The following is a 57,671-nucleotide window of genomic DNA, read 5'->3' as shown; positions in this document are numbered from 1 at the left end:
CCGGTTCGGCGGAGGTGCCGCGCCCCACCGCCGCGCCGTTCCCGTACCCGCCGTTCCCGTACCCGCCGTTCCCGTATCCGCTGTTTCCGTGTGTGCTGTTGCCGTACCCGCCGTTCCCGTATCCCGTCGGCCCACCGCTCGCGTGGACGGCCGGCGGTGGTGGTGGGCTCGCGGGTCCGGTGTGCCCCATGGGTCCGGTGGCCTCCTCGGTGACCTCCACGCCGAAGTCGCGGGCGATGCCGGCCAGCCCGTCCGCGTACCCCTGCCCGAGCGCGCGCAGCTTCCACCCGGCGCCGCGCCGGTAGATCTCCGCCAGCAGCAGCACCGTCTCGTGCGCCGGGCGCGCGGGAGTGAACCGGGCGAGCACGCCCCGGCCGCCGCTGCCGCTCACGGTCAGTGTCGGCACCGGCAGCCGTCCCAGCGCGGTGCCGGGGCCGGCCGGGCTGATGACCACCGTGACCCGGGTCGCGCCCGCCCGCAGCCGCCGCGGGTCCACACCGACCCCGCCGTCGTACAGCCGTGCGCCCGGTGCCGACGGCTGGTTGTAGAAGACGAAGTCACTGTCGCCGCCCACCTTCCCGCTGTCGTCGGTGATGAGTACGGAGAGGTCGAAGGGACCGGGCACCTCGATCGTCAGCGCCGTGTCCGGCAGGGGCAGATTCCCTCCGGGGACCAGCTCGATCATCGGCACCGCCCGTTCCGATCCGTTCCGCAGGAGCGCCGGCGTCACGCGGCGCTGCCGGGAGAACGTCGAGGAGGGCGGTCACGGTTCCGCGGCGGGGTCCCGTTCCGTCGGCCGGACCGCCCGGTCCTACCGGCCGGGCCGCCCGTTCCTCAGTCGTGATTGTGGCTGGACGAGGTGTCGTCCGGCGGGACGGTACGCCCGCCGTCGTTTCCGCTGACGATGACGGCGAGAAGGGCGATGACGGCCCCGGCGGCGGCGAGGCGCCCGCCGAGGCGCAGCCCCCAGCCCGTGCGCGAACCGGAGTGGGCGCCGGGGCGCGACAGCCGCTCCGAGCGGCGCGCGGGACGCAGCAGGCGCGCCAGCAGCAGTGCGGCGATGGGCAGTTGGAGCAGCCAGACCGTGGTGCGGAACCAGCCGTCGTACCAGACGTTCGTGCCGTACAGCAGGGTGTGCCAGACGCTCAGGACATAGACGACGATCACGAACCGGTGCAGGACACGCCAGGTCTTGGGGCCGATGCGGTGGCGGACGTAGAAGAGCAGACCGAGCGGGACGGCCAGATAGAGGGCGGCCTGGCCGACGGGCATGGCGATCTGGCCCGTGCCCGAGTCGTAGCCGCCCGGTACGAACGACTCGACGAAGGCGGTGGAGAGCCGGGAGTACCAGCGCGTGGTGTCGTGCCGTACCAACTCGGCGGCGAACAGCAGCGCGTGGGCGAGGATGAGCGCGATGGTGTTGAGACTGGTCGTACGGTGCAGCCGTTCCAGGCGCTGTGCCGACAGCGGCAGCCTGCCCGGCCGGGGTCCGGAGAGCAGGAGGCCCAGTACGACGGTGGTCCACGCCCAGAGCAGCGCCGCCCAGCCGAAGGCCTGGCTGAGGAAGTACATCCAGAAGCCGCCCGCGTCGGCCATGAAGGGCATGACGGACACGGTCGACGAGGTCTTCGCCTTGATACGGGCGTAGAGGAGGGCGAAGACAGCGGCGGTCACCACCAGGGCGATCAGACCGTCCGGTATCGACGCTCTGAGATCCGATCTCAGGGTGACTCTGGGCTGTGACCGGTCCGTGGTGGTCGTGGTGGTCGTGCCGGTGTCGGTGGTGTCTGTACCGGTGGTGTCTGTGCCGGTCGTGTCCGCGACGGGCGGGCCGGTCGGCTCGGGGACGGCGGGCGTGGGGGACGGCTTCATCTGGGCGGCTTTCTCGACGGCTTCGGCGGGTTACCGGAGCAGTCGGGCCCCGGCCGCGGAAAGTTCCCGGTGAGTTCATGTGACATGGATCACATCATCTGGGTGTCCTCCTATAGCGGCCGAACCATCGACGTTTCCGGATCAGCAGCCCTTTTCCGAGGCTCTGCCACGGGTGACACGATGACGCCCATGAGAGCCGGGCCCGCACTCCGACTCACACGTGCCGTGGTGTTCGCGGCCGTGTGCGTAGCTGTGTCCGGACTCGGCCACGCGCTCCGGTCCGCCACCCCGCTGCCTTGGCCCGCCCTCGCCGCCGCGCTGGTGGCCATGGGGGGCGCGGGCTGGTGGCTGGCGGGGCGTGAGCGCGGCGCCCCCGCGATCGTGGGCGCGAGCGCGGCGGGACAGGTCACCCTGCACGCCCTGTTCAGCTGGACCCATGTCCTTCTGCCGGGCGCCGGTACCGCGCGGGCCATGGAGATGCCGGGGGTGGGCCGTTCGGGAATGGCGGCGCACGCCCATGCCGGAACGGCCGAGGGGCCGACGGATCTGCTCGCCCTCGTCCTCGCCTACGACGGTCACTCCCTGACGTCCGGTATGGCCCTGGCCCACCTGGTGGCCGGGCTGCTCTGCGGCTGGTGGCTGTGGCGCGGGGAAGCGGCCGTCCTCCAACTGGGCCGCTCGCTCGCGCTGTTCGTCGGCGCTCCGCTGCTTCGGGCCTGGCGGGTGCTGTCCGGCGCCGGACCTCTGCTGCCGCCTACCCGGACCGTGGCGCTCCACCGGTCCCACCGCCGTCCGCGCCGGCTCGTGGTGCTGTACGGCATCTCCCGCCGGGGTCCGCCCTACCGCCCGTCCTTCGACTGACCCTTCGCCGCCGCCGCTCGTTCCGGGCCCCGCCGCTCCTGCTCCGCTGCCCCGGGCGTTCCGGTCGTTCCCGGTGTGCCCGGTGTTCGGGCGACCCACAACCGGGCCGCCGGCCGCCCTTCCGTCGCGGCCGAGGGTTTCCCAGGCACGCACGCGTGCCTGTTCACAGGCATGCCGGTGAACCGCCGCCCCACCGCGGAAGCCGGCCACCGATGGCGCCGCGCCCTGCCCTGCCTTGCCCGGCGCGGTGCGGCGCCGCGAGGACGCGAAGGACCGAGTGTGATGTTCCCTGCCCCAACGACTCATCCACGCACCGTCAGATCCGCCCACCGCGACGGGGAGATCACCGCCTGGGCGCTGGCCGCCGGGGGCGGCGACCGCGAGGCGGCCGAGTGCTTCGTGCGCGCGACCTACGACGACGTACGGCGGTTCGTCGCGCATCTCAGCGCCGATGTCCCGGGCGCCGACGATCTGGCCCAGGAGACCTATCTGCGGGCCCTGACCAGTCTGGCGAAGTTCGCGGGCCGCTCGTGCGCGCGCACCTGGCTGCTGTCGATCGCGCGGTGCGTGGTCATCGACCGCTACCGCAGCGCCGCCGCCCGGCCCCGGGTCGCCGACACCCTGGACTGGCAGACGGCGGCCGAACGCGCGCAGCCGCGCCACCTGCCCGGCTTCGACGAGACCGTCGCGGTGTTCGACGCCCTGGACGCGATGGACCCGTCGCGGAGGGAGGCCTTCGTACTGACGCAGTTACTGGGTCTCTCCTACGCGGAGGCCGCCAGCGCCGCGGGCTGTCCGGTCGGTACGGTCCGCTCCCGGGTGGCACGCGCCAGACGTGACCTCACCTCGGTCTGGCAGCCCGCGCGGTCCTCCCGCAACCGCGTCTCCTAGTGTCCTGAGTCGTTAATTCGTGTGCAGTATGCGGCGAGGGTTTCGAGGATGTCGTCGGCGGTCTTCGTCCAGACGAACGGCTTGGGGTTCTTGTTCCACTCGTTGATCCAGCTGCGGATGTCCCGTTCGAGTTCGACGACGTTGTGGTGGGCTGAGCGGCGGAGTTTTCGGCAGGTCAGCTCGGCGAACCAGCGTTCGACGAGGTTGAGCCAGGATGCCGATGTGGGGGTGAAGTGCAGGTGGAAGCGGGGGTGTCGCAGCAGCCACTTCTTGACCGGCTCGGTCTTGTGGGTGGCGTAGTTGTCCAGGACCAGGTGGAGTTCGAGGTCCTTGGGGACAGCGGTGTCGATGACTTTCAGGAAGCGGAGGAACTCCTGGTGGCGGTGGCGGCGGTAGTGCTGGGCGATGACCGCGCCGGAGGTGATGTCCAGGGCGGCGAACAGGCTGGTCGTACCGTGCCGGACGTAGTCATGGGTCATCTTCGCGGGCGTGGTCGGGGTCATCGGCAGTACGGGCTGGGTTCGGTCCAGGGCCTGTATCTGCGACTTCTCGTCTACTGCCAGGACCAGGGCATTCTCGGGCGGCGCGAGGTAGATGCCCACCACGTCGCGGACCTTGGTCACGAACTGCGGGTCGGTCGACAGCTTCCAGGTCTCCACGATGTGCGGCTTGAGGCCGAATGCCCGCCAGATCCGCGAGACGGCCGACTGCGACATCCCCGCTGCCTGGGCCATCGTTCGCGTCGACCAGTGCGAATCGCCCGCCGGCGGTGTCTGGTCGAGCGTCCTGGCGACCAGGGCTTCGACCTGTTCGTCCGTGATCTTCCGTGGCGTCCCCGAACGCGGCCGGTCCACCAGACTCTCCAGCCGATCCGCGCAGAACCGGGCCCGCCACTTGCGTACGGTCTCCCGCGAGATCCCCAGATCCTGCACGACCTGCGCGTTCGGCCGACCCTCCGCACACGCCAGCACGATCCTCGACCGCAACACCAGTGCCTGAGAGGCCGTCTGCTTGCGCAACCAGCCCCGCAGCACCCTGCGTTCGTGATCGGACAACTCCAGCAACAACGGCTTCGGACCGGGCATCACCCCACCCTACAACCGACCACAAACTTCCGACTCAGGACACTAGGTCCTGTCCGGTCGGTCTTCGTGGATCGGCCCGGGGCGTCTGGTGCGGTGGATCGCAAGGCGGAGGGTCGCCCGTGTACTGGATGTACTCGGGTGACTCCGACAACGCGGCGAGGTGCCGTGCCAGGCGTTCCGGGCCCACGAAGATCGACCGGACAGGGCCTAGTACTGCAACGGTGCTTACCGTGACGGGTGGTCAGTCGGTGGTGGGGTGTGTCCTCGTTGTTTGTAGTGGCTGGTGCGGGCTTGGTGTTGTCGTCTTCGGCGCCATGTCGACCAGTGCGGGATGTGCTCGACGGGTGTGGGCCGTCGGTTGGTGAGGCGGTGGATCAGGCGTCTGATCTCGGCGAGGCTGAGGTGGATGAGCGGGGAGGATCCGTTTCTGCTTTCCAGGTGTCCAGTTCGCGGGCCCGCAGGACGGTGAGGCAGGCGTGGACGGCCATGGCCAGGGTGATGTGGCGGTGCCAGCCGGGGTAACGGCGAACCTGGTAGTCGTCCAGGCCGCACTCCTGCTTCGCGGTCTGGAAGCATTCCTCGATCGCCCAGCGGCTGCCGGCGATGCGGATCAGCTCGTCCAGAGTGGTGTCGGCGGGGCAGTAGGCGATGTAGTAGGAGAGCTCTTCGGGGCGGGCGACGCTGCGGCGGGCGATCACCCAGTGTCGGCGGTCGGGCCGGTGCCAGGGGCGGACTTCGACGCGTGCCCAGTCGTAGACGCGGGGCCCGTGGGCGCCCGCACCGCACGAGCGGCGTTTCCACTTCTGCCGGGGCAGGCCGGGGAAGAGATCGCTCACCGGGTGGTCGGTCGCCCAGCGGGTCACGACCGTGTCGTGGCGGGTGGTGGCCATGACGTGGAAGACGTCCGCTTGTTCCAGCTCGGAGCGCCAGGGGCCTTGGCCCTTGCGGGTGGACACCATTCGTATTGTTATGCGACAAGTGTCAGGGTTGCTGACTGCTGCTCGTAGTCGATCGGGGCTCGCTGTCCGTTCGCCGAGTGCCGGCGGCGGGTGTTGTAGCGGGCGATCCACCGAAAGACAGACAGGCGGCAGCCGCGGACGCCGTCGAAGCGGCGGGCGCCCCTGAGCGTCTCGCGTTTGAGGGCCGCGTTGAACGACTCGGCGAGGGCATTGTCCGCCGATGTGCCCACCGCGCCCATCGACTGGGTCACCCCCAACTGAGCGCAGACGGACGCGAACTCACGGGACTTGTACTGCGCCCCGTGATCACTGTGAAAGACCGCTCCGGCCAGAGAACCGCGGGTGGCTGCGGCGGCTCGGAGGGCGTCGCTGACCAGCGAGGTGCGCATGTGGTCGGCGATGGACCAGCCCACCAGGCGGCGCGAGAAGCAGTCGATCACGGTGGCCAGATACAGAAACTCGCCGTCGCCCACCGGCAGATAGGTGATGTCGCCGACGTACTTGGTGTTCGGCGTGGTGGCGGTGAAGTCGCGCCGCACCAGGTCCGGCAGGGCAGCGGTGGACGGCGCGGGCAGCGTGGTGACCTGGCGTCTGCGCAGCCGCAGGCCGGCGATGCCGTGCTCGCGCATCACCCGCCCGATGCGTTTGTGGTTGACCTGGATGCCGGCCTCGCGCAGTTCGGCGGTGATGCGGGGGCGGCCCCAGGTGCCGTCCCACTCGGCGTGCACGGCCCGGATCCGCTCAGCCAGTACGGCATCGTCCTGCTCGCGGGCGGCCCGCGCCTGACGGCCGGCCCGCCACTTGTAGAAGCTGGAACGGGCCACTTCCAGCACGTGGCACAACCGCTGCACGCCCCAGGCGCGGTGGTGGTCCTCGATGAAACGGCAGCGGTTCACCAGTTCATCTCGGCGGCGAAAAACTTCGTCGCCTTGCGCAGGATGTCCCGCTCGACCGCGAGCTTCTGGTTCTCCTTGCGCACCTGTTTCAGCTCCGCGCGCAGGGCCGCGATCTCGGCCTCCATCTGCTGTTTCGTGGCCTCGCCCACCGGGATGTCCTTCGTGTTGCCGTTGCTCGTGCCGCTCTCGCCGCGGCGGGCCCGCTCGGCCCGCACCCAGTTGCGCAGCGTCTCCCGGCTGATCCCCAGATCCTTGCCGATGCCCTCGAAGGTATGACTCGGATCCGACAGGTACAGCGCGACCGCGTCCGCCTTGAACTCGGACGAGTAGACCTTCATCACCATAAAAGATGCCTCCTACCCAGCCCCTGGCGGGGCCGGGATCAGAGGTGTCCACCACTCGGGGACAGGTCCCCCTGTCGATGGGATACGTCAGTGACCAGGAACGCACGGTCCGGGCCTTCACCCGGCACGCCGATGCGATGCCGTGGCAGTGGAGGCCGCAACACGTCGACGAGTGGTCGGCCGATCTGCGGGCCGTGCACGGCTGCGTCCGCTCCACCCTGCGCAACTACCAAGGCGCCGTGCGCCAGTTCTGCGACTTCCTGACCAACCCGGCCTACGGCTGGGCAGACGAGTGCCTGCGGCACTTCGGCACCCACCCGGTCCAGGTGGTCTACGACTGGAACGCTGCAACGCACGCCGACGAGGCCGAAGGCGAGCCGGAACGACGGGCCTTCACCCGGCCCGAGCTGGAGGCGTTCTTCGACTACGCCGACGAGGAGGTGGTGCGCGTTCGCGGCAAGGGCCGCAAGGGCTGGCTGCCGGCCTTCCGCGATGCCGCCTTGTTCAAGGTTGCGTACGCATACGGTCTGCGACGCAACGAGACCCGGATGCTGGATCTCACCGACTTCGGCCGCAATCCGGAGGGCCGGGAGTTCGGTGAGTACGGCACCCTGCTGGTCCGCTACGGCAAGGCCAAGAAGGGTTCACCGCCCAAGCGTCGCAGCGTGCTGACCGTCTGGCACTGGACACCCGGCACGATCGAGGAGTGGATCAGCGAAATCCGGCCCGGGATGCGGCATTCGATCAGCAGAGCCCTCTGGCCATCCGAGCGAGGCCCGCGGATCGGGGTCCAGCGGCTGGACTCCCGCTTCGCCTCCTACCGGGACGCCGCCGGCCTGGACCCCACACTGGAGTTCCACTCGCTGCGCAGGTCCTACATCACCCACCTGATTGAGGACGGCCACGACCCGCTGTTCGTCCAACAGCAGGTCGGCCACCACCACGCTTCCACCACGGCGATCTACACCTGCGTCTCCTCCGACTTCCGTACCCGCTCCCTGCGTCGCGTCCTGGACGCCACCATCGAGGCCGCTCTGCGGCCGGGAAGGACCTCCTGATGCCACGGCAGATCAGCTACCGATGGCGCCTGCGCGAGCTGATGGCCGCCCGTGGCATGTTCACCGTCGGCGAGCTCATGCCGCACCTGACCGAACGCGGCATCACACTGTCCTCCTCCCAGGTCCACCGTCTGGTCTCCGGCGCCCCGGAACGGCTGTCCCTGCCGGTGCTGGCCACCCTCTGCGACATCCTCGACTGCACACCCGCCGATCTGATCGCCACCTCGGCCCAGAACTTCCCAGCCCGTCGCGCCGCCGGCGAAGAGGCACCGATCAACCTCGCTGCCCGACGACCCACGCGGGTTCGGCTGACTCCCGAAGGCTGAGCGATGACGCCGGATGAGTACGAGCGTTGGCATGTCCGGAACTGCGCACGCTGCGGCCGTCGGGCGGCGAAGTCAGCGGAATGGTCGGACGGCCCAATTTGCCGGACCTGCTACGACCGTGCGATGCGCGTCCGCGGCTCCTGCCCCAAATGCCGAACCGACCGGCTACTACCCGGTCTGGACACCGTCGGCAATTCGATCTGTCGCGACTGCGCCGGCATCACTCGCGACTTCTTCTGCGACCGTTGCGGCTTCGAAGGGCTCCTACTCGGCGGGCGTCTCTGCGAACGCTGCACTCTCGTCGACACCCTCGCCCGCCTCCTCGACGACGGCACCGGACACGTCGCGCGTCCGCTGCAACCACTGGTCACCACCCTGCTGAAGATGGACCGGCCCAAGAGCCGACCCATCTGGCTCCGCAACCCCAACGTCGTCCGCCTCCTCCGGGGCCTGGCCACCGGCACCATCCCGCTCACCCACGACGAGCTGCACCAGGAAACACCCTGGCGAACCGTCGCTCACTTGCGTGACCTGATGATGGACAGCGGCGTCCTGCCGCCCGTCGACCGACAGCTCATGCTCTATCAGCGTTGGCTGACCGAACGACTCGCCGGCATCGAGGACTCCGAACACCGCCAGCTTCTCCGGCACTTCGTCACCTGGCACCAGATGCGGCGTCTGCGGGCAAAGGCGGAGAAGGCGCCGCTGGGACGCTCCCAGACCAACCACACCAAACAGGAAGTCACCCAGGCCGGTGCCTTCCTCGCTTGGCTCGCCAGCCGAGGCCGCGCCGTCGGGCAGTGCCAGCAGGCGGACATCGACGCCTGGCACACCGAGAGCCTGGCCACCCGCCGGCCGTCCCAGTCATTCCTGCGGTGGTGCATGAAGACCGGCCGGATGCCCCGCCTCACGCTGCCGCCCGCCGTCATCACCCAGGACCCGGAACCGCTGCACCAGCACCGCCGGCTCGCGATGCTCCGCCGGGTCCTCAACGACGACTCCTTGCCCCTTCGTGCCCGGGTCGCCGCCGCGCTCGTTCTCCTCTATGCGCAACCCGTCAGCCGCATCGTTCGCCTCACCATCGACGACGTCACCGACGACGAGACCACCGTCACCGTCCAGTTGGGAGACCCGCCGTCCCCGCTGCCGGAGCCCGTCGCCGACCTGATGCGGGCCTACATCCAGTCCCGCCAGCACCTGCCCTACGCCAGCAGCAGAAGTTCACAGTGGCTCTTCCCCGGCCGCCAGCCCGGACAGCCAATGAACCCAGTCAGCCTCCAAGTCCATCTGCGTGAGATCGGCGTCCCGCCACAGCGCGGCAGGACCTCCGCGATCCGACAGCTCGTCCTCCAGGCCCCGGCCCCCGTCATCGCGAAGGCACTCGGCTATCACAACAAGACCACCACCCGCCTGGTCACCGAAGCCGGAGGAACCTGGAGCCGATACGCCCCCGGCGACCACTGAGGAGTGTGTCGTCCCCGATGGGGCCGCGTGTCTGTCAGCCTTGCCCGATAGGGTCCGCATGGCAGCCAGCCCCGGAAGGACTCTCACATGACAACGTTTGACGAGCTCGCCGCCTGGGCCGGCGCCGGGAACGTCACAAGGGCAGACTCGGTAGTCGTGTCGGGCTGGCAGATCCCCGAGGATCAGAAGGCACTACTGGTTAATGTCGGGATCCCCATCGTTGATCAGTTGATCGAGTACATATCGTTCCAGGTGGAAGCAGCTCCAGTACTCCAGACGTCAGACGGCAGGTCGCTCTACCGCCTCACCCAGAACCGCCATGGCGACCTCGTGCCTGGCCTGGAATGGTCGTTCGGCGTCGAACCTGGGACAGGCACGGTCCACTACGTCCTTCCGCAAGGCGAGGCATGGTTCGCCAACTCCTCCATCGACCTGTGGCTGCGAACCCTGCACCACTACGGCCTGCACGTCAGCGAATCCGAGATCCTCAGCGACCCGGATGACCGCGAGGACGAAGCCCTGGCCGAGCTCAGCCTGCTCGCTGACGAAATCAAGAAGATCGATCCACCTGCCTTCGACGGCTACAACGGTTTCATCTGGGCCGAGTTCCTCGACCGCTGGCTCTGGTAGTTGCACGCGGCCGCCACAATCCCAAGCAATCACTCACCGTGCTCAGTGCGTCGAGATGCTCGCGAATACGCGACACCGCAACATGCGAGCCCACCAGTCCCAAGGCCGAACCCGAACACTCAGTCGGCTGCAGTCTCTCGTTCCATGGTCGAGTCAGGCGAGCTGTGGGGCAGAGCCGCGAGGCAGGGAGGCAACGCCACTGCTCAGGCGTGGCGTGGATCGATCCCGAAGGATGCCAAGCCGGGAAGCGTGGAGTTCTACACCACTGTGAAGCCCAAGCCCTATGATCGCAGCCTGCCTGGACAGGGTGCGTGGGAGGCTGGGAAGGAGGCCGGCGTCAACTCCTTCGTCAAGGACGGTGACGAATGGGCATCCATTCCGATCATCATCACAGAGGCGAGGTAGGCATGGATCTGCGGGAGTTGAACCCGACAAGTCTGAGGCGGATCCCCGAGAAGGATGTCAGCCCGCGCGACATCAGATGGCTCGTCCAAGTCGGCGTCGAGCCTGCGGCACTTGAGGAGCGCTGGGGCGCGCCGGAGATCACCGAGGACGACTTCGCGGAGTGGTTCTGCTTCGCCTTCTCCCCGACGGAGGGAGAGGCGTTCATCCTGCTCCGGCAGGTGCACCATCCGCCCGTGGCCGGATTCGTCCTCAGCGTGACCCAGGGGCTTTTCTCCCCGGAGGCCGCCGACCGGATTGTTCAGGCCCTGGACATTCCTGGTGCGCGGATCACTCACATGAACTCCGAGGCCACCTCGTAGCATCCGGCGCACCCGGTGCGGACCGCTCCTTTCCTGGAGTGTTCGCGCCGGGCGCACGGCTGTTACCCCTCTGCCTACGCTAGATGAATGAGTCCGATGTCTGTGCTGGCCGCGACCATGGCGAAGGGCGCCCGTTGGCTTGGGTGTGAAGACCAGCCTGGACGCCCTTCTGGCGGCACTGTACGTGTTCATCGACGACCATGTGGCCCCTCGTCGCCGGATCGGGCGACCACCGAAACTGACGGACGCCGAACTGCTGTGCCTGGCAGTCGCCCAGGTCCTGCTGGGCTTCCCCTCGGCCCGGCACTGGATCCGCTTCGCGCACGCCCGTCTGGGACACCTCTTCCGCTACCTGCCCCAGCAGTCGGCCTACAACAAGCGCCTCAACGCCGCCGGCCCGCTGATCAGCCACGTGATCGAGGCCCTGGCCCGGCAGGTCCCGACCTGGCACGACGACCTGCGGCTGATCGACTCCACCCCACTGCCCTGCGCGGCCTCCCGCGAGACCGTCAAACGCTCCGAACTGGCCGGGCACGCCGGCTACGGCTACTGCCGCTCCCATTCCCGCTTCTTCTGGGGATTCCGGCTCTACCTGCTGACCACCGCCGAAGGCATGCCGGTGTCCTGGTGCCTGGCCAACCCGAAACTCGGGGAACGGCAGGTGATGACCGCGCTGCTGGAACGCGACCACCACCTCGTCCGCGCAGGCCAGGTGATCCTCGCGGACAAGGGTTTCGCCGGGCGGGAGTTCGAGACGTTCCTCACCGAACGCCTCGGCGTCCATCTGGTGCGGCCCGACCGGAAGGACGAGCCCACCCGGCACGGCCGCCTCGCCCGGGGCCCGCCAGTGGATCGAAGCCGTCTTCGACACCCTCAAAGGCCAGCTCAGCCTGGAACAGCACAGCGGCAGAACCACGTCCGGAGTCTTCGCCCGCACCGGCCAACGCCTCCTCGCCCTCGCCACAGCCATCTGGCACAACTCGACCACCGGCACCAAGACCAAACGATCACTCATCGCCTACGACCACTGAGAACATCGGACTCATTCATCTAGACGTCTCCGGACGTCTCCGGACGTCTCCGGACGTCTCCGGACGTCTCCGGACGTCTCCGGACGTCTCCGGACGTCTCCGGACGTCTCCGGACGTCTCCCCGGACGTCTCCCCGGACGTCTCCGTGGACGTCGCCGGGGTCCCGTGTGAGGGGGCCCGGCGGCGCTCACGGGTCATCAGGGCCGGCAGAACCGGCAGGATCAGGCACTGGAGCGACACCACGAGCCAGAAACCGGGGACCATTCCCGCGCCCTCGGCGACCTCGTAGAGCTGACCGCCTGCCACCCCGCTGGCGAACGCGCCGATTCCGGCGGCCAGTCGCTGGCGGCCGAAGACCGTGGCCGGCTCCGCGGACGACCGCGCCAGTGCCTCCAGATCGTTCTTCAGGAAGAGAACGATCTCGCCCAGACAGATCAGCGCCGCGCCCGCGCCGATGCCCGGCCGGCCCCCGGCCGCGATGACCGCCGTTCCCGCCGCCATCGCGCCGAAGCCCACCCGTATCGCGGTGCCGTAGGCCAGCCCGGCGATCCACTCCGACAGCAGGGGCTGCGCGACGACGAGCAGACACGCGTACCCCATCAGCACGGCGCCGTAGAACGAGGCCGAGGTGCGGGGGACTGCGTAGAGCGCCAGATAGTGCTGGAAGAACATGAAGACGTACACGCTCAGGACGGTGACCGTGAAGGGCAGCGCGTCGCGGCCGGGACGGGGTGACCCGGTCGTGTCCGGAGGCGTCGCGAGGAGTGTGGCGGGCGACGACGGTCGCGGTGCGGGCGGTCGCGGCGCCGACGGCAGCAGCGCGTGTCCGAGGCCGACCACGGCGAACAGCAGCGTCACCGCGCCGAACAGCGCGCCCGGTGACGTCAGGACGAACGGCGCGGCGGCCGGCGGGCCGAGCGCGATCCCCGCGTTGAACGCCGAACCGCTCGCCGACAGCAGCCGGGGCCGCTCCGACTCCTTCGCGCCCTCCACCAGATACGCCTTGTTCGCGGGCAGATAGAGCGCCGCGCCGCACGAGACCAGGAACAGCGCGCCGACGGCGAGCGCCGGACTGCCGAGCCCCGGCACGAACGCCGCGAACCCCGCGGTGCGCACCCCCAGCGCCACCAGCATCGTGGCCCGCAGCCCGATCCGCCGCGCCAGCGCCGCCCCCGCCACTCCTCCGGAGAACTGCACCAGCGAGGCGACGGCGAGCACCGCACCGACCGTACCGAGACCGAGCCCCAGCCGCTGGTGCAGCAGCACCGACATGTACGGCAGTACGGCGAAGCTTCCCAGGGTGATCAGGAACGAGCAGGCCAGCAGAAACGACTGCGGTCCGGTCGGCAGTCCGGCCGGCGGTCCGGCCGTCCGCCGTCCTCCCGGGCCGCCGCCCCGCACACCGGGGCCGCGCCGCCGCGTACGGTCCCGTCCGCCGCCCTCGCTGCCGCCGTTCCCGTTCCCGTTCCCGTTCCCGCTCCCGCGCTCACCGCCCACCGTCGCCCACGAGGACGGGACGTACACCCGACGCGGCGCTCGCCGCCCGGTGCAGTGCCAGCTCCGCGGTGGCCGCCTCCGCCAGGACCATCCCGGTGCAGCCGCGCTGATCGGCCACCGTGCCGATCGTGTCACCGGGCGCCCGCACCGGGTACCAGCGCACCGCGCCCGGATAGGACCGGAGTCCGTCGAGCCCGCGCCAGCCCGCCAGTTCGCCGGTCCGCTCCGGGTAGACCAGGACGAATCCGCTGGCGGGTCCGGTGTGTTCGAGCGCCGAGTCCATCAGCCGGGGACGGCGCCCGAGCGCGGTGTCGATCATGGCGTCGTACACATTCGTCCGCAGGGACCGGCACAGCGCCTCACCGACCAGGGCCCCGCCGATCCTCCGGTTGATCTCGACGAGTTCGGGACCCTCGGCGGTGAGGATGAACTCCACATGGGCGAAACCGCTGTGGTGCCCCGCCGTGTGCAGCACCCGGCCCACCCACTCCTCGATCCCGGCCGACTCGCCGCGGGGCAGCGCGACGGGGAAGGCGGCGGCCTCCTCCCGTACGGCGGGTTCCCGTGAGGTCTGCCGGCTGAGCACCCCCAGCAGCCGGGTATCCCCGGCCCAGCTCAGGGTCTCCGCGCTGTAGAGCGGTCCGGCGAGGAAGGGCTCCGCGAACAGTTCCCCGGTGAGGGAGCGCCGGCCGGCCTCGGCGAGCGCGGCGCGCAGCGACTCCTCGTCCCTGACCACCCAGACATCGCGGGACGAGGTGCCCGCGGAGTCCTTGAGGACGGCGGGCAGCCCGATCGTACGGAGCACCTCGGCGGCGGGGTCCGTGCCCTGGGCGGATTCCCCGGTGCGGCCAGGACCGGCGGCCGTGTCTGCGCCGGTACCGGTGCCGGCGCCGGTGTCCGTGTCCGTGCCGGTGCCCGTGTCCAGCGGTACCAGTACGGCGGGGCCCTTGCTCAGTCCGGCGCGGTGCAGCAGCCCCCGTACCCGCGCCTTGTCGCGCAGCCCCCGTACCGCGCCCGGATCGGGGCCCGGCAGTCCGAACTCGGCCGCCAGATCGGCGGCCGGAACGCTCCAGGTGTCCGTGGTGTTGATGAGACCGGCCAGTCCGGGCAGGGCCGCCAGCGCGCGCCGGGTCGCCGTCCGGTCGAAGGTGTCGACATCGACCACGGTGAGCGCGCCGTCCGGCAGTGTGTCCGGGAGCGTGTCCAGCTCATAGCGGTACACGCTCCGGTCGCCGGTCAGCAGTGTCAGCCCGTGTCCCGCGTCGGCCGCGGCGGCGGCCATCCGGGCCAGTCCGAAGGACAGTGATTCCAGCGCCGCGATCGTCATGACGGCTCCCCCTGCGACAGCGGCAGCGGCCGGATGTCGGATCCGCTCTCCGATCCGACGTCGGCCACGACGAGTTCCTTGTGGGAGCGGCGCTCCCACTCCATCACCGACCAGGGCGGCCGGAGTTCGTCCAGGGTGTGGATCCGCCGTGGCCGCAGGGCGCGTATGTCCAGTGCCTCGGCGTGCCTAGCGAACACCCGCTCCGCGTACCGGTGTCCGGTGTCCGCGCCGATGACGAGATGCTGCCGTCCCGGATCGCGGTCCGCCTCCCAGCCCGCGACGAGATGCGCGGCTCCCGTGGACAGCCCGGCGAACACGGCGTGTTCCCGCAGCAGACCGACCGCGCCGGCCATGGCATGGCGGAAGTCCACCCAGTGGAGCGTGTCGTACAGCTCGTGCCGGACGTTCTCGAAGGGGATGGAACTCCCGATCCCCGCGATGATCGCCTCGGGATCACTGAACCGCTCGCTGCCGAAGGTGACACTCCCGAACGGCTGGATCCCCACCAGCCGCACCGCACGGCCCGAGCCGCGCAGGGCCCGTACCAGACCGCCCGTCGACGCGCCGGTGCCGACGGCGCCGACCACCGTCAGCGGGCCGTCGGGCAGGGCCTCGGCGACCAGTGCCGCGAACTCCCGGTACCCCGCGTAGTGCACGGCGTCGTGGTACTGCCGCATCCAGTGGAAGTCCGGTCTGCGTGCGAGGAGTTCACGGACACGCCGTACCCGGCGCTCCTGGTCCAGCCGGAGACTCTCCGACGGGGGCATCTGGTCGACCGTCGCGCCCAGGACCTCCAACTGGGCCCGCATCACCGCGTCGACGGTCGTCGACGCCACGATGTGGCAGCGCAGCCCGTACCGGTGGCAGGCCATGGCGAGCGCCAGCGCGTAGATACCGCTCGAACTGTCGACCAGGGTCTGCCCGGGGACGATACGGCCGCGCCGCAGCAGCGTACGGACCGCTCCCAGCGCCGCGTACACCTTCATCGTCTCGAAGCGGGCCAGGACGACATCGCCGCCGAGCCGGATCAGATCGGGGGCCTTCATCGCGTCGGTGATGTGCTCGTGTATCGGTGTGCGTGCCGTCATTTCCGTGTCCCCCGTACGATCAGCCGGCGAGAGCGCTGGTCATAGCCGGAGCCGTCGAAGCCCCCGAAGCACTCGACATCCGTGAACCCGGCCGCCACGAAGAGATCGTGCAGCTCGGCGGCGCTGTAGAGGAAGGAGGTGAGCGACGCCGTACGCGCGGTCGAGCCGCGCACCAGCGTCCAGTCGGTCCGCAGCCGGCGCCAGCTGTCGAGCACGGTGTCGCGCTGGACGACATACGAACCGTCGGGGAGGTCGACCGCCTGCGGCCGTCCGATCCAGCCGGCCAGGACCTCCTTGCCCATCACATCCACCAGCAGCCGGCCGCCGGGCACGAGGGATTCGTGGGCGTTGCGCAGCACACGCAGATTGGCGTCCGGATCATCGAAGTAGCCGAAGGACGTGAAGACGTTGAGCACGGCGTCGAAGGAGCCTGGCTCGGTGTACTCCAGCATGTCGGCCCTGATCAGCCGCACATCCGCACCGGCCGTCGCACACGCCGTCCGCGCCCGCCCGAGCATGACCTCGCTGAGATCGACACCGGTGACGGTGTATCCGCGCCGGGCCAGCGGCACCAGGAAGAGCCCGGGGCCGCAGCAGAGGTCCAGCACCTGGGAGCCGGGCGGGAAGTCCAGCAGCGGTGAACCCGCCACGATGCCCGCGACCTCCTCGCCCCGGGCGGCCGAGAACATCGTGGGCGCGAAGTCGGACCAGAGGGAGTCGTCCTCGTACCAGTTCAACCGTGCTGCCCTCTTCCTGAGCCTCGACGGCCCCTGATCCCGGCCCTGTCCGGCCCCTGATCACCGCTTCCTTGTCAGTAGTCGGCCGCTGTCCACGGCTGGTTCCCGGGGTTCCCCGGAGATTCGGGACGCCGTGCGGCGGGCCGGCCGGCCGCCGCACGGTGGTGCTCGGTGCTCGGTGCTCCGTGCTCAGGCTCAGACTTCGCGCTCGGCCGCGGCCAGGGCCGTACGGACCGTCTCCACGTCCGCGCTCACCGCCGGGACGTCGAGGACGTCGCCGTGCCCCTGCGTGTATGGCTTTCCGTAGACCGGGGTGCCGGGCTCGAACCGCCAGCTCTCCGCGAGCGGGCCCACGTCCACGACGTCGTAGCCGAGGAGGTCGAGCAGCCGTGTGGCGGAGGCCTTCGCCTCCGGGTCGTCACCCGCGATCGGCAGGGCCGTGCGGTCGGGCGCGCCCGTGGGACGTGCCAGCGAGGCGAGATGCTTGAAGAAGATGTTGTTGAACGCCTTGACGACCTTCGACTCAGGAAGGTGTTCCTGGAGCAGACCGCTGCTGGTGTCCTTCCGCGCGTCCAGCTCCGGGATCCGCCCGTCGCGCCCGGGATAGTAGTTGTTCGTGTCGAGGACCACCTTGTGCGCCACGGGTGCCACCGGCACCTCGCGGTAGTGCTTCAGCGGGACGCTGACCACCACCCAGTCGCCGGCCTCCGCCGCCTCGGCCGGTGTCGCGGCCCGTGCCCGCGGGCCCAGCTCGGCCACCAGGCCGGCCAGGGTCTCCGGGCCCCGGGAGTTGCTGAGGACCACATCGAGCCCCGCCGCGACGGCGAGGCGCGCCAGGGTGCCGCCGATGTGTCCACTGCCGATCAGTCCAAGAGTGCTCATACGCCTGCCAGCGAAGGACACCGCGGCGGTATTCCCCGCCGCGGTGTCCTGTCCGCTTCTGGAGCAGTCGTCGGACGGAGTGATCTCCGGATCGTCCGGCTGTCAGCAGTTCTTGTAGTCGGAGCGCGTGGAGTTGTACGCGCAGGTGTCGTGCACCGCTCCCGAGGACCGGGTCAGGGTGGCCTTGTCCTTGTCGTTGTTCCAGACGTAGGCGGCGCGCTGCTGGTACACCGTCGTGCCCGTGTTCGTGCCCTTGCCCGTCTTGACGGTGACGGTCTTCCCGGCCTTCAGCGTGAACGTCTTGAACGTGTACGCGTGCCGGGAGGCGTCGGTGAGCTTCCAGCCCTTGAGGCTCACCGGCTTGGCGGTGGTGTTCTTGATCTGGACCCACTCGCCGTTGAGGCTGGTCTTGGACCGGGTGTCCGAGCCGGGGGAGTCGTACCAGATCTTGGTGATGTGCACGGACCCTGCGGCCTGCGCCTGTCCGGGAAACATCATCAGGGTGGCGGCTGCCGCCGCGAGGGCGGCGGCAGCGCCGGCTGTGCGGGCACGGGGCATCAAGGGATACGTCCTGTTCGGGGAAGGCGCCGCGCAACTGGGCGGACGCGAGGAACCCGACATTACGCAGTGCGTGCCCGCGAAATACTGCTTTCCAGGAAATCACATCAGAAGTACGCTCACGCCCCGCAGAACTCCTGACCGGTCCAAGTAGCGTTCGGACGAGGGCGCTTGACGGTACGTCGGTGGTGGGAGAGGGCGATGTGCGGCCTGCGGTGAGACCGTCGCGGGAGTCGCGGGAGTAGCGGGAGTCGCCGGTGAGGCGGTGGCCGTCGCCGGTCCTGTGGACCAGACCTGTGGCACCGTCCTCACCCGGCCTCACCCGGCCTCACCCGTTTTCACCCGGCCTCACCGGCGCCGCGCGCGGTGGCGAGATGACTGCCCGCGGCCTGTTCCAGATGAACCAGATCGCTGGCGACGGTGGCGAAGGTGAATCCCTCGGCCAGCCGCCTCGCGGCGCTCGCGCCGTCCGGGGTGTGGATGCCCGCCGCGACACCCGCGGCGGCGGCCGTCTCACGGATCGTCACCAGCGCCGCCTCGAACCGCTCCCCGACCGCGGGGTCGCTCGTGGTGGCCCCGCCGATGCCCAGACGCAGATCGGAGGGGCCGACATAGATGCCGTCGAGGCCCTCGGTGGCGCAGATCCCCGCCACATTGGCGAGCCCGTCCGCGGTCTCGATCATCGCGAGCACGACCGTCTCCGCGTGCGCCCGCGCCGGGTCGGGCCCGATACGCAGCGCGGAGCGCATCGGACCGTACGAGCGGTGCCCGAGCGGCGGATAGCGGACGGACGCCACCGCGTCGGCCGCGTCCTGGGCCGTGTCGACGAGCGGCACGATCACACCGGCCGCCCCCGCGTCGAGCGCGCGGCCGATCGGCCCCGCGTCATTGGCCTCGACCCGTACCAGTCCGACGGCGGTGCTCCCCTTGGTGTCGATGGCGGTGAGCGACGCGAGTACCCCGGTGTACGCGAGCAGACCGTGCTGGGCGTCCAGGGCCACATAGTCGTAGCCGAGACGCGCGATCCGTTCGGTGGAGACGGGGGAGTCGAGGACGGACCAGTAGCCGATGAGCCGTTCGCGGGCGCGCAGCGCGGTGGCGAAGGCGGCGGGCGTGCCGGACTGGTCTCGGGTCATGAGGGACTCCTTCGGGGCGGTGGGGGTGACACGGACGGCGGGGCGACGGCATGGCGCGGGCCACGCCGTGACGGTGCGGCCGGTGTCATCGTGACAGGGGAGGGGACGGGGGCGGGGCCGGCAGGACGGCGAACTCAGCGGTTGTACGCGGGCGTTGGGCCGCGCAGTAGCGCAGTAGCGGTCCGGCCGCGGGCGGCTGCCGCCCGGAAAGCCCTGCCCGGGGCGGATCCCCTGAGGTCCAGTGGAGCGAGCGGGCGAGTGGAGCGGACGCGCTCGGCGAGCGCGCTCCACGGGGCCTTTTCCGGTCTCCGGCTACGGTTCCGGTCAACTTCGGGCAGAGCGGTGCGAGCGGCGCAGCCCGACACGGGCCGGTCCATTCACCCTCATTCAAGCTCCTTTCCGCTTATTGGCCAACAGCCCGAGAATGCAAATCCCGGAAGGGTCGACTTTCCCCGGTCGACTTACTAGGATGCCCAACAAGTTCTTGGCGCCCGTATTGTTGAAACCCGACAGATGTCATCGCGGTAATCCATTCATCTGCCGGTAAAGCACGGCTAAAGGCTTCTGGCTGCCTTCCGCGCGTCGGTGGAGACCGACGCGGAGCGAATGGACAGGTGGCCGGGCATATCGCGTTGTCACGGGGGAGATGGAAATAGTGGGGCCTGTTAGAGGTCTGTACCAAAGAAGATTGCGGAATATTTCTGTCCGGCGATGTCGGCGATGTCCTGGCGATGCGATGTGCCCAATTTCCGGCACTTTCACGCGCCGCGGACCCGAGTCCTGATTCGGGGGCGGGAGTCGCGTGCGTTTCCAGCTTTTGGGTCCTTTGAGCATTGCCGAGGGCGAGGACGCTGTTGTCCTCAAACCGTCCAAACCGGCCAGCCTGCTGGCGGCTCTGCTCATTCATCCCGGATCCGTCGTTTCGACCGGTTATCTGCTGCGCGCCCTGTGGGACGAGGACCAGCCGGCCACCGCCAGGGCCGCCCTCCAGAGCTGTGTCCTGCGGCTGCGCCGGCTCTTCACCAAGTACGGCGTCACGGGCAGCGCCATCGAGGCGGTGCCCGGCGGTTACCGGATGAACGCCGACGCCGGCACACTCGACCTGGTGCGCTTCCGCACCCTGGTGCGGGCGGCGGACGGCCTGGGTGACGCGGAGAGCGAACTCTACCGGCTCAAGGAGGCGCTCACCCTCTGGCAGGGGCCGCTGCTGGCGAATGTGCCATCCCCGATGCTCCATCGCGACGAGGTGCCGGGCCTCACCGAGGAGCGGCTGCGCGCGCTCGAACGGGCCTGTGACATCGAGCTCGCGCTGGGCCGATGCCGCCAGGTACTGGTCGACGTATGGGAGGCGGCGCGCAGACACCCCGGGCGCGAGCGCTTCTCCGAACAGCTCATCGAAGCGCTCTACCGCACCGGCCGGCAGTCGGAGGCCCTCACCGAGTACCGCTCCGTGAAGGGCAGGATGAAGGAGGAGCTGGGCATCGATCCCGGCCCGGGACTCCAGCGGCTCGAACTGGCCATCCTCCGGGGCGACGACCTCGGTCCCGCGGCCGTCGACCGGACGGTGCCGCTTCCCGGCCGTACGGCGGTGGCCCTCACGGCGGGGACCGCGCGGCCGGTACTCGCCGCGGCCCCCGCTCCCGCCCCCGCGCCCGCCGCCCCTCCCGTGCCGGTCCCGCTCCCCGTACCGCCCGTGCCGTCCTTCACCGGCCGCGCCGCCGAGCGGGCGGCGATCAACGCGAGCCTCACCTCCGGGGCCTCGGACGGTCCGGGCGCCCCGGGCGGTTCTGGATCCCAGGGCGCCGCCACCGTCGTGGTGCTCTCCGGCGCCCCCGGCATCGGCAAGACGGCGCTGGCGCTCCAGAGCGCCCACGACTGCCAGGACAGTTTCCCCGGCGGGGTGTTCGTCCTCACCATGACCCGTCCCGACGGATCGTCCGTCACCCCGGCCGAGGCCATGACGGACCTTCCCGCGCCCGGTGCCGGCGCCGGGCGGACACTGATCGTCCTCGACGATGTCACCACCGCCGACCAGGTCCGCCCGCTGCTCCCGGCGGCGGCCGGCGGCGCGGCGGTCGTCACCAGCCGACGCGGTCTGGCCGGACTCGTGGCCACCCACGGCGGCACCGTCCACCGGCTCTCCACCCTGGACCCCGAGGAGTCCCAGGAACTGCTGGCCGCCGCCCTCGGCGCGGGCCGGGTGCACGCGGAGCCCGCCGCCGCCCGGGAACTGGCCGGTGTCTGCGGCCACTTCCCGCTCAGTCTGCGGATCGCGGCCGCCCGGCTGCTCACCCGCCCCGGGCTGCGCATCGAGGACTGTGTGGCCTGGCTGGCCGAGGATCTGCCGGCCAGGCTCTCCCTCGCCGACGACCCGAGGATGTCCGTACCGCATGTGTTCGGCAGGGCGCTGCACCGGCTGGAGCCGCGCTGGCAGCAGGCTTTCCGCCAACTCGGCCACCAGGAAGGGCTGTTGCTCTCCTCGCGCGTGCTCGGCGACTCCGCGGAGGCGGAGGAGGCGCTGGAGCGTCTCGCCGACGCGGGACTGCTCGAAGAAGGGCCTCCCGGCCCCTACCGCATCCATCAACTGCTGAAAATCTACGCGCGTCGGCAGGCGCGCGAATGGAACCGGGACCAGACGGCCACAGCGCCCCACTGAGGCGCGATGCCCGACCTCGAACGATCCGGCCACCTTGACCACACCACGTATCCAGGGGTGTCTTTCACATGGGCTCAACCTATGAAGCCGTCGCCACGACCCGTCCGCGTATCCGCCGGGACGTCCTGTTCACCGAGACGGCGGACGGAGTGCTGTTCCACAACGCCGACGGCGGCTTCCAGCTCACCGCCAGGTCCGCCTACCGCTTCGCCACACTGATCGTCCCGCATCTCACCGGGGAGCACTCGGTCGCCGACATCTGCCAGGGCCTCGGTGACCGGCAGCGCGCCATGGTCGGCGAGCTGGTGAAGAGCCTGTACGAACGGGACTTCGCTCGGGCGGTGCCGCGGACCGGTACCGAGGTGGTGGACACACCGCCCGATGTGGCCCGGCGCTACGCCCCGCAGATCGCCTACGCCGACCACTACTCGGACGACGCGGAGGCGAGGTTCAGGCGGTTCAGCACCGCGCGGGTGGCCGTCCTCGGTGACGATCTCGTCGCCCGCTGGTGTGTGCTCAGTCTGATCCGCAACGGCTGCGCCACCATCGGTGTGCGGCCCGGACTCGACGGCGAGGACCGCGAGATCATCGAGAGCGAGGCACGGGAAGCGGCGGACGACGGCTGCCCGGTGACCCTTCTCGACCTCGGCGCGGACGACCCCGGACGGCCCCTGGGCTGGCCGGACCTCGACATGTACGACATCGTCGTGGTGACCGGCGGACCGGAGGCGCCCCGGCGGCTGTTCCCGCTGCTGCGCGCGGGCGTTCCCGAGGGCCGTACCCTGCTGCCGGCCTGGTCCTACGGCCATCACTCGGTGGTGGGACCGCTGATGACGGCCGGGGCCACCAGCTGCTGGGCGTGTGCCGCGCTGCGTATCGGCTCCCACGACGGGGCCGCTGCCGCCGCCGACATCTGGAACGCGCTGGCGCTGCCCGGCACCGTTCCGGTCGGTGATCTCCCGAGCCGCCCCCTGGCGGCCATGATCGGCAATCTGCTCGGCTACGAGATCTTCCGGATCACCACCGGCGCGCTGCCCGCCGAGACCGCGGGGCAGCTCATCGTCCAGGACATGCGGTCGCTCGACGTGTCCGCCGAACCCCTGCTGCCGCATCCCCGTTGCCCCTTCTGCACCGGCGCCGAGGGCAGCGCTGTCGTCGGTGCCGGTGTCGCCGAGGGCCGGACCGATGGCCGGACCGAGGGGAGCGCCGCCGTGAGCGCCGACGGAAGTGCCGTACCGGTGGCGGCCGTTGATCTCACGACGGCCGGGAGCGCCGGCACACCGCCGATGCCGACGCTCGCCACGGCCCGGGACGCCGACGCCCTGGTGGAGGAGTTGAACCGCCGCTCGGTGCTCGTCCGGCCACGGGCCGGGGTCTTCAGCCGCTTCGCGGACGAGCCGCTCACCCAGATCCCGCTCAAGGCCACCGTCGTCGAGTTCGGCACCGGTCACGGCACCGCGCGCCGGATCGCCGCCTTCGATGTCCACCATGTCGCCGGAGCCCGGCTACGGGCACTGAACGCGGCGGCCGAGGTCTACACCGAGCATGTCGTCCCCACGGCGGGGGTACTGACCGGTGACCGGCCGGCGACGGCACACGCGGAGATACGCGCCGTGGAGCCCGGGGCGCTGACGACCGCGGGCGCGACGGCCGCCGACGGCGAGCGCGTGAGCGCGTGGACCCTCGCCGCCTCGCTCCTGACCGGGGAGCGGCTCCTCGTGCCGGCGGCGGCGGTGCGGACCTTCGGCCCCCACAACGCCGACCGGCTGTACGAACCGACCCGCGCCGGGACCGGCGCGGGGGCCTCGGCGGCGGACGCCGCGGCCGGCGGACTGCTCTCCGCCCTCGCCCATGACGCGCTCGTCCGTACGCTGCGCGGCGGACCGGCGAGCCGGATACCGCTCAAGACCCTCGGTGAAGGCCCGGACGCGGACGCCGAACTCACCTTCCTCCTCCGCTCCGCTGCCGTTCTCGACGTCGAACTGGAACTGCTCGACCTGGGCGAGAGCGAGCGCTCCGGAGTCCATGTCCTGCTCGCCCGGGGAGCGGGCGGCTGGGCCATCGGCAGCGAGACCGGCTGGCGCGGCGCCGCCGTCGCCGCCGTACGCGATCTGCTCGGTACGGTGCAGCTCGAACGGGACGGCTCCGCAGCGCCGTTCGACACTGGGGACCCGCTGCTGCGCGACCTCGACCCGGCGGCCCTCGACGCCGCCGACGCCGACGGCCTGCCCGCCGTCGCCGGCCGGGACGCCGTCTCCTGGTCCGAGGTGCTCGACCGGCTCCGCGCGGCCGGACGCGACGCCCTGGCGGTGTCCACCGGCTCCGCCGATCTGGCCACCGCGGGGATCAGGACCGCCCGGGTACTGCTCACCACGGAGGCATCCCGTGGCGCCTAGCACCCTCGCCACGCGCCCGGCCGGTGTCATGGACCCCGCCGATCGCGCGGGCCTGCGTCTGGCGGAGCTGCTGGGGCACGCCCTCGACCGGCTCGGCGGCCCCGAGACGGTCATCGGCGAACTCGGCACCAGCGACGCGTTCGCGGCCGAGGGCCTTGAGCACGCCGAGGGCCCCGAGCGCACCGAGAGCGCCGAGGACACCGAGAGTGCCGCGTACGCCGTCCCGACGCTCACGCGGAGCGGCGGGCCGGAGACCACGCGGCAGGCTCCTCCCGAGTCAGCCGTCCCCGTACATCTCTACGGCGGGCACGCCGTCGTCGGGCCGCTGCCGGGCGGCGACGGTACCGGCGAGTCGGCCTCCGGCGCGGCCTGCTCCCGCTGTCTGGCCCGCCGCTGGCAGGCCGTACGGTCGGTGGCGCTCCGCGACGCCCTCGAACTGGGCGGAGAGACCAGGGCGGCGGGCGAGTGGCCCTACGCCACCCCCTTCGCGGCGGACGCCCTCGCCGCGCTCCTCACCGCGCTGCGGGACCAACCCCCCGCGTCCGAGGGACCGTTCCCGGAGATCCGGCTCGTGGACCTGCGTACCCTCACGGTCCGGCGCTACCCGCTCGTCCCCGACCCGGAGTGCCCGCGCTGCGCCACCCCCCGTACCGACACCGCCGAGGACGCCCGGATCACACCTCGGCCCGCCCCCAAGCACCGCGCGGGCACCTTCCGGGTGCGCCCCATCGAGTCGTACGCCATCGACGTGGCCGCGTTCGCCAATCCGGTGTGCGGCGCGCTCGGCCCCTCCGTGGTCCATGACGTCTCCTCCACCTCCACCTCGGCGACCATCGGCTGCTTCTCGATGCGCTCCGGGGAGTATCTGCGCGAGACGTTCTGGGGCGGTCACGCCGACTCGTTCGGCCACAGCAACCGGATCGGCGTACTCGAAGGCATGGAGCGGTACGCCGGAATGCGGGCGCGCTCCCGGATCACCAGCGTCGTCGGAACGCTCGACGAGTTCGGCGCCGACGCCGTCGATCCCCGCGAAGTCGGCCTGTACGCACCGGAGTTCCACCGAGACAACCCACGGGTCCGCCCGTTCGCGCCCGACCGCGAGATCCCCTGGGTCTGGGGCCACTCCCTGCGCGACGACACACCGCGGCTCGTGCCCGAGGTGCTGACGTACTATCACGCGCCCGGACTGGAGAACAGATTCGTCCAGGAGAGCTCCAACGGCTGTGCCTCCGGCGGATGTCTGGAAGAGGCCGTCTACTTCGGTCTGATGGAGGTCATCGAGCGCGACGCCTTCCTCCTCGCCTGGTACGGACGGCAGCCCCTGCCCGAGATCGACCCGGCCACCAGCACCCGCGCGTCGACCCGGCACATGGTCGACCGACTGGCGATGTACGGCTACCGGGCGCGGTTCTTCGACACCCGGATCACCTTCCCCGTCCCGGTGGTCACCGCCGTCGCGGAACGCTTCGACGGCGGACCCGGCCGGATGTGCTTCGGCGCGGGCGCCGGGCTCGACCCCGAGTCCGCACTCGACTCGGCGCTCTGCGAGATCGCCACCGACGCGGTCAACCTCCAGGGCCGCACCGAGCGCGACGAGCCGCGACTGCGGGCCATGGCCGAGGACTTCGACCGGGTGACGGCCCTGCACGACCATCCGCTGGTCTACGGCATACCGGAGATGGGCCGGTACGCGGACTTCCTCCTGGACGGTCACGGCCCGCAGCGGCGGGGCGCGGCCGAACCTCAGCGCGCGGTCGCCGATCTGCGCTGGCCCGACCCGTCCGGTGCCCCGGCCTCCCCGGACCTCCGCGAGGATCTGCGCCGGTGTGTCGACGCGGTGACCGCGGCGGGCTTCGACGTGGTCGTCGTGGACCAGACCATGCCCGAGCAGCGCACGCTGGGACTGCACACCGTCAGTGTGCTCGTCCCCGGACTCCTGCCGATCGACTTCGGCTGGTCCCGGCAGCGCGCCCGCACCATGCCCCGGCTGCGCACCGCCCTGCGCGAGGCGGGACTGCGCGACCGCGACCTGACGCCGGAGGACCTCAACCCGGCGCCCCACCCCTTCCCGTGAACCGACCGTCCAGCGTCCAGCAGGTCCAGCAGAGAGAGGAGCGTCCCGTGGGCTACGCCCATGAGTACGCGGCAGCGATCATGCAGCGCGGCCGGATCCCGATGGAGCCCGCCGATTTCGTCCCCGACTGGGCGGACCGGCCCCGTAAGGCGAAGTACTACCCCGGCGTCGGAGCGTTTCCGCTGCCGGACACGGACTACCCCGCGGAGGCGACCGTCGCGGCCGGCTGTCTGCCCGCGAGGGATCTGCCTGCCGGGGATCTGCCCGCAGGGGACCCGTCCGCCGGGCCCCCCGGAGGACCGGCCGACGAACGACCGGCCGCCGACCGGCCGTTCACGCTGGACGCACTGTCGGGGATGCTGCGGGACTCCTACGGGCTCACCGGCCGCAGGCTCGGGGTCCAGACCAATACGGATCTGGCGGCCCTGCCGCACTACGCCCAGGCCAACTGGTCACGCGGCACCGCCTCCGGCGGCGGTCTGTACCCGGTCGGTGTCTACTGGATCTCCGGCCCCAGCGGACCGCGGGCACCCGGCATCCACTACTACTCGCCCCCGCACCACGCCATGCAGCGGCTGATCGCCGGAGATATGACCGGTGAGGTGCGCGCGGCACTCGGCGAGGGGGCGGAGGGGGCGGCCGGCCCGGTCGGCGCGGCCCATGACCAGTTCCTGGTGCTGGGCATCAAGTACTGGCAGAACGCCTTCAAGTACAACAGCTTCTCCTTCCACGCCGTCAGCATGGACCTCGGCGCGATCCTCCAGACCTGGCGCATCTGGGCCCGCGCACGTGGGCTGAAGGTCGAACCGGCGCTGTGGTTCGACGAGCGGAGGCTGAGCCGCCTGCTCGGGGTGGACAACGAGGAGGAGGGCGTCTTCGCCGTCGTCCCGCTGACCTGGGCGGGCGCCAGGCCCACCGCCCCTGCGCTGTCCGCAGCGCCGGCCGTCCGGCACACCGACTCCGAGCGCTCCCGTACGGTCCTGCGCTTCGAGACCCTCCAGCGGATCCACACCGCGACCACGCAGGCCGCGACCGAGCGGCCCCTGCCGGGCGCGCTGGCCCCGGCGACCAACGCCACGCCCGCCGGTACCGGCGTGACCGTGGCCCTGCCGGCGCCCGAACTGCCGCCCGTGAGCGTCCGTACCGCACTGCGGACGCGCAGGAGCAGCTTCGGCCGCTTCGACGCCAGTACGCCCCTCACCACCGGGCAGTTGGCCGCGGCCCTCGCCGCCTGCGCCGCCGCCTCACTCGGCAGCGACGCCGAACGGCCCGAGCGCGCCGGGCAGGCCGGGCAGTCCGGGCACACCGGGCCTGCCGACGGCACCGTACGGGACCAGCCCGCCACCCCGGGGCTCGTCACGCTGTACGCCTTCGTCAACCATGTCGAGGGCGTCGAGCCCGGTGCGTACGCCTACGATCCCGCGGCCCATGAGCTGCGTGTGGTGGTGCCGGGCCCGCCAGGACCCTTCCTCCAGCGCAACTACTTCCTCTCCAACTACAACCTGGAGCAGGCGGGCGCCGTGCTCGTGCCCACCGTCCGTACCACCGCCGTCCTCGACGCCGTGGGGGACCGCGGCTACCGGCTGGTCAACGGCACGATCGGAGCCGTCGCCCAGACCTTCTACACCGCCGCGTCGGCCCTGGGACTCGGCGCGGGCGTCGCGCTCGGCTTCGACAACATCTCCTACGTCGAGGAACTTGGCCTGGACCGCACGGGCGAGGACCCGCTGCTCATCATGCTGCTCGGCAACGAGCGGGCGCGGCCCGCCGACTTCCGCTACGAGATCGCCTGACCCGGGACGGGGGAACTGCCATGACACCGGGCACGAGTACGAGTACGAGTACGGACACCAGCGCCGGCACGAGCGCACCGACGAGCACGGGCGCGCCCACGACGGCGAGCAGGACAGCAGGCACGACAGCGAGCGGGACAGCGGGCACGACAGCGAGTACCGGTACGGCCGCGGGGGCTACGGCGGCTACGGCGGCTCGGGAGGCCGCCGACACCGACTGGCGCCCCGGCCGGCGCTTCATGCTGCGGGTCGCCGGACTCCCCGTCGAGTCCGTGCACGCGCTGCGCTGCGAGGACAGCGGACGCTGGTCCGACGAGGTGCTCGCCGCCGAGGACCGGCTGCGTACTCGCGGCGCCGAACTCAGCGATCTGCTGCACGAGGTGGTACGGACCACCGATGTCTCCCCGGACGGGGAGGGCGGCACACAGCGCCGTGAACTGCTCGCACTGCGCCGCGAGATCTTCAACAACCGGCTGCCGGCCGCCCCCGAGAGCGCCCTGGCCCTGGTCGCCGCGCTCGCCCCGCGCGCCGCCGGACCGACCGCGGAGTGGCTCAGGGACCGCAGGCATCTGGAGAAGCTGCGCGCCGAGGGAGCACCGCTACTCGCCGCCGATCTCGACAGGACCCGGACCGCGCTGCGCGCCCTGCTCACCGAGGACCGGCTGCGCTGCGGACTCCTGCTCGCCTCCCCGACCCTGGAGGGGCAGCTCGACGCCTATGCCGCCAAGGCCGCCTCCGGCGTGCCGTACGACAAGCGGATGCGGAAGATCGAACGCTCGGTGCTGTCCTATCTGTACCGGACGGCCTGCAAGACCAGTCCGTTCAGCACCTTCACCGGTGTCGCCACCGGTCTCTTCGACGAAGGCGGCGCCGAGGCCGCCGTCCGTGTCGACGAGGAGTGGTCGAGCCATGTGCGGCTCAATGTCGTCGTGCTGGGGCGGTTCGCCGAACTGATCCTCGCCGACCCGGCCCGGCGCGGTGATCTGCCCGTACGGCTGGCCTCCGGCTGGGAGCGCGACGACGACCGGATCCGGTATGTACGCCAGTGGGTCACCACGGGCGACGACTCCGCCGCGGTCACCTTCGACGCGGTCAAGGACCGGCTGTTCTTCCTGCGCCGCAGCGGCACCCTGGACCGGCTGCTCGCCCTCTTCGACACCGGCACCGACACCGACACCGGCACCGACACCGACACCGGGATCGAGACCGGCACCGGCACCGGGAGCGAACTGCGCTACCGCGATCTGGTGGAGTGGCTCCGGACCGAGCACGACGCCGAGCCCGAGATGTGCGAGACCTATGTCGCGGCGCTGCTCCAGCTCGGGATGGTGCGGGTGCCCTGTCTGGACACCGATGTCCACAGCCCCGATCCGCTGCGCTCCTTCCGCGGCGCGCTCGGCGGACTCGGCCGTCCCTGGGCCGACGAACTGGCCGCCGCCCTCGGAGGACCCGTCTCCGCCATCGACCGCTTCCCCTCGGCCGGCCGCGCCGAGCGGGCGGAGCTGCTGCGCGAGCTGCGCGCCGGACTGCGCTCGGCCCAGGCCCTGTTGACCGACGGCGAGACCGAGGCCACACTCCCGCAGACGCTGCTGTACGAGGACGTCAGCGCGGGCCGCGCGGTGAGCTGCGCTCTGGGCGCCTGGACCGGACCGGCCGGCGGTGCGCTGCGCTCCGTCGAACGGATCCTGCCCGCCTTCGATCTGACCCTGCCCCAGCGCGTCACCTTCAAGGGGTTCTTCCTCGCGCGGTACGGGCGCGGCGGACGGTGCGACGATCTGCTCGGGCTCGTCCACGACTTCCACGAGGATTTCTTCGACCAGTACCTCTCCTTCGCTGGCAAGCGGCGGCCCTTCGACGACCGGGGCGAGTACGTGCCGGAGGAGAACTGGCTCGGTCTCCCCGGGATCCGTTCCATCGACGCGGCGCGCAGGGCGTTCATCGGCCGGATGCGACAGGCCTGGGAGACGCGCGGTGACGCGGCCGAGATCCGGCTCGGGGAGGCGGACCTCGCCCCGGTGGCCACCGAACTCGCCCCGGTCGCGGGCGACTTCGTACCCCAGTCGCACCATCTCCAGCTCGCCCGCGAGGACGGCGCCCCGCTGATCGTGCTCAACCGCTCCTACGGCGGACTCTCCTTCCCCTTCAGCCGGTTCACCCATGTCTACGACACACCGGGTCCGTCCGGGGAGGCGGAGGCCTTCTCCCGTGAGCTGCGTGCCACCGCCGCCGCCCTCACGCCCGACGGAGCGGTGCTCGCCGAGATCACCGGAGGCGCGGTCACCAGCAATCTCAATCTGCACAGCCCGCTCACCGACTACGAGATCGTCTGCCCCGGTGAGTCGAGCACCGTCCCCGAGGACCGCCGTATCCAGCTCGACGACCTCTCCGTCGAGCACGACGAGGACACCGACCGGCTGGTCCTGCGCTCCGCCCGGCTCGGGCGCGAGGTCGTCCCGGTCTATCTCGGTTATCTCGTGCCGCTCGCGCTGCCCGAGATCCCGCGCACCCTGCTTCTGCTCTCCCCGACCTCGATGGCGCCCCTCGACGTGTGGGCCGGTGTCCCGGAGGGCGAGGCCGCGGACGGTGTCACCGCGCGCCCCCGAGTGCTGCACGGCGATGTCGTCCTGAGCCGGCGGAGCTGGACCACCACGGCGGGGACGCTGCCGAGGCGCCGTCCCGGCACCGGCGACCAGGAGTGGTTCCTCGACTGGCAGCGCTGGCGGCGCGCGCACCGGCTGCCCGACCAGGTCTTCGCCACCGTCTCCGGCGGGCCCAGGGGCGGCGCGGGCGCCAAACCCCAGTATGTGGACTTCCGGAGCCTTCTCTCCCTCACCGCTCTCGAAGCGCTCCCGGCACACCCCGACGACCGGGTCGTGCTGCGGGAGATGCTCCCTTCCGAGGGCGGGCTGCATGTCCGGTCCGCGCGCGGCAGCCATGTCGCCGAGCTGGCCGTGGAGACCTTCACCTCGACCCGACGACGTACAGAGGGCGCACCGACATGTCAGAGCTGACCCCCGCTCCCGCCGCCGCCCCGGTCCCCGCCGGCTCGGGCTCCGCCGCCCCGGGTCCCGTTGCCCCGGACCCCATCGCCCCGGGGGCCGCCGTCGCGGGCGACTGGCAGGCCATCCACATCTTCTACGCGGCCAACCCGCAGCCCCTGCTGGTGAACTGTGTCCGCCCGCTGGTGGCCGGCCTGACCGCCGACGGACTGCTGGCGGGCCACTTCTTCATCAACTACTGGCTGGAGGGGCCGCATGTCCGGCTGCGCCTCAAGCCCGCCTCGGCGACGGCCACCGCCGAGGTGCGCCGCCGTGCCGAGGAGGCCATCAGCGCCTTTCTCCGCGCCAGACCCGCCCTCTACGAGGTGGACTCGGGCTTTCTGAACGAGTTCTACAACACCCTCTTCGAGATCGAGTTCCCGGAGGGCGACCGCGGCGCCTTCATGGACGCGGACGGCAGGATGAATCTCCGGCCCAACAATTCCTCCTCGTACGAGCCCTACGAGCCCGAGTACGGCAAGTACGGCGGCCCGGCCGGTATCGAACTGGCCGAATGGCACTTCGCGCACTCCAGCGATCTGGTCATGGACGCCTTCCGCACCATGAATCTGCATCTGCGGACCGTGCTGCTCGGTACCTCGGCCCAGCTCATGATGGTCATGGCCGGATGTTTCCTGCCCGAACGCGATGAACTCGGCGCGTATCTCGACCGCTATTACGAGTTCTGGCACAAGGCGTTCCCCGGCACCGGTTTCATCGGCTCGAAGGAGTACGACAAGAACTACGCGGAGATGGCTCCCGGCCTCGGCCGCCGCTTCGAGGGAATCCGGCAGGCCGTCCGTACCGGCGAACTGGGCCGGCTCCCCGCCTTTCTGCGCGGCTGGGCCGAACACTGCCTCGAACTCCGCTCCCGCGCCGAGGAGTTGGCCGTCCGGGGTGAGCTGGTGTTCCGCTCCTGGGACGGTACGCGCGACGAGTCGGTCACCGACCCCGCCGTGGCGCTGCCCCTGCTGCTCTCCCCGTACATGCATATGACCAACAACCGGCTGCATGTGACGATTCGCGACGAGGCGTATCTGTCGCATGTGCTGGGCCGGGTCCTGCGCGAGGGCATCACCGGCACTCCCACCCCGGCGGCGATCCCATGAGCGGTTCACCCGCCGGCTCCGCCGAGGCGCGGCGGCCCACCGCCGGTACGCCCGTCCCCACCGCTTCCGGCTCCACGGCCGGATTCCTCGCCCACCGTCCGGCGCTGCGCCCGGACGTCCTGCTCAGTCCCGCCCTGCTGCACGGCCCGGCCACCGTGCATCTGATCAAGGACCCGGAAGGGGGCGCCGCCTTCGAGGTGGGGGTGAAGGAGTACTTCCTGATCTCCCGGCTCGACGGCGTCCGCAGCCTGGGGGAGATCGGGGAGGAGTACGCCGATGCCTTCGGCAAGCGCCTCGCCGAGCCGCACTGGAAACGGCTCCTCGGACTGCTGGGCACCCGGGGCCTGCTGGCCGGCGCGCCCGCGCGTCCGGCTCCGGCGGCTACGGGCCCGGCGGCCCCGGCGGCCGCGGCGGTCACGGCGAGCGGGCCGTTCAACGGCACCCTGCTGCGTGGCACCATGCGGCTGGTCGCCGACGCGAACGCCACCACGGGCCGTCTCCACCGGCTGCTGCGTCCCGTGCTGCGCGCCCCGTTCCTGCTTCCGCTGACCGGGCTCCTCGCGGCGATGGAGGTGCTGCTCGCGTCGGCGCTGCCCGAACTGGCCGGCGACACCTGGTGGCTGTTCCACCGGCCCGTCGCGCTGATCGCGGTCTTCACGCTGCTCTGGCTCAGCACGGCGCTGCACGAACTCGCGCACGGAGTCGCCGCCCGGCACTACGGAGGCACCGTCAGCGAGATCGGACTGCGCTGGCGGCTGCCCATGGCCGTCATGTACTGCACGGTGGACAACTACCGTTATCTGCGGACCCGTTGGCATCAGTTCGTGGTGGCCGGCGCGGGGGCCTTCGCCAATCTGCTCTTCCTGCTGCCGTTCCTGGCCTGGTGGGCCGCGCTGCCCGCCGGGGACCCGACCCGCCGTGTCCTGTCCGGTCTGCTGCTGCTCGGCAGCGTCCAGGCCCTCGTCAACCTGCTGCCGCTGCCCCCACTTGACGGTTACACGATGCTCGGCCACGCTCTGCGCGTCTCCCGTCTCGGGCCGGAGAGCGGGCGCTATCTGCGGCTGCGCCTCGGCGACCGCGCGGCCGCGGCCGCCTACCCGCGCCGGGCCCGCACCCTCTATCTCGGCTACGCGGTGGGGTCGGCCCTGCTCGTCGTGCTGATACTGGCGGCCCTGGCAACAGGCCTGTACTTCAACCTAGTTCACTGACCCACAACCCCCGAGGGGCGCAGAACCACATGAGCGAGGCCAGGACCATGGCGTCCGTGCCGGACGAGGCAGCCACCGACGCGGCGATCGTCGTCGACGCGATACGCAAGCGATACGGCGACCGCCAGGCCGTCGACGGGGTGTCACTCCATGTGAACCGCGGGGAGTTCTTCGGACTCCTCGGACCCAACGGCGCGGGGAAGACCACCCTCGTCGAGATCATGGAGGGACTGCGCGAGGCGGACTCCGGGACCGTCACGGTGCTCGGCCGGTCGCCCTGGCCGCGGAATGTGGCCCTGCTGCCGAAACTCGGTGTGCAGACGCAGTCCTCCGCCTTCTTCGTACGCCAGACGGCGCGCGAACACCTCCGTACCGTCGCCGCCCTGTACGGGGCCGGGCGCGAGGACGCCGACCGTACCCTCGGCTCGGTCGGGCTGGCGGAGCAGCGCGATGTGATGGTCGAGAATCTCTCCGGCGGCCAGCGCCAGCGTCTCGCCATCGCCTCCGCGCTGGTGCACGGACCCGAGCTGATCTTCCTGGACGAGCCCACCGCCGCGCTGGACCCGCAGGCCCGCCGCGATCTGTGGAAGGTGCTGCGCGACCTCAAGAGCGAGGGCCGCACCATCGTCTACACCACCCACCATCTCGACGAGGCCGAGGCACTCTGCGACCGGGTGGCGATCCTCGTCGACGGATCCGTCGTCGCCCTGGACTCCCCGCACCATCTCGTGACCGCCGCCGCCGTACCGACCCGGCTGCTGATCCCCGCCGAGCGGATGAGCGAGCGGGACGCGGCGGCCATTCCCGGTGTCGACCGGGTCACCGTGCAGGGCGGTTCGCTCGTCCTGGAGACCGCCGTCCCCGGCAAGGTGCTCCAGGCGGTCGACGCGATCACGGGTCTGGACGGCGTCCAGACCCGTACGGCCACGCTGGAGGACGTCTACCTCGAACTCACCGGCACCAACGGCGGCACGCACGGCACCGAAGGCACGCGGGACACCGAAGGCACCGACGGCACGAACAGCACGCACGGCAGCGAGAACACGGAGCGGCAGGGATGAGCGCGTACGCGGCACTGACAGGGGCCGGTTTCCGGGCGCAGGTCCGGGACAAGGCGACCCTCTTCTTCACCTTCGCCTTCCCCCTCCTCTTCCTGGTCGTCTTCGGACTGATCTTCCGAGGCCAGGAGGTGGCGGAGACCGGCCGTCCCTATATCTCCTACATCGCGCCGGGCGTCATGTCCTGGGGTGTGGCCAACGCCGCCGTGTTCGGTGTGGCCTTCACCCTGATGCAGTGGCGCCGCGACGATCTGCTGCGGCTGATCCGGATGACACCCACCCGGCTGCCCGCGGTGCTGGCCTCCCGCTATGTGCTCGCGCTCGCGGTGGGAGCCGTACAGGCCGTGGTGTTCGTGGCGGTGGCGATGCTGCCGCTGTTCGGACTGGAACTGGACGCCCGCTGGCCGCTGGCCCTGCCCGTGCTGGTGCTCGGCATCACCGCGTTCCTCACCATCGGCGTGGTGATCGGCTCGTACGCCGACACCCCCGAGGCGGTCGCCGCCATCGCCAACTTCCTCATGGTGCCGATGGCCTTCCTCTCCGGCTCGTTCCTCCCGCTCGACATGATGCCGTCCTGGCTCCAGGCCGTCTCCCGGGTGCTGCCGCTGCGCTATCTCAACGACGCGGTGTCCGCGGCGCTCTCCGGCCGCGGCGGACTCGACGACATCGCGATCGGCTGCGGGGGGCTGATCGTCTTCACCGTCCTCTTCGGCGCGCTCGCGCTGAAGACGTTCCGCTGGAGCAACAAGACATGACGGCATCCACGACCGGTGGCCGGTCCACCCACACGGACACGGACACCGGCTCAGCCACCTCCACCACAGCCAATTCCACGGACGGCGTACCGCTGGAGCCGGCACGGGATCTTCTCCGGCGCTCGCTCGCCGGGCGGCTCGCCCCGGCCGCCGCTCCCGTGGTGGTCCCCCTCGGCGCCGGAGATGTCCTCGGCGACCGCGACCGCGACGGCGACGGCGACGGTGACCGCGACCCCTTCGCCGCCGTACGCCCCGGGGCCACCGTCCATCTCACCGCGCGCACGGTACTGGTGGGTCCCTGGGGCGGTGACGGCGACGCCTCCGCCTGCGGCCGGTGTCTGGCCATGCGGTGGCAGCGGCTGCGTACCCGCACCGAGCGGGACGCCCTGGAGACCGGCGCCCGTACCCGCGCGGCCGGCCACTGGCCGCGCCTCACCCCGTACGCGATCGACGCCGTGGAGGCCCTCTACCGCGCCGTGGTCCTCTCGGACTCCGTCCTCCCGCCGGAGGGGACGGCGGCCGACCGCCGGCTGCCCCAGGTCTCACAGCTCGATCTCACCACCCTTGAGGTGCGGACCTATCCGCTGCTCGCCGATCCGCTCTGCCCGCACTGCGGTCCGCGCGGCACCGACAGCCGGGACGAGGCGCGGCTCGGACTCGTCAGCCGGCCCAAGCCCTCGCCCGACGTGTACCGGCTGCGCCGCGCCTCCTCATATCCGATGCCGGTCATGGCGCTCGCCAACCCGGTCTCCGGGGTGCTCGGCGCCGGCACCTGGATCAATGTCACCTCACCCACCACCGCTCCGGTCGCGGGCAGTGTCTTCATGCGCGGATACGCGGGTCTGACGGATGTGACCTGGAGCGGCCAGGCCAACGGCTTCGACGCCAGCCGCGATCTCGCCTTTCTGGAGGGGCTGGAGCGGTACGCGGGAACCCACCGGCGCACCGGCACCACCCTGCTCACGGCCGCCTACAGCGAGCTCGGCGGGGACGGTCCGCCCGCTCTCGACCCGGCCGAGTGCGGCTACTATCCGCCCGAGACCTACCGTGACGACCCCATGGTCAGCCCCTTCGACCCCGACCGGCCCATCCCCTGGGTCTGGGGCTACTCGCTGCGCGACGAGCGCCCCCTGCTCGTACCGGCCCGGCTCGTGCACTACAGCGCCGGTCTCGCCTCCGACAACTTCGTCTTCGAGTGCTCCAACGGCTGCGCGATCGGGAGCTGTCTGGAGGAGGCGGTACTGGGCGGACTGCTCGAACTCATCGAACGGGACGCCTTCCTGGTCGCCTGGTACGGCGGCACCCCGCTCACCGAGATCAATCTGGACTCCGTCGGCGATCCCACCGTCCGCACGATGATCGACCGGGCGGCCCTCCAGGGCTATGACGTCCACGCGTTCGACAACCGGATCGATCTCGCCGTACCGGTCGTCACCGGTCTGGCCGTACGGCGTGACGGCGGGCCCGGCACCTTCTCCTTCGGCGCGGGCGCGAGCCTCGATCCGGCGGCGGCCCTGGAGGGAGCCCTGTCCGAGGTCCTCACCTATATCCCGCATCTGCCCCGCCAGGTGGAGGAGCGCCGCGCCGAACTGGACGCCATGGCCGAGGACTTCGGGAAGGTCCTGCATCTCAAGGACCACGCCCAGCTCTACGGTCTGCCGAGGATGGCCGAACATGTCCGCGGTTACCGGGAGCCGTCCGCCGTCAGACCGATGGCCGACGTCTACCGTACGTGGGAGGAGCGGGACAGGCCGCGCACCGGCGATCTGCGGGACGATGTGATCCACTGCCGGGACGAACTCGTACGGGCGGGGCACGATGTGATCGTCGTCGACCAGACCACGCCCGAACAGCACCGTATCGGACTGCGTACCGTGGCCACCATCGTCCCCGGACTGCTGCCCATCGACTTCGGCTGGTCGCGTCAGCGCGCCCCGCTGATGCCGCGTCTGCGGACCGCCGCGTGGCGGGGCGGGCTGCGCTCCGGCGAGCTGACGGAGGCGGAGATCAGGATGGTGCCGCACCCCTTCCCGTAACTCCCGTGCCCCGCCCGCGCCGTGGCGGGGCACATGCCGCACATGGAAGCGGACGGTACCCGCGAGAGCTCGCAGGTACCGCCCGCCTCTTCGCCGAGCGCGTGGGATCAGGCGCTGCAGGAGGTGGTGCTGGTGGTGGAGGAGCAGGTCGACGTCGAGCTGCAGCTCGTGGAGCCCGCGAGCACGACCTCGCTGGCGTCCGAGTAGTCGGAGATCTCGAAGGTCTCGGACTCCAGCTCCATGATCTCGTCGGCCAGGGAGGCGAGGGTGCTCTTGTCAGCCATGGTGACTCCTTAGGGGAAAGCCCGGTCCCCGGGGGGCTCCCCGGTGACCCGATCCGTCTGTGCCACCCGTATTCCAGCGGACCCCACTTCCAGAACGGCACGTCTTCCACTGACCACTCGTGTCAGCGGTCTGTACGTGGCGGACCCGTCCCGTACCGCACCATGGACCGGGTGAGCCCTGTCGCGAACCCGCACCCCGGAACGAACGCCCCCGTCCTGGACGGGCTGGCCGAGGTCCTGCGCCCGGCGGTCGCCCTCTATCTGGATCTGCACCGCCATCCCGAACTCTCCGGCGAGGAACGGCGGACCGCCGCCGCGCTGGGGCGGTGGCTGCGGGACGCGGGCTACGAGGTGACGGAGGGCATCGGCGGCCATGGTGTCGTCGGGGTGCTGCGCAACGGCGACGGACCGCGCGTCCTGATCCGCGCCGAACTCGACGCCCTGCCCCTGGCGGAGCGCACCGGACTGCCCTACGCCAGCGAGGGCCCGGTCACCCACGCCTGCGGACACGATCTGCATCTGGCCGCCGTCGCGGGCGCCGCGTCCCTGCTGGCCCGCGCCAGGGAGAGCTGGCGCGGCACGGCGGTGATCGTCGGCCAGCCGGCGGAGGAGACCCTCACGGGAGCGCGGGCCATGCTGGAGGACGGGCTGTACGAGCGCTTCGGGCGGCCCGACGCCGTACTCGCCCAGCACACCGCGCCACTGCTCGGCGGTATGGTCGCCCACGGTTACGGCCCGATGCTGGCGGGGAGCGCCGGCATCGAGGCCGTCATCCACGGCCGCGCGGGACACGCGGGCACCCCGCAGCTCGCGGTGGACCCGGTGCTCACCGGCGCCGCGGCCGTGCTGCGGCTCCAGGGGGCGGTGTCCCGCGAGTCCGCCCCGGCCGAGCAAGTGGCCCTGAACGTGGGGTCGTTCCACTCGGGCACCGCCGGCAATCTGATCCCCGGACTGGCGACCCTCGGTATCACCGTGCGCGCCCTGTCCGAGCGCGCCCTCGACCGGATGACCGGCTCGGTGGAACGCGTCATCAGAGCCGAGTGCGCCGCGTCCGGCTGTCCCCGGGAGCCGGAGATCACGGTCGTCTCCCGGTCCCCCGTCACCCACCCCGACCCGGCTGCCACGGCGGCCGTGCGCCGGGCCCACGAGGAGCTGTACGGACCCGAGCGGGTGGCGCTCTGGCCACCCGCCATGGCCACCGAGGACTTTCCGCTCTACGGGGACGCGGGAGCGTCCCTGCACGGGACGACGGGGATCGCGCTGTCCTACTGGATGCTCGGGACGGTCGGCCCGAAGACCTGGGCCACGACCCCCGGCACGGCCGAGGAGAAGCTCGCGGCTCTGCCGCCGAACCACTCGCCGGAGTTCGCCCCGGACGTCCGCACCGCTCTGCCCACCGGGATCACCGCGATGACGGCGGCGGCCCTGGCCTGGCTCAAGGCCGACAAGGACCGTGCGCACGCCGGTTCCGCAGCCGCCACAGGAACAGCGCCTCGGTGACCGACATCCGTTCGAGCTCGCGCGGGTCCAGACTCTCGTTCACCGCGTGGACCCGCGCCTCGGGCTCGCCCAGGCCGATCAGCAGGATCTCGGCCCGGGGTGAGAGATCCGCGAGGGTGCCGCAGAGCGGGACCGAGCCACCGAGGCCCGCCACCCGCATCTCCTGCCCGTACGCCAGCCGCATGGCCTCGGCCATCGCGGTGTAGGCCGGAGCCGTGGTGTCGGCGCTGAACGGCTCCTCCTGTCCGACGGTCTCCACCCGCACCCGCGCGCCCCAGGGCGTGTGCGACTCCAGATGGCGCGTGAGCAGTTCGGCGGCCCTGGCGGCGTCCGTCCCGGGCGGGATCCGGAGACAGACCAGCGCCCGCGCGCCGTCCCCACTGCCCGGCCGCGGACAGTCGAGTCCGGTGACGGTCGCGGAGGGACGGGCCCAGAGGCGGTCGGCGACGGTCCCCGAACCCGGCAGGTCCACGCCGTGGAGCACCGCGGCATCGCCGCGGAACCGCCTGCGCGGATACGGCACACCGCACCAGCGCCCGGCGCCGTCGAGGCCGTCGACGACCGTGTTGCCCTCGCCGTCGTGCAGAGAGGCGAGCGTACGGATCAGCGCGGCCGTGGCGTCGGGTGCCCGCGTGCTGTCCGCCGTACGGCCGGTGCCGGACGGTCCGGAGTGCGCGTCCGCGGACGGGCCGCGCCGCAAGGGCTCGGTCTCCACCGTGACACGGGCCCGCACCGCCCCGCGCAGCGAGACGGTCACGGTCGGCAGCCCGGCCCGTACGTTGCCGGTGTCACCGATGACCACGGTGTCGGCGGCGAGGAGCTCCGGGTGCGCACGCGCGTACCGTTCCAGGCCGCCCGTACCCCGCTCCCGCGAGCCCTCCACGATCAGTTTGACGTTCACCGGCGGCCCGCCACCGGCCCGTAACGCGCGCAGGGCGAGCAGATGCATGACGATGCCGCCCTTGCAGCCGGCCGCGCCCCGTCCGTACCACCGGCCGTTCTCCCGCACGGTCAGGGTGAAGGGCGGGGTGCGCCAGGCGGATTCGTCCAGGGACGGCCGGATGTCGTAGTGCGCGTAGAGGAGTACGGTCGGGCTCGCGGCCGGTCCCGGCAGCGAGCCGTACACCGACCGGGCTCCGTCCGGGGTGTCCAGTAACGCCACGTCCTGGAAACCTTCGGCGCGCAGGGTTCCGGCCAACCACTCCGCCGCGGCCTCGCACTCGCTCCCGGGCGGACGTGCCGGACCGGCCACCGAGCGGAACGCGACCAGCTCGGCCAGTTCGGTGCGGGCCCGGGGCATCAGAGAGGCGACGGAGGCGGCGATCGCACGGTGGGCTGCTTCGACGGACACACACACTCCTCGTGAAAGGCCCGCGCGTCAGGGGGAGTTCGTCGCGGCTCACCACAAGTGAACCGTGCCGGCGGCCGATGGCGTCAGCGGAAGGTACGGCGGTTTTGCGGCGTCTGCCGTCATCGGCCGGGCATCGCGGCCCGCCGGGAGTGAGGATGATCCGCATGTCTGACACCACACACTCCCGGCCACTGCCTTCCGCCGCCTCCCCGTCCCCGCCGCGCCGGATCGCGGACGCCTACGCCGATGATCTGATCGTGCTGGATCCGGTGCTCGGTACGATCATCGGCGACCGGGCCAGCCATGGCAGACTGCCCGACTTCTCCCCGGACGGCATCGATCAGCTCGCGCGGCTCGCCGGAGACACACTGCGCCGCCTCGCCGCCGCGACGAGTCAGCAGACCGTGCCCGAGGGGGACTTGGCGACCGATGCCGGGGCCGGGGCGGGTGCCGGCACCGGCACCGGCTCGGGTACCCGCACCGGCACGGGCCCGGACGCCGGTTCCGACGCGGCGATCGAGCGGAACTGCGCCCGGCTCCTGCGCGAGCGGCTCACCGCGGAACTCGCGATGCACGAGACGGGCGAGACACTCCGCTCGGTCTCCAACATCTTCTCTCCCGTGCACCAGATCCGGACCGCCCTCACGCTCACCCCCACCGCCGACGACGAGGACTGGCGCGTGGTGGAGCGCCGGCTGCGCGCCCTTCCCGCCTCGCTGGAGAGCTATCGCGCCGCGCTCACCGAGGGCCTGCGCCGGGGCCTGCCCGGCGGCCCGCGCCAGATCACCGCCATGGTCGGGCAGCTGGACGAGTGGACCGGCCGGAAGGGCGGCTGGTTCAGCCAGTTCGTCGCCCCCGGTCCCGAGGCGCTGCGCAAGGAGCTGGAGAGCGCCGCGCTGGAGGCCACCGCCGCCGTCGGACGGCTGCGGGAGTGGCTCAGCCAGGTCTACGCCCCCGGTGTCGCGGGCGCCCCGGAGGTGGTGGGCCGCGAGCGGTACGCCGTCTGCGCGCGCTACTTCAACGGGATCGATCTCGACCTGGACGAGGCGTACGAGTACGGCTGGTCCGAGTTCCACCGGCTGCTCGACGAGATGCGGACCGAGGCGGCCAGGATCCAGCCGGACGCGGCGACGCCCTGGACGGTGCTGAAGCACCTCGACACCCATGGCCATGCCGTCGAGGGGGAGGAGGAGGTACGCGTCTGGCTCCAGGACCTGATGGACGAGGCCGTCGGGCGTCTGGACGGCACCCACTTCGACATCGCCGAGCGGGTCGCCCGTGTCGAGTCCCGCCTCGCCCCCGCGGGCAGCAGCCCCGCGCCGTACTACACCTCGCCCTCGGAGGACTTCACCCGCCCCGGCCGCACCTGGCTGCCGACCATGGGCAGGACGCGCTTCCCGACGTACGAACTGGTCTCCACCTGGTACCACGAGGGCGTCCCCGGCCACCATCTCCAGCTGGCCCAGTGGGCCCATCTGTCCGACCGGCTCTCCCGCTACCAGACGGGTGTCGGGACGGTGAGCGCCAACGCGGAGGGCTGGGCGCTCTACGCGGAGCGGCTCATGGACGAGCTGGGCTTCCTCTCCGATCCCGAGCACCGGCTCGGCTATCTCGACATGCAGATGATGCGCGCGGTACGGGTGGTCATCGACCTCGGGATGCATCTGGAGCTGAGGATTCCCGGGCACTCGCCCTTCCGGCCCGGCGAGCGGTGGACCCCCGCGCTGGCGGAGCGGTTCTTCAGGGCGCACAGCGGCCGTCCGGACGAGTTCGTCCGCAAGGAGGTGATCCGCTACCAGGGCACGCCCGGCCAGGCCATCGGCTACAAGCTCGGCGAGCGCTCCTGGCTGCGCGGGCGCGAGGCGGCACGTACGGCGCACCGCCGCGACGGCCGTGACTTCGATCTCAAGCGCTGGCACATGGCCGCGCTGTCGCAGGGCTCCCTGGGCCTGGACGATCTGGAGACCGTCCTCGCCGGGCTCTGAAACCCCTGCGACCCCGCGACCCCCGCGACGCCCTTCCTGCGACGCCCCCCCGCGACACCCCGCCGCTCCGGTGCGGCGGGCGTACCCCCGCACCCGGCCGCACCCGGGCCGGGGGAACGGCTGGGGGCGGTTATGACCTGGGCAGGCGGTGTGACCTGGGCACTTCCCTGAACGGTACCGGTTAGGTACCGTAGGTCCATGCCATCTCTCAACATCAGTTTCACCGAGGACGAGCTGGAGGCGGTCCGCGCCGCGGCCGCCGCCGAGGGCAAGTCGCTCAAGCAGTACGTCCACGATCTGCCCCTGCGTGAGCAGCAGCGGATCCAGTTCGTCCGGTACGCGGTCACCTGGGGCGAGCGGCACAGGACCGAGTTCGACGAGGCCTTCGCCGATGAGATCCCACCCGCCGAGCATGAGAACCGGCAGGTGGACGCCGCCTGATGCCCGTGCTCCATATCGATGTGGCCTGGCTCCTGGACGTACAGGAACAGGCCGTCCCCGAAGATGTGTCCGTCGCCGACTACTCCGCCCTGGTCGCCGCCGTCGCGCGGCACAAGACCCGGATCCCGCGTCCGGCCACCAGCGAACCCGATGTGGCCTGGCGCGCGGCGGCCCTCTTCCACACCCTCGTGCGGCTGGAGCCGCTGCCGTACCGCAACAGCCTGTACGCGTGCCAGGTCGTCGCCGCCTATATGCACGCGTCCGGTGAGGGAATCGATCCGCCGTACGGCGCGCTCGTCGAACTGGTGCGCGCCGTCCAGTCGGGCAAGGTGAACGTGTACCAGGCGGCGCAGCACATCCGCGCCTGGCGCATCTGACACAGGACGGCCCCACCCGTCACGGCAGCCGGATCAGCGGCGCCCGGTCAGCGGTGCCCGGATCATTCGTCCCGCACGCGGATCAGATGCACCGCCGTGCTCGACCAGTCGCCGGGGGGCAGATCGGGCTCGTAGCCGTAGCCGGTCAGTACGGCCGCGGAGTGGACGGCACCGGTACGGGCGTCGCGATAGCGGGCGGCGGGGTCCAGGCCGGCCAGCCGGAGCGGGACACGCGGGGCGCCATGGCGGGGCGCGCGCCGCCAGACCAGCAGCAGCGCCTCACCTCCGTCCCGCGCGGTGTACTGCACCGCGGCCGGCCCGTCGTCCACGGGACCGCGCGGCCGGTGCAGCGTGCCGTGCTGGACGAGATGGCGCACGCGCTTGTACCACGCCACCAGCTCCGCGCCCTCCGCCAGTTCACCGTCCGACCAGCGGGTGAGATCGCCGCCCACCCCCAGCACCCCGGCCATCGCCACATGGAAGCGGAAGCGCAGGGGCACCGAGCGGCCGGTGAGCTGGTTCGGCACATCGGTCACCCACGCGGCCATGGTCCGCGCCGGATAGAGCTGGCCGTACCCGTGCTGGATCAGGATCCGGTCCGCGGCGTCCGTGTTGTCCGAGGTCCACGCCTGGTCGGTACGGGACAGAATGCCCAGATCCACCCGGCCGCCGCCACCGCTGCACGACTCGATCCGCAGCTCGGGGTGGTCGGCGCGCAGCCGGTCGAGAACTCCGTAGAGGTTGCGCACATACGCGGTCCCCACCCGGTCGGCGCCGTCGGCCCGGTCCGGCCAGCCCGCCTCGCTGAACGCGCGGTTCATGTCCCACTTCAGGAAGTCGACGCCATGGGCGCCGACCAGCTCGGTCAGCCAGCCGTACGCCCAGTCCGCCACATCGCGGCGGGCGAAGTTGAGGACGAGCTGACCGCGCAGCTCGGTGCGGTCGCGGTGCGGGAAGTGCAGCACCCACTCCGGGTGCGCACGGTAGAGATCGCTGTCGGGGTTGACCATCTCGGGCTCCACCCACAGCCCGAACCGCATACCGAGCCGGTGGACCTCCTGCACCAGGGGCGTGAGCCCGGCGGGGAAGCGATCGGTGGACGGTGTCCAGTCGCCGAGCCCGGCCTTCTCGCTGCGCCGGGCGCCGAACCAGCCGTCGTCCATGACGTACAGCTCCACCCCGAGCGCCGCCGCGCGGGCCGCGAGCGCGCGCTGGCCGGCCTCGTCGACATCGAATCCCGTCGCCTCCCACGAGTTGTAGAGCACCGGCCGGATCTCGTCGGGATGCGGCAGCACATGGGCGAGGGTGTACGCGTGCCAGGCCCGGCTCGTCGCGCCGAAGCCGCCGTCGGTGTACAGACCGGCGTGCACCGGGGTGGTGAACTCCTCGCCCGGACCGAGCGGCAGGGCCGTACCGTCCTGGCCCGCGCCACCCGTGAACCCCGCCCGTCCGTCGGGCGTGCGCTGCGCGGTGATACGCCAACTGCCGCTCCAGGCCAGGGCCGCGCTCCACACCTGCCCCCGCTCCTCGGTCGCGTCACCGGCGTCCACCATCACCCAGGGATTGGCGTGATGGCTGCTGATCCCCCGTCTGCTGGTGAGTACGGTCTCCCCGAACGGCAGCCGCTCCCTGCGCAGCTGGGTCTCGGCGGACCACTGGCCCGTGACATGGCTGAGCCGGTAGTCCTCCCTGGCCGGCAGGGTCCAGGCGGCGGAGTCGGCGCGCGGCAGTGCCACGGGGTCCTCGCCGGTGTTGCGCAGCACGGTCCAGCGTTCGATCACATCACTGTCGTCATGGACGCGGTAGTGGAGCGTGATCTCCAGGGGGTAGTGCCGGTCCCTGAACTCCAGGGCGAGTTCGGCCGCCCCCGGGGCCCGCCCGGAGACCGTTTCCGTTCCCGGTCCCCGCCCCGGGGCCGTTCCCGTTCCCGTTCCCGTTCCCGGGTCCGGTTCAAGGACCCGGTGGCCGGTCGGCAGCCACTCGACGGCGCGCGTGCCGTCGGCGAACCGCACCTGGAGCGAGGGCGGGCCGAAACGGGCCCCGCCGTCGACGGGCAACTCCTCACCGACGGCCGGCCGTCCCTCGAAACTGCTGGCCGCGGGCGCCGGAGGAAGGACCAGTTCGCCTGCCTCCTCAAGGGTCAGCCGTGGTCCCCACGCGAGATGACAGGGCGCCCCCGACGCGTCGATCCGCAGCGCGTACGAGGTGCGCGGAGTGGAGAGCAGCCAGACCCCGGTGTCCGGGGCGAAGGAGATCACAGGCATGGATCCTCACGTTCGGGTAGCGCCACGAGAGCAGTCCGCAGCCAACTATCCCTTCGATCACCTGTCAATACCCCGTACCAGTCTCGTAATCGCATGATCGGACCCCTTCCAGTTGCTGCTTCGAAAGGAGCTTGCTTCTTTCATTGACAGCGGAAAAGAACCCACCTACGTTTCGGCCATGCGCTCGACCCCTCGCACCGAGGCGGTTCCGGTACCGACGCCGGCCGCTTCCCTCGTCTTCACCACCGTGCTGTCCCACGGCCCGCTCACGCGGATCGAGATAGCCCGGCGCACCGCCCTCTCCTCGGCCGCGGTCACCAAGGCGGTACGTCCGCTGATGGAGGCCGGCTATCTGGTCGAGGGCGTGGACGAGGAGGCGCGGCCCGCCCTCGGACGTCCCGCCAACCCCCTGCGGGTGGACGGCGGCAGGGCCCTGTTCATCGGGGTCAAGGTGACCGGTGACGAGATCATCGCGGTCCTCGCCGATCTCTGCTGCCGTATCCGGGTGGCCCGGCACCTGCCGCTCACCGCCCGCGATCCGGGCGCCGTGCTCGCCTCGATCGCCGGACTCGTCCAGGAACTCCTCACCGAGGCCGACGGATTCGGTGTGGAGGTACGGGGTCTCGGCCTCGCGGTCTCCGGCGATGTGGACCGGGCCGCCGGGGTGGTGCGTTACTCGCCGTTCCTGGAATGGCGGGACGTGCCGCTCGCCGAACTGGCCGCGACGGTGACGGGCCTGCCGGTCACGGTCGACAACGACGTACGCGCGCTGACCGTCGCCGAGCAGTGGTTCGGGGCCGGGGCGGGCATCTCCGACTTCGCGCTGGTGACCGTGGGCGCGGGCATCGGCTGCGGTCTGGTGGTGCACGGCCGGGTGGTCTCCGGCGCGCACGGGGTGGCCGGTGAGATCGGCCATCTCTCCATCGATCCGCTGGGTCCCCCGTGCCACTGCGGCAACAACGGCTGTGTGGAGGCGATCGCCGGGGACTCGGCCATCATCCGCCGGGTCAGGGAGGTGACCGGTCTGCCGGTCACCGGCTCGGAAGAGGCCCTGGACCTCGCCCACCGGGGCGACCCCGGTGCCAGAGAGGTCTACGCGCGGGCCGGGGAGGCCATCGGGCGGGCCATCGGGGCCGTCGTCAATGTGCTGGGACCGCGACGGGTGATCATCTCCGGTGAGGGCCTCGCCGCGTACGACCTCTTCGCCGAGCACATCCGTGACGCGTTCACCGCGTCCGCCTTCGGAACCGCCGCGCAGTGCGACGTGATGACACGTCCGCTGCCCTTCGAGGAGTGGGCGCGCGGGGCCGCGGCCACCGCCATCCAGTCCTTCATCGGAACAGACACGCATTAGGAGTAGCGATGACGCTGAGCCGCATCCCCTCGCCCGCCAGTGGGCCCGGCCGCCGCGGTGTGGTCCGCGGCGCCCTCGGTATCGGTGCCGCGGCGCTCGCCGCACCCGTCCTGACCGCCTGCGGCGGCGGGCCCTCCGCCGATCCGAAGACGGTGACCTTCGGCTCCAACGGGGCGGACGCCACCCCCAAGTCCGCCTACGCGGCCGTCACCGACGCCTTCACCAAGGACAGCGGTCTCACGGTCAGGACGAACACCGTCGACCACGACACCTTCCAGAAGAGCATCTCCAACTACCTCCAGGGCACTCCGGACGATGTCTTCACCTGGTTCGCCGGCTACCGCATGCAGTACTTCGCCAAGAAGGGTCTCGCCCACCCCGTCGACGACGTGTGGGAGAAGATAGGCGCCGGCTTCAGCGACGCCGCCAAGCAGCTCTCCCGGGGACTGGACGGGAAGTACTACTTCGTCCCGCTCTACAACTACCCATGGGCCGTCTTCTACCGCAGGAGCCTGTTCCAGGAACGCGGGTACGAGACCCCCCGCACCTGGAGCGAGTTCACCGCGCTCGCCAAGCGGATGAAGAAGGACGGTCTCTCGCCCATCGCGTCCGGCTACGGCGGCGGCGACAGCTGGTCCATCCTCGGTGCCTTCGACTATCTGAACCTCCGTGCCAACGGCTACGACTTCCATATGTCGCTGATGCGGGGCGAGATCTCCTGGACCGACCGGCGCACCGTCAGGACGCTCGACCTCTGGCGCGAGCTGAGCCCCTACTACCAGCAGGGCGCGGGCGGCCGCTCCTGGCAGGACGCCGCGCAGTCCCTGCTCGACAAGAAGTCCGGTATGGCCGTCATCGGACTCTTCCTGGGCCAGCAGATCACCGACGACAAGCTCCGCGAGGACATCGACTTCTTCGCCTTCCCCGAGATCGACCCGTCCTTCGGCCAGGACACCGTCGAGGCACCGACCGACGGCTTCATGCTCAGCCGGCGGCCGAAGAACGCGGAAGGCGCCGGCCGGCTGCTGGAGTTCCTCGGCAGCGCGAAGGCCGAGAATCTGTACATGGGCGTCGACCCGAGCAACGTCGCCGTCAACTCCCAGGCCGACACCGGCTCGTACAACGCGCTCCAGAAGAAGTCGGCCCAGCTCATCGCCTCGGCCAAGCACATCACCCAGTTCGGCGACCGCGACAGCGACCCGGGCTTCATCTCCACCGTCGTACTGCCGGGGCTCACCCAGTGGCTGGGCCACCCCGACGACGGCTCGGCCCTGCTGAAGAAGATCGAGTCCCAGCGCTCGCGCTTCTTCACGGCCTGACCAGGACCCGGGAAGGTTCCACATGTCCTCCGTGCGCCCAGCGCCGCCCTCCCCGTCACACGACCGGTCCGGGCCCCGTCCGCGCCGGCTCGGCGCCGGTGACCGAGTCTTCCTCACGGTCATCATCGGGATTCCGCTCGTCGCCCTGCTGGTCTTCGTCTGGCTGCCGGCCCTCGCCTCCCTCGGACTCTCCTTCACGAGCTGGGACGGCATCGCCCTGTCCGACATCCACTGGACCGGGCTGGGCAACTACCGGGAGATCCTCACCAATTACCCGCCGTTCTGGCCGGCGGTCCAGCACAACGTCGTCTGGCTGCTGTTCACGGCCCTGCTGCCGACCCCGTTCGGTATCTTCCTGGCCTACCAGCTCGACCGTAAGATCCGCTTCACCCGGATCTACCAGACCGCGATCTTCCTGCCCATGGTGCTCTCGCTGGCCGTGGTCGGCTTCATCTGGGAGATCATCTACAACCCCGACAACGGACTGCTCAACGGCGTCCTCGACGGGGTGGCACCCGGCCATCACATCGACTGGCTGGGCGACCCGGACCTCAATCTCTGGGCGGTGCTCGTCGCCTCCGCCTGGCGGCACACCGGCTACATCATGATCCTCTATCTGGCGGGGCTGAAGGGCTTCGACCCCGCGCTGAAGGAAGCCGCCGCCCTCGACGGCGCCAACGAACGCCAGACCTTTCTGCGCGTCGTCTTCCCCGCCCTCAAACCCGTCAACATCATCATCCTGGTCGTCACCGTCATGGAGTCGCTGCGGGCCTTCGACATCGTCTACGTACTCGGCGGGGGAGTCGGCAGCAAGCCCGGTATGGAACTGCTCTCCCTTCTGATCACCGACAACATCATCGGCGAGTCCAGCCACATCGGTTACGGCTCGGCCCTCGCGGTCGTCCTGCTGCTCGTCTCGCTGGCCGCCATCGGGACCTTCCTCTTCCAGAACTTCCGCAAGGAGGACCAGTGACCGCGACCGCCACACCCCCGGCCGCCGGCTCACGGACCCGCCGTACGCCCGTGCCGGGCGATGGTCCCTCCCGTCCCAAGAGCCAGACCGGCCGGCACCTTCTCCTCGGCGGGATCGCCCTGCTCTGGCTCGTGCCGCTGCTCTGGGCCGTCTACACCTCGCTGCGGCCGTACGAGGACACCAGCAGAAACGGTTATCTCTCCTGGCCGAGCAGTCTGAGCCTGGAGAACTTCTCGGACGCCTGGAACCAGTCCGGGATGCCGCACTTCTTCTGGAACTCCGTTCTCATCACCATCCCCGCGGTCCTCGGCACCCTGCTGTTCTCCGCCGCGGTGGCCTTCTTCGTCACACGCTTCGACTTCCGGTGGAACATCGTCCTGCTGATGCTCTTCACCGCGGGCAACCTGCTGCCGGCCCAGGTGCTCATCACCCCGCTCTACCGGCTCTATCTGCTGATCCCGCTGCCCTGGTGGATGAGCGACTCGCTCCTGCTCTACAACTCGGTGTGGGGCATCATCGCGATCCATATCGCCTACCAGTGCGGCTTCTGCACCTTCGTACTCAGCAACTACATGAGGACGATCCCCAAGGAGATCACCGAGGCGGCGCTGGTCGACGGCGCCCCCGTATGGCGCCAGTTCTTCCAGATCGTGCTGCCGCTGTGCCGTCCCGCGTTCGCGGCGCTGGCCACGCTGGAGGCCATCTGGATCTACAACGACTTCTTCTGGTCGCTCGCGCTGATCGAGACCGGCGACAAGCGGCCGATCACCTCCGCGCTGGCCAATCTCCAGGGCCAGTACTTCACCAATCCCAATCTCATCGCGGCCGGAGCGCTGATGACCGCGATCCCGACGCTGCTCGTGTACTTCGCTCTCCAGCGCCAGTTCATCAGCGGGCTCACGATCGGCTCCGGCAAGGGCTGAGCGCGGCCGGTCCAGTGGGCCACCGAGCCACCGGCCCACCGAGCCACCGGCCCACCGAGCCACCGGCCCACCGAGCCACCGGCCCACCGGGCCACCGGGCCGCCAGGCCATCGATCCACCGGTCCATCGGTCCATCGAGCCCCGCCCGAACACCCCTCCCGCTTCCCCGCGCCGTCACGCGTCCATCCGTCCTCGCGCGGACACGCCCTGTCCCGTCCTGTCCCGTCCTGCCCCGACAACAGGAGGTCCCGGCCCATGCGGTCACCCTCGTACTCCTTCAGAACCCTGCTCGCCCTGGCTCTCACCGCCGGTCTGACGACGGCCGTGCCCGCGGCGGTCGCGGCCACCCCCACGGCCACGTCGACCACCGCCGCCACAGCCACCGGCTCCTCGACGTCCGCCGCTCCCGCCCCGAAGCCGTACATGGGCTGGACGAGCTGGAGCATGCAGTCCTCGAAGTACCCGGGACTCAACCCCGACGGCGACTACAGCTATCTCACCGAGAAGAACGTCCTCAAGCAGGCGGGCGCCCTGGCCTCCAAGCTCAAGAGGTACGGCTACGAGTACGTCAACATCGACGCCGGCTGGTGGCGCGACATGGCGTGGAAGCCGGAGTTCGACGGATACGCCCGGCAGGCCGCCGACCCCGGCCGCTTCCCGCGCGGTATGAAGCCGGTCGCCGACGACATCCACGCCAAGGGGCTCAAGGCGGGTATCTACCTCCCCGTCGGTCTGGAGAAGGAGGCGTACGGCGGCGGTACGGTCCCCATCTGGAACGCGGAGGGCTGCACCACCGCCGATATCGTGTACAGCGATCTGCGCACCACCAACGGCTGGGACAGCGCCTACAAACTCGACTTCTCCGGTCCCTGCGCGCAGAAGTACATCGACTCGCAGGCGCGGATGTTCGCCGACTGGGGGTACGACTTCCTCAAGCTCGACGGTGTCGGACCCGGCTCCTTCAAGAGCGGTGACAATTACAACAACGTCGCCGATGTCGCCGCCTGGCAGCAGGCGATCGCCAAGGCGGGGCGCCCGCTGCACCTTGAGATCTCCTGGTCGCTCGACATCAACCACGTCGCCGACTGGAAGAAGTACTCCAACGGCTGGCGGATCGACACCGACGTCGAGTGCTACTGCAACACGCTCGTCTCGTGGGAGAACTCCGTCGACGACCGCTTCGACGACGCTCCCAAGTGGGCCCGGTTCGCGGCTCCCGGCGGCTGGAACGACCTCGACGCCATCGACGTCGGCAACGGCGAGATGGACGGCCTGACCAAGGCCGAGCGGCAGAGCTACATGACCCTGTGGGCCATCGCCAAGTCGCCCCTCTACACCGGTGACGACCTCACCCGCCTCGACGACTACGGCGTCTCCCTGCTGACCAACAAGGACGTCATCGCCATCAACCAGGGCAGCGCGCCGCCGGCCCGCCCGGTGACCGCGACCGGCGACCAGCAGGTCTGGAGCTCCAGGAACGCCGACGGCAGCCACACCGTGGCCCTGTTCAACCTCGCCGACACCTCCGCCGCCGTGACCGCCGACTGGCAGTCCCTGGGCTTCACGGGCCAGGCCGGGGTCCACGACGTATGGAACAAGGAAGACCTCGGCACGTTCAAGGAGAAGGTGACCCAGGCCCTGCCGGCCCATGGCTCGCGTCTGTTCACCGTGACCCCGAGGGGAAGCGCGTTCAAGAAGACGGCCTACGAGGCCGAGTCCCCGGCCAACACGCTCAGCGGCAGCGCCTCGATCGGCGACTGCGGCGCGTGCTCGGGCACGCACAAGGTCGGCAATCTCTACCAGGGCGGAAAGCTCCAGTTCAACGACGTGGTGGTATCGAAGGCCGGCCACTACATGATCGATGTGTCCTACATCAGCGGTGACGCGCGCCCGGCGAAGATCTCCAGCAACGGGAACGGCGCCACCGGTCTCAAGTTCCCCGCCACCGCAGACTGGGGGACCGTCGAGACCGTCACCGTCCCGGTGACCCTCAAGGCCGGTACGAACACGATCACCATCGACAGCGGTGACGACTACGCGCCGGACATCGACCGGATCGCCGTACCGCTGCTCTGAGTCCGCGTCCCGCTCCGAGCCCGTCCCGCTCTGAACACCGGTGCGGGGCCCTGCCGCCGCAGGCCCCGCACCGGCCCCTTCCCCGCCCCGGCGGACCGCACCCGCATGCCCGCACCGCCCTTCCGGAATGGAGTGCACCGTGGACGACCAGCACACCGGCACACCCGCGTCAGCACCGAACTCCCCCCGCCGCCCGAGCCGGCGCGAGGCCCTCTCCCTCGCCGCCGCGGTGGGCGCCTTCACCGCCCTCGGCGGTCTGCCCGCCTTCGCCGCCTCCCCGCCGGTGGTCCGGCAGACCAGGTCCCCACTGCTTCCAGCGTCGTCGGCCACCAGGTTCTGGTACCAGTCACCGGCCTCGGACAAGAACATGATCGAGCAGGGCCTGCCGGTGGGCAACGGCCGCCTCGGCGCCCTCGCGGGCAACGATCCCTCCCGTGAGGTGCTCCTTGTCACCGACGCCACCCTGTGGACCGGCGGTCTCAACGGCACGCTCGACGCGGACGGCCAATTCCCCTACGGGCGCCAGGACTTCGGTTCGTTCACCCTGCTCGGCCGGCTCACCGTCGACATCCCCGACCACGATCTGTCGGCCGTCTCCGCCTACCGGCGTGACCTCGACATCAGCCAGGGCGTGGTCTCCTCCTCGTACGTACGCTCCGGAGTGACGTACGAGCGCCGGATCTTCGCCAGCCATCCCGACGACGCCGTCGTCGTGCACTTCTCGCAGAAGGGCGGCGGACGGTACACCGGATCGGTGAGCCTGGCCGGCACCCACGACGAGACGACCACCGCGGACCGCGCGCGCACGTACGCCTCGTTCAGCGGCTCCTTCCCGGACGGCGGACTGCGCTACGGCGCCGCGGTGACGGCCTGGAGCGGCACCGGCAAGGTGACGGTCGACGGTACGAGGATCACCTTCGAGGGCTGCCGGGAACTCACGGTCGTCGTCAGCGGAGGCACCGACTACGCCCCCGACGCGGCCACCGGCTACCGCGACCGCGGCCTCGATCCCGAGCGACTGGCCAGGACAAAGGTCCTCGCGGCGGCCCGCAACCCCGTCACCGCCCTGCTGCACAGCCATGTCGCCGACCACCGCGCGCTGTTCGAGCGGATGGACGTCTCGCTCGGTGAGTCGTCGGAGCTTCAGCGCGGTCTGGACACCTGGGAGCGCGTCCGGGCACGCCACACCGACGGTGCGGCCGATCCCGAACTCGAAGCCTCCTACCTCCAGTTCGGCCGGTATCTGATGATCGCCGGATCCCGGGACAGTCTGCCGGTCGCTCTCCAGGGGCTGTGGCTGGACGGCAACGACCCGGACTGGATGGGCGACTACCACACCGACATCAATATCCAGATGAACTACTGGATGGCCGACCGGGCGGGTCTGTCCGGCCTGTTCGACGCCTTCGCCGACTACTGTCTGGCGCAGCTCCCGTCCTGGACCGAACTCACCCGCGACCTCTTCAACGACCCGCGCAACCGCTTCCGCAACTCCACCGGGAAGGTCGGCGGCTGGGCCGTCTCCTTCTCCACCAACATCCATGGCGGCAATGGCTGGTGGTGGCATCCCGGCGGTAACGCCTGGCTGGCCAACTCCCTCTTCGAGCACTACGAGTTCACCCAGGACAAGGCGTACCTCGCCAAGATCTACCCGCTGCTCAAGGGCGCCGTCGAGTTCTGGGAGGCGCGGCTGATCACCACGACCGTCACCGACGCGGCCACCGGCGGGACCCGCGAGGTGCTCATCGACGACAAGGACTGGTCGCCCGAGCACGGCCCGCAGGACGCCAAGGGCATGACATACGCACAGGAACTGGTCTGGGCGCTCTTCGGGAACTTCCGCACCGCCGCCGCCGTCCTCGGCAGGGACGCCGCGCACAGCGCGACCGTCGGCGCCCTCCGGGAGCGGCTGTATCTCCCCGAGGTGAGCCCCACGTCGGGCTGGCTCCAGGAGTGGATGTCGCCCGACAACCTCGGGGAGACGACCCACCGGCATCTCTCCCCGCTCATCGGGCTCTTCCCCGGGGACCGTATCCGCCCCGACGCCTCCACCCCCGAGGAGATCGTCGACGGTGCGGCATCCCTGCTCACCGCGCGCGGGATGGACAGCTTCGGCTGGGCCAACGCCTGGCGCAGTCTGTGCTGGGCGCGGCTCAAGAACGCGGACAAGGCGTACCAGCTCGTCGTCACCAACCTCAGGCCTTCCACCGGCGGCACCAACGGCACGGCACCGAACCTCTTCGACATCTACGAGGTCGAGAAGGGGCGGGGCATCTTCCAGATCGAGTCCAACTTCGGCACCGCCGCCGCGATGATCGAGATGCTGGTCTACTCACGGCCCGGCCATGTCGAGCTGCTGCCCGCGCTGCCCGCGGCCTGGGCGGACTCCGGCCGTATCACGGGCGTCGGGGTACGGGGCGGCTTCACCGTCGATCTGAGCTGGCGGGACGGAAAGGTCACCGAGGCCCGGCTGCACAGTGTCGGCGGGCGTACCACCACGGTCTCGTACGGCGGGAAGACCCGGAAGGTCAGTGTCGAGCCGGGCCGCTCCGTCACCCTGCGGGACCTGGGGCGGTGAGCCTCCGTCAGCGGTCTCTCCGTGGTCCGCGTGCGGCGGCTGCCGTCGCCGCGCTGCTGGCCCTGCTGAGCGCGCCCCTGACCGCGGAGGCGGCGCCGACGAGACCGGTACAGGCCCCGACGTCACCGGTACAGGCACGGGCGTCCGTATCGGCTCAGGCACCGGCGTCGGCGCAGGCGCCGGCTCAGGCATTGGCACAGGCATCGGCACCGGCGCGGGCGCGGACGTCACCGCACCAGGTCGTCACCTGGGGCGCGAGCGTGGACCGGCAGGGCGAGGCGCCCCGCGACCGGAGCTACCGGATGGTGGTGCGCACCAGTGCCGGCGGCACCGGCGCCCGGGTCCGTCTGTCCAACGCGTTCGGCGACCGGCCGGTGACCTTCGACAGCGTCCACGCGGGCCGGCGGCAGGAGGGCGCGCGGGTCGTACCCGGCACCAACCGCGCGCTCACCTTCGGCGGCGCGGCGTCGGTCACGGTCGCGCCGGGCGCGAGCGTGGTCAGCGATCCGCTCTCCGGCCGGCTGGCCGCCGGGAGCGATCTGGCCGTCAGCTTCCATGTGCTGAGCGCGGGCGGTCCTTCGACCGGCCACGGCATGGCCATGCAGACCTCGTACGCGACCGCGGGTGACCACGCCGCCGAGGAGGGCGCCGAGAGCTGGACCGACCGGACCAGCTCCTGGTACTACCTCGACGCGGTCACGGTGGAGACCGGCGCGGACACCGGAGCGGTGGTCACCCTGGGCGACTCCATCACCGACGGCTGGCAGTCCAGCACCGATACGAACCGCCGGTGGCCCGACTACCTCGCCCGCCGTCTCCGGGCCACGGCCGGGACGGAGATCAAGGGGGTCGCCAACGAGGGGATCTCCGGCAACAAGGTGCTGGCGGACGGCGCCGGGCAGTCCGCGCTGAACAGACTGGACCGCGATGTGCTCTCCCAGCCCGGGGTCCGTACGGTGTTCCTCTTCGAGGGCATCAACGACATCAAGGCCCACACCGGGGTGACGGCCGGCGATCTGATCGCCGGGTACCGGGAGATCATCGACCGGGCGCACACGGCGGGGATCTGTGTCGTCGGCGCGACGGTCCTGCCGTTCAAGGGCTGGTACGAATTCGATCCCGAGGGCGAGGCCGTACGCCAGGACGTCAACGACTTCATCAGGAACAGCGGTGAACTGGACGCCGTGGCCGACTTCGACAAGGCGCTGCGCAGCCCCTACGACCGGGAGCGGCTGCTGCCGGCCCTCGACGGCGGGGACCATGTCCATCCGAACGACAAGGGCATGCAGGTGATGGCCGACACGGTCGATATCAAGACCCTGAGCTGCGACCGCTGACCGGCCGCCCTCTCCTGCCGCCGCGGCCGGCTCCCGTATGATCCACCGGCTCCGCCTCCCCGGGTCCCGCGAGGACCCGGGGGAGGCGGTCATGTCCAGAACCCACCCCACGAGGGAGCGCTCCCATGACCGGCGCCAGCGGCACGGCACCGTACGCATCCGAGATCAAGGACCTGATCGGCCGTATGACGGCCGAGGAGAAGCTCGGCCAGCTCCAGCAGCTCTCCTGGACCGGTGACACCGGTCCGGGAGAGGGACAGACCCACGAGGTGGAGACCACGGCGCGCGCGGGGCTGCTCGGCTCCGTACTGAATGTCACGGGCCCCCGGCACACCAACTACCTCCAGCGCATCGCCGTCGAGGAGTCCCGGCTCGGTATTCCGCTGCTCTTCGGCCTCGACATCATCCACGGCTACTGGACGACCTTCCCGATCCCGCTCGCCCAGGCCGCCAGCTTCGATCCCGAGGTGTCGGCGCGGGACGCCGAGGTCTCGGCGGGTGAGGCGCGCTCCGACGGACTGCACTGGACGTTCGCGCCGATGATGGATGTCACCCATGAGCCCCGCTGGGGGCGGATCGCGGAGAGCGGGGGCGAGGACCCGTATCTCAACGCGCGCTTCGCGGCGGCCAAGGTACGCGCCTACCAGGGCGACGATCTCGCGGCCCCGGACCGGATCGCGGCCTGCGCCAAGCACTTCGTCGCCTACGGGGGAGCCGAGGGCGGCCGTGACTACAACACCGTCGATGTCTCCGAGGCACGGCTGCGCAATCTCTATCTGCCGCCGTTCAAGGCCGCCGTCGACGCGGGCGTGGCGACCGTCATGGCGGCGTTCAACACCGTCAGCGGCGTCCCGGCCCACGCAGACCCCCACACACTGACCGCCATCCTCAAGGAGGAGTGGGGCTTCGACGGATTCGTCGTCAGCGACTGGACCGGTGTCCATGAGCTGATCGCACACGGCTTCGCGGCGGACGGCGCGGACGCGGGCCGGCTGTCCCTCAACGCCGGTGTGGACATGGAGATGGTCTCCACCCATCTCGCCGACCACGGAACGCGGTTGCTCGCGGAGGGCCTGATCAGTCGTGAGCGGCTCGACGACGCCGTGGCCCGGATCCTGCGGCTGAAGTTCCGTCTCGGGCTCTTCGACCGGCCGTACACCGACGAGAGCGCCGTGATCACCGCGCCGACCGGTCCGGCGCGCGCGGCGGCGCGGGAAGCGGCGGCGCGCTGCATGGTGCTGCTGAAGAACGACGGGGGAGTGCTGCCGCTGAGCACGGGGACCGGATCGCTCGCGGTCGTCGGCCCGTTCGCCGGCTCCACCGATCTGCTGGGCACCTGGATCGCACCGGGAGCCGAGGGTTTCCCCGCGGTCACGGTCG

General features: G+C 70.9%; 44 protein-coding genes and 2 pseudogenes (2 of these 46 running past the window's edge). 31 read left to right on the top strand and 15 right to left on the bottom strand.

Features of this window, described 5'->3' with window-relative positions; translation table 11 throughout:
- Together OG214_RS01055 and OG214_RS01050 are read right to left on the bottom strand one after the other, a co-directional pair.
- Window positions 1-685, bottom strand: the start of a protein-coding gene (locus OG214_RS01055; RefSeq protein ID WP_405987402.1) for a CAP domain-containing protein. 782 nt of this gene lie to the left of the window's left edge; only the first 685 of its 1,467 coding nucleotides appear in the window; its start codon is at window positions 683-685; the stop codon falls past the left edge of the window.
- Between the two features lie 149 nt (window positions 686-834).
- Window positions 835-1,872 (bottom strand): ferric reductase-like transmembrane domain-containing protein, encoded by a 1,038-nt coding sequence (locus OG214_RS01050; RefSeq protein ID WP_405983416.1) that lies wholly within the window; start codon window positions 1,870-1,872, stop codon window positions 835-837.
- A gap of 189 nt (window positions 1,873-2,061) precedes the next feature.
- Here OG214_RS01050 and OG214_RS01045 point away from each other — a divergent pair, with 189 nt between their 5' ends.
- Window positions 2,062-2,733 carry a hypothetical protein gene (locus OG214_RS01045; RefSeq protein WP_405983415.1) on the top strand — a complete coding sequence of 224 codons (672 nt, stop codon included), beginning with the start codon at window positions 2,062-2,064 and terminating at the stop codon, window positions 2,731-2,733.
- Between the two features lie 282 nt (window positions 2,734-3,015).
- Window positions 3,016-3,624: a sigma-70 family RNA polymerase sigma factor gene (locus OG214_RS01040; protein WP_363086097.1), complete on the top strand. Its 609-nt coding sequence runs from the start codon at window positions 3,016-3,018 to the stop codon at window positions 3,622-3,624.
- Here OG214_RS01040 and OG214_RS01035 read toward each other — a convergent pair.
- The 3 genes and pseudogenes from OG214_RS01035 to OG214_RS01025 all read right to left on the bottom strand — a co-directional run bounded on the left by OG214_RS01035 (window position 3,621) and on the right by OG214_RS01025 (window position 6,908).
- Window positions 3,621-4,709, bottom strand: coding sequence for an IS630 family transposase (locus tag OG214_RS01035; protein ID WP_405983414.1), 1,089 nt, complete (start codon window positions 4,707-4,709; stop codon window positions 3,621-3,623). The genes OG214_RS01040 and OG214_RS01035 overlap by 4 nt on opposite strands.
- A gap of 374 nt (window positions 4,710-5,083) precedes the next feature.
- Window positions 5,084-5,638, bottom strand: a pseudogene (locus OG214_RS01030) (IS701 family transposase); the annotation flags it as partial.
- Between the two features lie 38 nt (window positions 5,639-5,676).
- A protein-coding gene (locus tag OG214_RS01025; protein ID WP_363082323.1) for an IS3 family transposase occupies window positions 5,677-6,908 on the bottom strand; the annotation gives its coding sequence in 2 pieces (ribosomal slippage) (window positions 5,677-6,587 and window positions 6,587-6,908; 1,233 coding nt in all).
- 44 nt (window positions 6,909-6,952) lie between these two features.
- Here OG214_RS01025 and OG214_RS01020 point away from each other — a divergent pair.
- The 7 genes and pseudogenes from OG214_RS01020 to OG214_RS00990 all read left to right on the top strand — a co-directional run bounded on the left by OG214_RS01020 (window position 6,953) and on the right by OG214_RS00990 (window position 12,181).
- Entirely contained in the window at window positions 6,953-7,966 is a 1,014-nt protein-coding gene (locus OG214_RS01020) for a tyrosine-type recombinase/integrase (RefSeq protein WP_405983413.1), read from the top strand.
- Entirely contained in the window at window positions 7,966-8,292 is a 327-nt protein-coding gene (locus OG214_RS01015) for a helix-turn-helix domain-containing protein (protein ID WP_405983412.1), read from the top strand. Before OG214_RS01020 ends, OG214_RS01015 begins: the two co-directional genes overlap by 1 nt.
- A 3-nt stretch (window positions 8,293-8,295) precedes the next feature.
- Window positions 8,296-9,756 carry a hypothetical protein gene (locus tag OG214_RS01010; RefSeq protein ID WP_405983411.1) on the top strand — a complete coding sequence of 487 codons (1,461 nt, stop codon included), beginning with the start codon at window positions 8,296-8,298 and terminating at the stop codon, window positions 9,754-9,756.
- An 87-nt stretch (window positions 9,757-9,843) separates the two neighbouring features.
- The gene (locus OG214_RS01005; protein ID WP_363083538.1) at window positions 9,844-10,386 is read left to right on the top strand and encodes an SUKH-4 family immunity protein; all 543 of its coding nucleotides are present in this window, start codon (window positions 9,844-9,846) and stop codon (window positions 10,384-10,386) included.
- Window positions 10,387-10,530: 144 nt separating this feature from the next.
- Window positions 10,531-10,791 (top strand): hypothetical protein, encoded by a 261-nt coding sequence (locus OG214_RS01000; protein ID WP_405983410.1) that lies wholly within the window; start codon window positions 10,531-10,533, stop codon window positions 10,789-10,791.
- A 2-nt stretch (window positions 10,792-10,793) separates the two neighbouring features.
- Window positions 10,794-11,150 (top strand): hypothetical protein, encoded by a 357-nt coding sequence (locus OG214_RS00995; protein ID WP_383042456.1) that lies wholly within the window; start codon window positions 10,794-10,796, stop codon window positions 11,148-11,150.
- 145 nt (window positions 11,151-11,295) lie between these two features.
- Window positions 11,296-12,181, top strand: a pseudogene (locus OG214_RS00990) (IS982 family transposase).
- Window positions 12,182-12,196: 15 nt separating this feature from the next.
- On the opposite strand, the gene OG214_RS00985 reads toward OG214_RS00990, so the two are convergent.
- From OG214_RS00985 to OG214_RS00955, 7 genes are all read right to left on the bottom strand, one after another.
- A complete protein-coding gene (locus tag OG214_RS00985; RefSeq protein ID WP_405987401.1) occupies window positions 12,197-13,582 on the bottom strand; it encodes an MFS transporter in 1,386 nt (461 codons plus the stop codon).
- A gap of 85 nt (window positions 13,583-13,667) precedes the next feature.
- Window positions 13,668-15,005 carry an ATP-grasp domain-containing protein gene (locus OG214_RS00980; protein WP_405983409.1) on the bottom strand — a complete coding sequence of 446 codons (1,338 nt, stop codon included), beginning with the start codon at window positions 15,003-15,005 and terminating at the stop codon, window positions 13,668-13,670.
- Entirely contained in the window at window positions 15,002-16,093 is a 1,092-nt protein-coding gene (locus OG214_RS00975; protein ID WP_405983408.1) for a pyridoxal-phosphate dependent enzyme, read from the bottom strand. Before OG214_RS00975 ends, OG214_RS00980 begins: the two co-directional genes overlap by 4 nt.
- Window positions 16,090-16,830, bottom strand: a complete 741-nt coding sequence (locus OG214_RS00970) for a class I SAM-dependent methyltransferase (RefSeq protein ID WP_405983407.1) — start codon at window positions 16,828-16,830, stop codon at window positions 16,090-16,092. Before OG214_RS00970 ends, OG214_RS00975 begins: the two co-directional genes overlap by 4 nt.
- Before the next feature lie 195 nt (window positions 16,831-17,025).
- Complete coding sequence (locus tag OG214_RS00965) at window positions 17,026-17,712, bottom strand: NADPH-dependent F420 reductase (protein WP_405983406.1); 687 nt, start codon at window positions 17,710-17,712, stop codon at window positions 17,026-17,028.
- A 102-nt stretch (window positions 17,713-17,814) separates the two neighbouring features.
- Window positions 17,815-18,270: a lamin tail domain-containing protein gene (locus OG214_RS00960; protein ID WP_405983405.1), complete on the bottom strand. Its 456-nt coding sequence runs from the start codon at window positions 18,268-18,270 to the stop codon at window positions 17,815-17,817.
- A 338-nt stretch (window positions 18,271-18,608) separates the two neighbouring features.
- Window positions 18,609-19,406 carry an HpcH/HpaI aldolase/citrate lyase family protein gene (locus OG214_RS00955; protein WP_405983404.1) on the bottom strand — a complete coding sequence of 266 codons (798 nt, stop codon included), beginning with the start codon at window positions 19,404-19,406 and terminating at the stop codon, window positions 18,609-18,611.
- Window positions 19,407-20,208: 802 nt separating this feature from the next.
- Here OG214_RS00955 and OG214_RS00950 point away from each other — a divergent pair.
- From OG214_RS00950 to OG214_RS00905, 10 genes are all read left to right on the top strand, one after another.
- On the top strand, window positions 20,209-22,062 hold the full coding sequence (locus OG214_RS00950) for a BTAD domain-containing putative transcriptional regulator (protein WP_405983403.1): 1,854 nt from the start codon (window positions 20,209-20,211) through the stop codon (window positions 22,060-22,062).
- A 68-nt stretch (window positions 22,063-22,130) separates the two neighbouring features.
- Window positions 22,131-24,458 (top strand): TOMM precursor leader peptide-binding protein, encoded by a 2,328-nt coding sequence (locus tag OG214_RS00945; RefSeq protein ID WP_405983402.1) that lies wholly within the window; start codon window positions 22,131-22,133, stop codon window positions 24,456-24,458.
- A 28-nt stretch (window positions 24,459-24,486) separates the two neighbouring features.
- Complete coding sequence (locus tag OG214_RS00940; protein ID WP_405987400.1) at window positions 24,487-26,532, top strand: TOMM precursor leader peptide-binding protein; 2,046 nt, start codon at window positions 24,487-24,489, stop codon at window positions 26,530-26,532.
- Window positions 26,533-26,579: 47 nt separating this feature from the next.
- Window positions 26,580-28,325, top strand: a complete 1,746-nt coding sequence (locus OG214_RS00935) for a nitroreductase family protein (protein ID WP_405983401.1) — start codon at window positions 26,580-26,582, stop codon at window positions 28,323-28,325.
- Between the two features lie 239 nt (window positions 28,326-28,564).
- On the top strand, window positions 28,565-31,336 hold the full coding sequence (locus OG214_RS00930) for a lantibiotic dehydratase (protein ID WP_405987399.1): 2,772 nt from the start codon (window positions 28,565-28,567) through the stop codon (window positions 31,334-31,336).
- Entirely contained in the window at window positions 31,324-32,472 is a 1,149-nt protein-coding gene (locus OG214_RS00925) for a lantibiotic dehydratase C-terminal domain-containing protein (RefSeq protein WP_405983400.1), read from the top strand. Before OG214_RS00930 ends, OG214_RS00925 begins: the two co-directional genes overlap by 13 nt.
- A complete protein-coding gene (locus OG214_RS00920; protein ID WP_405983399.1) occupies window positions 32,469-33,680 on the top strand; it encodes a peptidase M50 in 1,212 nt (403 codons plus the stop codon). Before OG214_RS00925 ends, OG214_RS00920 begins: the two co-directional genes overlap by 4 nt.
- Window positions 33,681-33,709: 29 nt before the next feature.
- Window positions 33,710-34,741: an ABC transporter ATP-binding protein gene (locus OG214_RS00915; protein ID WP_405983398.1), complete on the top strand. Its 1,032-nt coding sequence runs from the start codon at window positions 33,710-33,712 to the stop codon at window positions 34,739-34,741.
- Window positions 34,738-35,493: an ABC transporter permease gene (locus OG214_RS00910; RefSeq protein WP_363083098.1), complete on the top strand. Its 756-nt coding sequence runs from the start codon at window positions 34,738-34,740 to the stop codon at window positions 35,491-35,493. Before OG214_RS00915 ends, OG214_RS00910 begins: the two co-directional genes overlap by 4 nt.
- The gene (locus OG214_RS00905) at window positions 35,490-37,529 is read left to right on the top strand and encodes a TOMM precursor leader peptide-binding protein (protein ID WP_405983397.1); all 2,040 of its coding nucleotides are present in this window, start codon (window positions 35,490-35,492) and stop codon (window positions 37,527-37,529) included. Before OG214_RS00910 ends, OG214_RS00905 begins: the two co-directional genes overlap by 4 nt.
- Before the next feature lie 107 nt (window positions 37,530-37,636).
- On the opposite strand, the gene OG214_RS00900 is transcribed toward OG214_RS00905, so the two are convergent.
- A complete protein-coding gene (locus OG214_RS00900; protein WP_046505532.1) occupies window positions 37,637-37,813 on the bottom strand; it encodes a thiazolylpeptide-type bacteriocin in 177 nt (58 codons plus the stop codon).
- A 162-nt stretch (window positions 37,814-37,975) separates the two neighbouring features.
- Here OG214_RS00900 and OG214_RS00895 point away from each other — a divergent pair, with 162 nt between their 5' ends.
- On the top strand, window positions 37,976-39,313 hold the full coding sequence (locus OG214_RS00895) for an amidohydrolase (RefSeq protein ID WP_405983396.1): 1,338 nt from the start codon (window positions 37,976-37,978) through the stop codon (window positions 39,311-39,313).
- On the opposite strand, the gene OG214_RS00890 is transcribed toward OG214_RS00895, so the two are convergent.
- On the bottom strand, window positions 39,249-40,613 hold the full coding sequence (locus OG214_RS00890) for a M20/M25/M40 family metallo-hydrolase (RefSeq protein ID WP_405987398.1): 1,365 nt from the start codon (window positions 40,611-40,613) through the stop codon (window positions 39,249-39,251). The genes OG214_RS00895 and OG214_RS00890 overlap by 65 nt on opposite strands.
- A 215-nt stretch (window positions 40,614-40,828) precedes the next feature.
- Between OG214_RS00890 and OG214_RS00885 the strand changes: the two genes are divergently transcribed.
- From OG214_RS00885 to OG214_RS00875, 3 genes are all read left to right on the top strand, one after another.
- Window positions 40,829-42,649 carry a DUF885 domain-containing protein gene (locus OG214_RS00885; RefSeq protein ID WP_405983395.1) on the top strand — a complete coding sequence of 607 codons (1,821 nt, stop codon included), beginning with the start codon at window positions 40,829-40,831 and terminating at the stop codon, window positions 42,647-42,649.
- A gap of 198 nt (window positions 42,650-42,847) precedes the next feature.
- On the top strand, window positions 42,848-43,090 hold the full coding sequence (locus tag OG214_RS00880) for a hypothetical protein (RefSeq protein WP_363084868.1): 243 nt from the start codon (window positions 42,848-42,850) through the stop codon (window positions 43,088-43,090).
- Complete coding sequence (locus OG214_RS00875) at window positions 43,090-43,467, top strand: toxin Doc (RefSeq protein WP_363084869.1); 378 nt, start codon at window positions 43,090-43,092, stop codon at window positions 43,465-43,467. The genes OG214_RS00880 and OG214_RS00875 overlap by 1 nt, the downstream gene beginning before the upstream one ends.
- A 62-nt stretch (window positions 43,468-43,529) precedes the next feature.
- Here the strand turns inward: OG214_RS00875 and OG214_RS00870 are convergent, their stop codons facing one another.
- Window positions 43,530-45,731 (bottom strand): alpha-galactosidase, encoded by a 2,202-nt coding sequence (locus OG214_RS00870; protein WP_405983394.1) that lies wholly within the window; start codon window positions 45,729-45,731, stop codon window positions 43,530-43,532.
- Between the two features lie 178 nt (window positions 45,732-45,909).
- Between OG214_RS00870 and OG214_RS00865 the strand changes: the two genes are divergently transcribed.
- The 8 genes from OG214_RS00865 to OG214_RS00830 all read left to right on the top strand — a co-directional run.
- Window positions 45,910-47,085, top strand: a complete 1,176-nt coding sequence (locus OG214_RS00865; protein WP_363084871.1) for an ROK family transcriptional regulator — start codon at window positions 45,910-45,912, stop codon at window positions 47,083-47,085.
- Window positions 47,086-47,093: 8 nt separating this feature from the next.
- The gene (locus OG214_RS00860; protein WP_363084872.1) at window positions 47,094-48,404 is read left to right on the top strand and encodes an ABC transporter substrate-binding protein; all 1,311 of its coding nucleotides are present in this window, start codon (window positions 47,094-47,096) and stop codon (window positions 48,402-48,404) included.
- A gap of 22 nt (window positions 48,405-48,426) precedes the next feature.
- Window positions 48,427-49,377: a sugar ABC transporter permease gene (locus OG214_RS00855; protein WP_365904111.1), complete on the top strand. Its 951-nt coding sequence runs from the start codon at window positions 48,427-48,429 to the stop codon at window positions 49,375-49,377.
- On the top strand, window positions 49,374-50,300 hold the full coding sequence (locus OG214_RS00850) for a carbohydrate ABC transporter permease (RefSeq protein WP_405983393.1): 927 nt from the start codon (window positions 49,374-49,376) through the stop codon (window positions 50,298-50,300). Before OG214_RS00855 ends, OG214_RS00850 begins: the two co-directional genes overlap by 4 nt.
- Window positions 50,301-50,555: 255 nt before the next feature.
- Complete coding sequence (locus tag OG214_RS00845; protein ID WP_405983392.1) at window positions 50,556-52,376, top strand: alpha-galactosidase D; 1,821 nt, start codon at window positions 50,556-50,558, stop codon at window positions 52,374-52,376.
- A gap of 139 nt (window positions 52,377-52,515) precedes the next feature.
- Entirely contained in the window at window positions 52,516-54,954 is a 2,439-nt protein-coding gene (locus OG214_RS00840) for a glycosyl hydrolase family 95 catalytic domain-containing protein (protein WP_405983391.1), read from the top strand.
- A 191-nt stretch (window positions 54,955-55,145) separates the two neighbouring features.
- Window positions 55,146-56,291: an SGNH/GDSL hydrolase family protein gene (locus OG214_RS00835; protein WP_405987397.1), complete on the top strand. Its 1,146-nt coding sequence runs from the start codon at window positions 55,146-55,148 to the stop codon at window positions 56,289-56,291.
- Window positions 56,292-56,416: 125 nt separating this feature from the next.
- On the top strand, window positions 56,417-57,671 hold the 5' portion of the coding sequence (locus tag OG214_RS00830; RefSeq protein ID WP_405983390.1) for a glycoside hydrolase family 3 N-terminal domain-containing protein. The gene runs 932 nt beyond the window's last position; 1,255 of the gene's 2,187 nt are visible here — the first part of the coding sequence; the start codon lies at window positions 56,417-56,419; its stop codon lies off the right edge, out of view.

Source organism: Streptomyces sp. NBC_00872, from assembly GCF_045161915.1.
GTDB lineage: Bacteria > Actinomycetota > Actinomycetes > Streptomycetales > Streptomycetaceae > Streptomyces.
Note: the sequence above shows the minus strand (reverse complement) of the source record. Positions and strands in the feature narration are given on the sequence as shown.

Bases quoted from the DNA above. Each gene is read 5' to 3' on its own strand.
- OG214_RS01050 (WP_405983416.1), bottom strand. From the start codon at position 1,872: ATGAAGCCGTCCCCCACGCCCGCCGTCCCCGAGCCGACCGGCCCGCCC.
- OG214_RS01045 (WP_405983415.1), top strand. From the start codon at position 2,062: ATGAGAGCCGGGCCCGCACTCCGACTCACACGTGCCGTGGTGTTCGCG.
- OG214_RS01040 (WP_363086097.1), top strand. From the start codon at position 3,016: ATGTTCCCTGCCCCAACGACTCATCCACGCACCGTCAGATCCGCCCAC.
- OG214_RS01035 (WP_405983414.1), bottom strand. From the start codon at position 4,709: ATGCCCGGTCCGAAGCCGTTGTTGCTGGAGTTGTCCGATCACGAACGC.
- OG214_RS01015 (WP_405983412.1), top strand. From the start codon at position 7,966: ATGCCACGGCAGATCAGCTACCGATGGCGCCTGCGCGAGCTGATGGCC.
- OG214_RS01010 (WP_405983411.1), top strand. From the start codon at position 8,296: ATGACGCCGGATGAGTACGAGCGTTGGCATGTCCGGAACTGCGCACGC.
- OG214_RS01005 (WP_363083538.1), top strand. From the start codon at position 9,844: ATGACAACGTTTGACGAGCTCGCCGCCTGGGCCGGCGCCGGGAACGTC.
- OG214_RS01000 (WP_405983410.1), top strand. From the start codon at position 10,531: ATGGTCGAGTCAGGCGAGCTGTGGGGCAGAGCCGCGAGGCAGGGAGGC.
- OG214_RS00995 (WP_383042456.1), top strand. From the start codon at position 10,794: ATGGATCTGCGGGAGTTGAACCCGACAAGTCTGAGGCGGATCCCCGAG.
- OG214_RS00980 (WP_405983409.1), bottom strand. From the start codon at position 15,005: ATGACGATCGCGGCGCTGGAATCACTGTCCTTCGGACTGGCCCGGATG.
- OG214_RS00975 (WP_405983408.1), bottom strand. From the start codon at position 16,093: ATGACGGCACGCACACCGATACACGAGCACATCACCGACGCGATGAAG.
- OG214_RS00965 (WP_405983406.1), bottom strand. From the start codon at position 17,712: ATGAGCACTCTTGGACTGATCGGCAGTGGACACATCGGCGGCACCCTG.
- OG214_RS00960 (WP_405983405.1), bottom strand. From the start codon at position 18,270: ATGCCCCGTGCCCGCACAGCCGGCGCTGCCGCCGCCCTCGCGGCGGCA.
- OG214_RS00955 (WP_405983404.1), bottom strand. From the start codon at position 19,406: ATGACCCGAGACCAGTCCGGCACGCCCGCCGCCTTCGCCACCGCGCTG.
- OG214_RS00945 (WP_405983402.1), top strand. From the start codon at position 22,131: ATGGGCTCAACCTATGAAGCCGTCGCCACGACCCGTCCGCGTATCCGC.
- OG214_RS00940 (WP_405987400.1), top strand. From the start codon at position 24,487: ATGGACCCCGCCGATCGCGCGGGCCTGCGTCTGGCGGAGCTGCTGGGG.
- OG214_RS00930 (WP_405987399.1), top strand. From the start codon at position 28,565: ATGCTGCGGGTCGCCGGACTCCCCGTCGAGTCCGTGCACGCGCTGCGC.
- OG214_RS00925 (WP_405983400.1), top strand. From the start codon at position 31,324: ATGTCAGAGCTGACCCCCGCTCCCGCCGCCGCCCCGGTCCCCGCCGGC.
- OG214_RS00920 (WP_405983399.1), top strand. From the start codon at position 32,469: ATGAGCGGTTCACCCGCCGGCTCCGCCGAGGCGCGGCGGCCCACCGCC.
- OG214_RS00915 (WP_405983398.1), top strand. From the start codon at position 33,710: ATGAGCGAGGCCAGGACCATGGCGTCCGTGCCGGACGAGGCAGCCACC.
- OG214_RS00910 (WP_363083098.1), top strand. From the start codon at position 34,738: ATGAGCGCGTACGCGGCACTGACAGGGGCCGGTTTCCGGGCGCAGGTC.
- OG214_RS00905 (WP_405983397.1), top strand. From the start codon at position 35,490: ATGACGGCATCCACGACCGGTGGCCGGTCCACCCACACGGACACGGAC.
- OG214_RS00900 (WP_046505532.1), bottom strand. From the start codon at position 37,813: ATGGCTGACAAGAGCACCCTCGCCTCCCTGGCCGACGAGATCATGGAG.
- OG214_RS00895 (WP_405983396.1), top strand. From the start codon at position 37,976: ATGGACCGGGTGAGCCCTGTCGCGAACCCGCACCCCGGAACGAACGCC.
- OG214_RS00890 (WP_405987398.1), bottom strand. From the start codon at position 40,613: ATGCCCCGGGCCCGCACCGAACTGGCCGAGCTGGTCGCGTTCCGCTCG.
- OG214_RS00885 (WP_405983395.1), top strand. From the start codon at position 40,829: ATGTCTGACACCACACACTCCCGGCCACTGCCTTCCGCCGCCTCCCCG.
- OG214_RS00880 (WP_363084868.1), top strand. From the start codon at position 42,848: ATGCCATCTCTCAACATCAGTTTCACCGAGGACGAGCTGGAGGCGGTC.
- OG214_RS00875 (WP_363084869.1), top strand. From the start codon at position 43,090: ATGCCCGTGCTCCATATCGATGTGGCCTGGCTCCTGGACGTACAGGAA.
- OG214_RS00870 (WP_405983394.1), bottom strand. From the start codon at position 45,731: ATGCCTGTGATCTCCTTCGCCCCGGACACCGGGGTCTGGCTGCTCTCC.
- OG214_RS00865 (WP_363084871.1), top strand. From the start codon at position 45,910: ATGCGCTCGACCCCTCGCACCGAGGCGGTTCCGGTACCGACGCCGGCC.
- OG214_RS00860 (WP_363084872.1), top strand. From the start codon at position 47,094: ATGACGCTGAGCCGCATCCCCTCGCCCGCCAGTGGGCCCGGCCGCCGC.
- OG214_RS00855 (WP_365904111.1), top strand. From the start codon at position 48,427: ATGTCCTCCGTGCGCCCAGCGCCGCCCTCCCCGTCACACGACCGGTCC.
- OG214_RS00845 (WP_405983392.1), top strand. From the start codon at position 50,556: ATGCGGTCACCCTCGTACTCCTTCAGAACCCTGCTCGCCCTGGCTCTC.